56 protein-coding genes, 1 pseudogene and 3 other annotated features (2 of these 60 running past the window's edge) are annotated in these 57,283 nt (G+C 56.7%); of the genes and pseudogenes, 13 read left to right on the plus strand and 44 right to left on the minus strand.

Annotated features, from left to right (window positions below):
- The 9 genes from rplD to acpP all read right to left on the minus strand — a co-directional run.
- On the minus strand, nt 1-563 hold the 5' portion of the coding sequence (gene rplD, locus HCR03_RS10445; protein ID WP_066650223.1) for a 50S ribosomal protein L4. Its footprint begins 61 nt before the window's first position; 563 of the gene's 624 nt are visible here — the first part of the coding sequence; the start codon lies at nt 561-563; the stop codon falls past the left edge of the window.
- Nucleotides 564-580: 17 nt separating this feature from the next.
- A complete protein-coding gene (gene rplC / locus HCR03_RS10450) occupies nt 581-1,222 on the minus strand; it encodes a 50S ribosomal protein L3 (protein ID WP_066650221.1) in 642 nt (213 codons plus the stop codon).
- Nucleotides 1,223-1,296: 74 nt separating this feature from the next.
- Complete coding sequence (rpsJ, locus tag HCR03_RS10455; RefSeq protein WP_066650219.1) at nt 1,297-1,608, minus strand: 30S ribosomal protein S10; 312 nt, start codon at nt 1,606-1,608, stop codon at nt 1,297-1,299.
- A 407-nt stretch (nt 1,609-2,015) separates the two neighbouring features.
- On the minus strand, nt 2,016-2,876 hold the full coding sequence (locus HCR03_RS10460; RefSeq protein ID WP_139104165.1) for a hypothetical protein: 861 nt from the start codon (nt 2,874-2,876) through the stop codon (nt 2,016-2,018).
- Between the two features lie 262 nt (nt 2,877-3,138).
- A complete protein-coding gene (locus HCR03_RS10465; protein ID WP_187034187.1) occupies nt 3,139-3,342 on the minus strand; it encodes a helix-turn-helix transcriptional regulator in 204 nt (67 codons plus the stop codon).
- 154 nt (nt 3,343-3,496) lie between these two features.
- On the minus strand, nt 3,497-4,933 hold the full coding sequence (gene proS / locus HCR03_RS10470) for a proline--tRNA ligase (RefSeq protein ID WP_187034188.1): 1,437 nt from the start codon (nt 4,931-4,933) through the stop codon (nt 3,497-3,499).
- A gap of 58 nt (nt 4,934-4,991) precedes the next feature.
- Nucleotides 4,992-5,168 (minus strand): OadG-related small transporter subunit, encoded by a 177-nt coding sequence (locus HCR03_RS10475; RefSeq protein ID WP_156991275.1) that lies wholly within the window; start codon nt 5,166-5,168, stop codon nt 4,992-4,994.
- A gap of 13 nt (nt 5,169-5,181) precedes the next feature.
- Nucleotides 5,182-6,261 (minus strand): sodium ion-translocating decarboxylase subunit beta, encoded by a 1,080-nt coding sequence (locus tag HCR03_RS10480; RefSeq protein WP_156991329.1) that lies wholly within the window; start codon nt 6,259-6,261, stop codon nt 5,182-5,184.
- Nucleotides 6,262-6,500: 239 nt separating this feature from the next.
- Nucleotides 6,501-6,728, minus strand: a complete 228-nt coding sequence (gene acpP / locus HCR03_RS10485) for an acyl carrier protein (RefSeq protein ID WP_066650204.1) — start codon at nt 6,726-6,728, stop codon at nt 6,501-6,503.
- 203 nt (nt 6,729-6,931) lie between these two features.
- Between acpP and aroE the strand changes: the two genes are divergently transcribed.
- Nucleotides 6,932-8,275, plus strand: a complete 1,344-nt coding sequence (gene aroE / locus HCR03_RS10490) for a shikimate dehydrogenase (RefSeq protein WP_166525172.1) — start codon at nt 6,932-6,934, stop codon at nt 8,273-8,275.
- A gap of 1 nt (nt 8,276) precedes the next feature.
- Here aroE and HCR03_RS10495 read toward each other — a convergent pair whose 3' ends face one another.
- Nucleotides 8,277-9,959: a sensor domain-containing protein gene (locus tag HCR03_RS10495; protein WP_187034189.1), complete on the minus strand. Its 1,683-nt coding sequence runs from the start codon at nt 9,957-9,959 to the stop codon at nt 8,277-8,279.
- A gap of 500 nt (nt 9,960-10,459) precedes the next feature.
- Here HCR03_RS10495 and aroF point away from each other — a divergent pair, with 500 nt between their 5' ends.
- The 7 genes from aroF (at nt 10,460) to HCR03_RS10530 (ending at nt 18,910) form a co-directional block, all read left to right on the plus strand.
- Nucleotides 10,460-11,485: a 3-deoxy-7-phosphoheptulonate synthase gene (gene aroF / locus HCR03_RS10500; protein ID WP_066650394.1), complete on the plus strand. Its 1,026-nt coding sequence runs from the start codon at nt 10,460-10,462 to the stop codon at nt 11,483-11,485.
- Nucleotides 11,486-11,545: 60 nt separating this feature from the next.
- Complete coding sequence (locus tag HCR03_RS10505; protein ID WP_066650198.1) at nt 11,546-12,385, plus strand: prephenate dehydrogenase; 840 nt, start codon at nt 11,546-11,548, stop codon at nt 12,383-12,385.
- Nucleotides 12,382-13,437 carry a 3-dehydroquinate synthase gene (gene aroB, locus HCR03_RS10510; RefSeq protein ID WP_156991278.1) on the plus strand — a complete coding sequence of 352 codons (1,056 nt, stop codon included), beginning with the start codon at nt 12,382-12,384 and terminating at the stop codon, nt 13,435-13,437. The genes HCR03_RS10505 and aroB overlap by 4 nt, the downstream gene beginning before the upstream one ends.
- Complete coding sequence (aroA, locus tag HCR03_RS10515) at nt 13,434-14,657, plus strand: 3-phosphoshikimate 1-carboxyvinyltransferase (RefSeq protein ID WP_187034190.1); 1,224 nt, start codon at nt 13,434-13,436, stop codon at nt 14,655-14,657. Before aroB ends, aroA begins: the two co-directional genes overlap by 4 nt.
- Entirely contained in the window at nt 14,644-15,711 is a 1,068-nt protein-coding gene (gene aroC / locus HCR03_RS10520; protein WP_066650193.1) for a chorismate synthase, read from the plus strand. Before aroA ends, aroC begins: the two co-directional genes overlap by 14 nt.
- Before the next feature lie 44 nt (nt 15,712-15,755).
- Nucleotides 15,756-16,871, plus strand: coding sequence for a prephenate dehydratase (pheA, locus tag HCR03_RS10525; RefSeq protein ID WP_066650393.1), 1,116 nt, complete (start codon nt 15,756-15,758; stop codon nt 16,869-16,871).
- Between the two features lie 284 nt (nt 16,872-17,155).
- Complete coding sequence (locus HCR03_RS10530) at nt 17,156-18,910, plus strand: methyl-accepting chemotaxis protein (protein ID WP_187034191.1); 1,755 nt, start codon at nt 17,156-17,158, stop codon at nt 18,908-18,910.
- A 95-nt stretch (nt 18,911-19,005) separates the two neighbouring features.
- On the opposite strand, the gene prmA is transcribed toward HCR03_RS10530, so the two are convergent.
- Entirely contained in the window at nt 19,006-19,932 is a 927-nt protein-coding gene (gene prmA / locus HCR03_RS10535; protein ID WP_187034192.1) for a 50S ribosomal protein L11 methyltransferase, read from the minus strand.
- A 121-nt stretch (nt 19,933-20,053) separates the two neighbouring features.
- Between prmA and HCR03_RS10540 the strand changes: the two genes are divergently transcribed.
- On the plus strand, nt 20,054-21,439 hold the full coding sequence (locus tag HCR03_RS10540) for an MATE family efflux transporter (RefSeq protein WP_187034193.1): 1,386 nt from the start codon (nt 20,054-20,056) through the stop codon (nt 21,437-21,439).
- 56 nt (nt 21,440-21,495) lie between these two features.
- Nucleotides 21,496-22,302 (plus strand): putative ABC transporter permease, encoded by an 807-nt coding sequence (locus tag HCR03_RS10545; protein ID WP_187034194.1) that lies wholly within the window; start codon nt 21,496-21,498, stop codon nt 22,300-22,302.
- A gap of 7 nt (nt 22,303-22,309) precedes the next feature.
- On the opposite strand, the gene HCR03_RS10550 is transcribed toward HCR03_RS10545, so the two are convergent.
- From HCR03_RS10550 to ilvB, 5 genes are read right to left on the minus strand one after another with little or no spacing between them, the layout of a single operon-like run.
- On the minus strand, nt 22,310-22,783 hold the full coding sequence (locus HCR03_RS10550; protein WP_187034195.1) for a GNAT family N-acetyltransferase: 474 nt from the start codon (nt 22,781-22,783) through the stop codon (nt 22,310-22,312).
- Nucleotides 22,770-23,219 carry a VOC family protein gene (locus HCR03_RS10555; protein WP_187034196.1) on the minus strand — a complete coding sequence of 150 codons (450 nt, stop codon included), beginning with the start codon at nt 23,217-23,219 and terminating at the stop codon, nt 22,770-22,772. The genes HCR03_RS10550 and HCR03_RS10555 overlap by 14 nt, the downstream gene beginning before the upstream one ends.
- A 13-nt stretch (nt 23,220-23,232) precedes the next feature.
- Entirely contained in the window at nt 23,233-23,613 is a 381-nt protein-coding gene (locus tag HCR03_RS10560) for a RidA family protein (RefSeq protein WP_187034197.1), read from the minus strand.
- 14 nt (nt 23,614-23,627) lie between these two features.
- Complete coding sequence (ilvA, locus tag HCR03_RS10565; protein WP_228724942.1) at nt 23,628-24,857, minus strand: threonine ammonia-lyase; 1,230 nt, start codon at nt 24,855-24,857, stop codon at nt 23,628-23,630.
- A 2-nt stretch (nt 24,858-24,859) separates the two neighbouring features.
- Nucleotides 24,860-26,536: a biosynthetic-type acetolactate synthase large subunit gene (ilvB, locus tag HCR03_RS10570; RefSeq protein WP_187034198.1), complete on the minus strand. Its 1,677-nt coding sequence runs from the start codon at nt 26,534-26,536 to the stop codon at nt 24,860-24,862.
- 52 nt (nt 26,537-26,588) lie between these two features.
- Nucleotides 26,589-26,829: a binding site (T-box leader), on the minus strand.
- A gap of 201 nt (nt 26,830-27,030) precedes the next feature.
- Nucleotides 27,031-27,284: a binding site (T-box leader), on the plus strand.
- Nucleotides 27,285-27,374: 90 nt separating this feature from the next.
- On the opposite strand from ilvB, the gene HCR03_RS10575 reads away from it, so the two are divergent.
- Nucleotides 27,375-29,069, plus strand: coding sequence for a carbon starvation CstA family protein (locus tag HCR03_RS10575; RefSeq protein WP_187034199.1), 1,695 nt, complete (start codon nt 27,375-27,377; stop codon nt 29,067-29,069).
- An 81-nt stretch (nt 29,070-29,150) separates the two neighbouring features.
- Here HCR03_RS10575 and ybaK read toward each other — a convergent pair whose 3' ends face one another.
- The 19 genes and pseudogenes from ybaK to HCR03_RS10665 form a co-directional block, all read right to left on the minus strand.
- Nucleotides 29,151-29,636, minus strand: coding sequence for a Cys-tRNA(Pro) deacylase (ybaK, locus tag HCR03_RS10580; protein ID WP_187034200.1), 486 nt, complete (start codon nt 29,634-29,636; stop codon nt 29,151-29,153).
- A gap of 31 nt (nt 29,637-29,667) precedes the next feature.
- On the minus strand, nt 29,668-30,888 hold the full coding sequence (locus HCR03_RS10585) for an NRAMP family divalent metal transporter (protein ID WP_187034201.1): 1,221 nt from the start codon (nt 30,886-30,888) through the stop codon (nt 29,668-29,670).
- Between the two features lie 55 nt (nt 30,889-30,943).
- Nucleotides 30,944-32,350 (minus strand): cysteine--tRNA ligase, encoded by a 1,407-nt coding sequence (cysS, locus tag HCR03_RS10590; protein ID WP_156991289.1) that lies wholly within the window; start codon nt 32,348-32,350, stop codon nt 30,944-30,946.
- Nucleotides 32,351-32,364: 14 nt separating this feature from the next.
- A complete protein-coding gene (gene cysE, locus HCR03_RS10595) occupies nt 32,365-33,039 on the minus strand; it encodes a serine O-acetyltransferase (protein WP_187034202.1) in 675 nt (224 codons plus the stop codon).
- 44 nt (nt 33,040-33,083) lie between these two features.
- Nucleotides 33,084-33,290: a binding site (T-box leader), on the minus strand.
- Between the two features lie 79 nt (nt 33,291-33,369).
- Nucleotides 33,370-33,972: a CDP-diacylglycerol--glycerol-3-phosphate 3-phosphatidyltransferase gene (gene pgsA, locus HCR03_RS10600; protein WP_066650169.1), complete on the minus strand. Its 603-nt coding sequence runs from the start codon at nt 33,970-33,972 to the stop codon at nt 33,370-33,372.
- A 12-nt stretch (nt 33,973-33,984) separates the two neighbouring features.
- Entirely contained in the window at nt 33,985-35,313 is a 1,329-nt protein-coding gene (gene rimO / locus HCR03_RS10605) for a 30S ribosomal protein S12 methylthiotransferase RimO (RefSeq protein WP_187034203.1), read from the minus strand.
- Nucleotides 35,314-35,331: 18 nt separating this feature from the next.
- A complete protein-coding gene (locus tag HCR03_RS10610) occupies nt 35,332-35,757 on the minus strand; it encodes a pyridoxamine 5'-phosphate oxidase family protein (RefSeq protein WP_207708897.1) in 426 nt (141 codons plus the stop codon).
- Nucleotides 35,711-36,361: a regulatory protein RecX gene (locus tag HCR03_RS10615; protein WP_187034204.1), complete on the minus strand. Its 651-nt coding sequence runs from the start codon at nt 36,359-36,361 to the stop codon at nt 35,711-35,713. Before HCR03_RS10615 ends, HCR03_RS10610 begins: the two co-directional genes overlap by 47 nt.
- Complete coding sequence (gene recA / locus HCR03_RS10620; RefSeq protein ID WP_083210284.1) at nt 36,358-37,506, minus strand: recombinase RecA; 1,149 nt, start codon at nt 37,504-37,506, stop codon at nt 36,358-36,360. The genes HCR03_RS10615 and recA overlap by 4 nt, the downstream gene beginning before the upstream one ends.
- A 129-nt stretch (nt 37,507-37,635) precedes the next feature.
- Nucleotides 37,636-38,451, minus strand: coding sequence for a peptide chain release factor N(5)-glutamine methyltransferase (gene prmC / locus HCR03_RS10625; RefSeq protein WP_228724943.1), 816 nt, complete (start codon nt 38,449-38,451; stop codon nt 37,636-37,638).
- A complete protein-coding gene (locus tag HCR03_RS20125) occupies nt 38,448-38,891 on the minus strand; it encodes a DUF1385 domain-containing protein (RefSeq protein WP_407926801.1) in 444 nt (147 codons plus the stop codon). The genes prmC and HCR03_RS20125 overlap by 4 nt, the downstream gene beginning before the upstream one ends.
- A complete protein-coding gene (locus HCR03_RS20130) occupies nt 38,845-39,417 on the minus strand; it encodes a DUF1385 domain-containing protein (protein WP_267459176.1) in 573 nt (190 codons plus the stop codon). Before HCR03_RS20130 ends, HCR03_RS20125 begins: the two co-directional genes overlap by 47 nt.
- A gap of 27 nt (nt 39,418-39,444) precedes the next feature.
- Nucleotides 39,445-40,878: a sensor histidine kinase gene (locus HCR03_RS10635; RefSeq protein WP_228724944.1), complete on the minus strand. Its 1,434-nt coding sequence runs from the start codon at nt 40,876-40,878 to the stop codon at nt 39,445-39,447.
- A 47-nt stretch (nt 40,879-40,925) separates the two neighbouring features.
- The gene (locus HCR03_RS10640; protein ID WP_066650149.1) at nt 40,926-41,636 is read right to left on the minus strand and encodes a response regulator transcription factor; all 711 of its coding nucleotides are present in this window, start codon (nt 41,634-41,636) and stop codon (nt 40,926-40,928) included.
- 21 nt (nt 41,637-41,657) lie between these two features.
- On the minus strand, nt 41,658-43,007 hold the full coding sequence (locus HCR03_RS10645) for an FG-GAP repeat domain-containing protein (RefSeq protein WP_166525173.1): 1,350 nt from the start codon (nt 43,005-43,007) through the stop codon (nt 41,658-41,660).
- 269 nt (nt 43,008-43,276) lie between these two features.
- Complete coding sequence (locus tag HCR03_RS10650; RefSeq protein ID WP_187034205.1) at nt 43,277-43,762, minus strand: hypothetical protein; 486 nt, start codon at nt 43,760-43,762, stop codon at nt 43,277-43,279.
- A 16-nt stretch (nt 43,763-43,778) separates the two neighbouring features.
- The gene (locus tag HCR03_RS10655; protein WP_187034206.1) at nt 43,779-44,201 is read right to left on the minus strand and encodes a hypothetical protein; all 423 of its coding nucleotides are present in this window, start codon (nt 44,199-44,201) and stop codon (nt 43,779-43,781) included.
- Entirely contained in the window at nt 44,198-44,602 is a 405-nt protein-coding gene (locus tag HCR03_RS10660) for a PadR family transcriptional regulator (protein WP_066650136.1), read from the minus strand. The genes HCR03_RS10655 and HCR03_RS10660 overlap by 4 nt, the downstream gene beginning before the upstream one ends.
- Before the next feature lie 321 nt (nt 44,603-44,923).
- Nucleotides 44,924-45,124: pseudogene (locus HCR03_RS10665) on the minus strand (IS110 family transposase); the annotation flags it as partial.
- Between the two features lie 285 nt (nt 45,125-45,409).
- Between HCR03_RS10665 and HCR03_RS10670 the strand changes: the two are divergent.
- Entirely contained in the window at nt 45,410-45,865 is a 456-nt protein-coding gene (locus HCR03_RS10670) for a hypothetical protein (protein WP_156991296.1), read from the plus strand.
- 16 nt (nt 45,866-45,881) lie between these two features.
- Nucleotides 45,882-46,298 (plus strand): hypothetical protein, encoded by a 417-nt coding sequence (locus tag HCR03_RS10675; protein WP_083210023.1) that lies wholly within the window; start codon nt 45,882-45,884, stop codon nt 46,296-46,298.
- A 44-nt stretch (nt 46,299-46,342) separates the two neighbouring features.
- Here HCR03_RS10675 and HCR03_RS10680 read toward each other — a convergent pair whose 3' ends face one another.
- From HCR03_RS10680 to HCR03_RS10715, 9 genes are all read right to left on the minus strand, one after another.
- The gene (locus HCR03_RS10680) at nt 46,343-47,614 is read right to left on the minus strand and encodes a M14 family metallopeptidase (protein ID WP_187034207.1); all 1,272 of its coding nucleotides are present in this window, start codon (nt 47,612-47,614) and stop codon (nt 46,343-46,345) included.
- Nucleotides 47,615-47,671: 57 nt separating this feature from the next.
- A complete protein-coding gene (gene pfkB, locus HCR03_RS10685; protein ID WP_187034208.1) occupies nt 47,672-48,604 on the minus strand; it encodes a 1-phosphofructokinase in 933 nt (310 codons plus the stop codon).
- A gap of 248 nt (nt 48,605-48,852) precedes the next feature.
- Nucleotides 48,853-50,364 carry a 4-alpha-glucanotransferase gene (malQ, locus tag HCR03_RS10690; protein WP_156991297.1) on the minus strand — a complete coding sequence of 504 codons (1,512 nt, stop codon included), beginning with the start codon at nt 50,362-50,364 and terminating at the stop codon, nt 48,853-48,855.
- Between the two features lie 26 nt (nt 50,365-50,390).
- Nucleotides 50,391-51,227, minus strand: coding sequence for a carbohydrate ABC transporter permease (locus HCR03_RS10695; protein ID WP_187034209.1), 837 nt, complete (start codon nt 51,225-51,227; stop codon nt 50,391-50,393).
- Nucleotides 51,227-52,072: a carbohydrate ABC transporter permease gene (locus HCR03_RS10700; RefSeq protein WP_066644617.1), complete on the minus strand. Its 846-nt coding sequence runs from the start codon at nt 52,070-52,072 to the stop codon at nt 51,227-51,229. Before HCR03_RS10700 ends, HCR03_RS10695 begins: the two co-directional genes overlap by 1 nt.
- Before the next feature lie 82 nt (nt 52,073-52,154).
- Nucleotides 52,155-53,141, minus strand: coding sequence for an extracellular solute-binding protein (locus tag HCR03_RS10705; RefSeq protein ID WP_407926802.1), 987 nt, complete (start codon nt 53,139-53,141; stop codon nt 52,155-52,157).
- Nucleotides 53,077-53,562 carry an extracellular solute-binding protein gene (locus HCR03_RS20575; protein WP_407926803.1) on the minus strand — a complete coding sequence of 162 codons (486 nt, stop codon included), beginning with the start codon at nt 53,560-53,562 and terminating at the stop codon, nt 53,077-53,079. The genes HCR03_RS10705 and HCR03_RS20575 overlap by 65 nt, the downstream gene beginning before the upstream one ends.
- Nucleotides 53,563-53,862: 300 nt before the next feature.
- The gene (locus HCR03_RS10710) at nt 53,863-56,229 is read right to left on the minus strand and encodes a glycogen/starch/alpha-glucan phosphorylase (RefSeq protein WP_228724945.1); all 2,367 of its coding nucleotides are present in this window, start codon (nt 56,227-56,229) and stop codon (nt 53,863-53,865) included.
- Nucleotides 56,230-56,423: 194 nt separating this feature from the next.
- Nucleotides 56,424-57,283, minus strand: partial view of a LacI family DNA-binding transcriptional regulator gene (locus HCR03_RS10715; RefSeq protein ID WP_187034210.1) — the 3' portion only. 136 nt of this gene lie beyond the right edge of the window; 860 of the gene's 996 nt are visible here — the last part of the coding sequence; its start codon lies off the right edge, out of view; its stop codon occupies nt 56,424-56,426.

Below are 57,283 nucleotides of genomic sequence, written 5' to 3' on the forward strand. Positions count from 1 at the left end.
TCCAGAATATCGTAGACGTTCAGCGTGTTGACCACAGCGGTCTTTACGCCGGGGATGTTCCGGGAGGAAGCAATCACTTTTTCGTCCACGTTCGGCAGAACAATCAGGGCCTTTTTGTCGGATCCGATTGCGCTGAGCATCGCCGCGACGGATTTGGTCTTGTATGCGTCCAGGGAAATGCTGTCGAGCACGATCATAGCGCTGTCGAGCACCTTGCTGGAAAGAGCGGATTTCATCGCGAGACGGCGCACCTTCTTATTCAGCGTATAGCTGTAGTCGCGCGGCTTCGGTGCGAAAACGATACCGCCGTGTCTCCACTGCGGAGAACGCGTGGAGCCCTGTCTTGCGTGGCCCGTACCCTTCTGCCTCCACGGTTTTCTGCCGCCGCCGGAAACTTCCGCGCGGGTTTTTGCCGACTGTGTGCCCTGGCGCAGATTTGCAAGATGGTTTACCACCATGTCGTGCATCACCGTTTTGTTCGGTTCAATTCCGAACACCGCCTCGGCCAGGTCCATCTTTTCGACTTCCTTGCCGGCCATATCAAGTACTGCTACTGTAGGCATTCCGATTCCTCCTTCCCTTACGCCCTGGCAGCTTTCACGCTGTCGCGGATCACTACAATGCCGCCGTTGGGGCCGGGAACAGCGCCCCGGATGGCGATCAGGTTGTTTTCAACGTCCACCTTCGCAACGGTCAGGTTCTGCACCGTTACCTGCTCCGCGCCCAGATGGCCGGCCATCTTCATGCCGGGCAGCACCCTGGACGGAGTCGAACACGCGCCGTTGGAGCCGCCGTGGCGGGCAACAGGGCCGGAACCGTGGGTTTCCTTCAGGCGCTGGAAGTTCCAGCGCTTGATGACGCCGGCGTATCCTTTTCCTTTACTGGTACCGGTTACGTCGATCTTGTCGCCGGCTTCAAAGACATCCGCTTTGATCAGGTCGCCGACGTTGTAAGACGACGTATCCTCAAAGCGGAACTCACGAAGCGTTTTCTTCGGGGCGACGTCCGCTTTGGCAAAATGCCCCTTCATCGGTTTGGTCACCTTTGCCGCTTTCAGATCGCCGTAGCCCATCTGAACGCTCTCGTAGCCGTCGTTTTCCGCGGTCTTCTTCTGCGAAATCACGCAGGGGCCGGCTTCCACGACCGTTACGGGGATGACTTTGCCGTTTTCGTCAAAGATCTGCGTCATGCCGATCTTCTTGCCGATAATCCCTTTTTTCATTCCTTATTACCTCCTGTGCAGGTTATTGGTTGGCTTAATAAGCCAACTTGACCCCGGCCGCCGGTTGGTTAAAGTCAGAGCTTAATCTCAACTTCAACGCCTGCGGGGAGCTCCAGACCCATTAGGGCCTCAACCGTCTTGTTTGACGGGCGCAGAATGTCGATCAGTCTCTTGTGGGTTCTCATCTCAAACTGCTCGCGGCTGTCCTTGTATTTATGAACGGCGCGAAGAATGGTGATGATCTGCTTTTCAGTCGGGAGCGGAACGGGTCCGGAAACCCTTGCGCCCGTACGCTTTGCGGTTGCAACAATCTTTTCGGCGGACTGGTCCACCAGCTGATGGTCGTACCCTTTGATTCTGATCCTGATTTTCTCCTTGACTGCCACTGGAAAATCGCCTCCTTATTGTAGTTGGCGGGCGACGTTTAAAACCTGAACACCGTGCCGGGTGTTTCTTCATTTCCAAATGAAAAACCGGATTTCTTTTTTCAGACGAAATCCGGGTAGGTTCAAAACGTCTGAGCGCAAAAGGCCGCAAAGCGGAACCCTCCGCACGCTCAAAATATTTGTCGCCCGGTTTAAAATCGGACATACTCCACGGAAAAACCGGCGCATTTGCGCCGCAACCTCCCGCTTCAACGCATATCTGTCGCAGTCGTGCTTTATTATAATACCACACTCGCCCCCGGTTTGCAACCATTATTTTTCGCGCGAACGAGGAAATTTATTCCTCATACAATAACATTAATAGAAAAGGATTTTCCGCGGTATGGACCGTGGAAAATCCAAGTCATTTAAATGAAATTCTTCCACACAGCGTTATTCGTCACAAAAGGTTTTATCTCATCGTAACCAATCGTAACCCGAAGCAGCTTGCTCTGAGACATCACCGCAAAACCTACTCCGCTTTCCGTAAAATACATCGAGGTTTTGTCGAGATCCTTCTTAAGCGCGGAAGCGGTTGCTGCCGAAGCATATTCCGAGCTGAACTGTGCTTTCGCATCCTTTGCAAGAGCCGCGTAAAAGGAATCGCTTTCTTTTATTAAATCCGAAAAAGACAGAGCGGTTCCGGTAGTCAGGTTAAGGTTGACGGTTCGAAGAGCGTGCGTCGTCTTTCCTTTTGGGGAAAGAGTAACATATTCGTTAAAGCCGATGCTGATAAAGGTTTTTCCCTGATAAGTTGCGTCTCCGGCTGTCTTTACCCTCGTCTTGACTTTTTTGGCGCCGGTTCCAAGGGAATTAACAGTTTTCAGCGCGCAGTTTTTAATCGCGGCATTCACTTTGTCCTGCTGCGAGGCAAGACCGGTCAGTTGAGGATAGGATACCGAGTAGTCGTTGTTATCCTTTTTTAATGAGAAGTCGACCGATTTGATTTTGTAATTACCGTCATTTTTTGAAGCCTCCGCTTTGGCAGTCGGCGCTCTGGAAGCGTCCTGAAAAGCGGGAGTTACCGAAGAAGTATCGGACGTAACCCCCGAATAGAGGCTTGCGGAGGAGGATGTCCCGCCTGCCGACGAAGATGAGCCCGCAGACGTGCTTCCACCCGACGAAGCGGGCACGGACGAACCGGAAGAAGCTCCGTTCTGGCCTTGGCATGCGGCAGAGGACGCCAGAATCGCGGCCGATAAAAGGATCATGAGTATTTTTTTCATCAAATTAATTCGCACTCCCATTATTATGTTGAAGTCGTTGATATTCGTACCGCCGGAAAACAGAAAAAAGGCAGGAAGTCTTTTCTTTATTCTTGCGCTATTATTTTACTCGTAATCATTGGGGGATTCAAGTAACAAATTTTTGCAGAATTGTCACAAAACTATGAACAGTCTGAAAGGATCTGTTATTCTTACATCTTCTCGGAATAATAGTTGGAAAAGTATACAAAAAGAATCAGTTCAGCGGCGATTAAACCGGCGGCTGTCATTTTGTCTCCTCCTCATAGAGAAAAATTTCTTCGATCGCAAGATGAAAATACCGCGCAATTTTGAACGCCAATAAAATGGATGGGTTATATCGTCCGTTTTCCAAAGAGCCGATCGTCTGTCTTGAGACTTCCAGCGCGTCGGCAAGCTGTTCCTGGCTGATTCCATGCTGCTTCCGGATTTGCTCCAGCCTGTTTTTCATCTCATGTCGCCTCTTTCTATTGAAATGTAAAGTTAACTTTCCATTAAAAGAATACGCCGAGTCGTGGAAAATGTCAAGTCAGCTTTCCATTTTTAAGGGAAGCTAAAGCCGCGGGAAAAGCCGCGGCTCTATACAATATTAGTAAGATGCCCGATTAATACGCCTTACCCCAGTAAACCAGTTTTTCCGCCGGTTTTCCGCAGCAGACGCAGGCGCCGTGCTCATGCTCGTGCCCGAACGGGATGCAGCGGGAAGAAACGCCCGCGACCTCCTTGAGCTTTTCCTCGCACGCCGGGTCGCCGCACCACATGGCCCGAATAAAGCCGGGCTTCGAATCGGCGATTTCTTTCACCTCGTCAAGCGAATTGGCCTCATAGGTTTTGCCCTCGCGGTTTTTCAGCGCTTTTTCATACATATCGTTCCTCACGCGCTCCAGCTGCTCCTCGACGGCGTCTTCCAGATTGTCGAGCGGAACGAACACCTTTTCCCGGTCGGTGCGGCGGACCAGCACGCACTGATTTTTTTCGATGTCTTTCGGCCCGATTTCCAGACGGAGCGGCACGCCCTTCATCTCGTACTGGGCAAATTTCCACCCGGGCGACTGGTCGGAATCGTCCGTCTTCACGCGAAAGCGCTGTTTCAGGCGGGCTTCGAGCTCCTTCGCCTTGTCGAGCACGCCGGGTTTATGCTGCGCGACCGGCACGATCATCACCTGAATCGGGGCGACCGCCGGCGGCAGAACCAGGCCGCTGTCGTCGCCGTGAGTCATGATAATCCCCCCGATGATCCGGGTGCTCATGCCCCAGGAGGTCTGGAACGGATGGCACAGGGAATTGTCCCTGCCCTGGAATGTCACGTTGAACGCCCTGGCGAAGCCGTCGCCGAAATAGTGGCTGGTTCCGGATTGGAGCGCTTTACCGTCGTGCATCATGGCTTCAATCGTATAGGTCGCAACCGCGCCCGCGAATTTCTCGCTTTCGGTCTTCTGCCCGCGCAGAACCGGAATGGCAAGCTGTTTTTCGCAGAAGTCCGCGTACACTTCCAGCATCCGTAAAGTTTCCGCACGCGCGTCCTCTTCGGTTTCGTGCATGGTGTGGCCCTCCTGCCAGTGGAATTCCACCGACCGCAGGAACGGGCGGGTCGTTTTTTCCCAGCGGACAACGGAGCACCACTGGTTGTACAGCTTCGGCAGATCCCTCCAGGAGTGAATCACGCGCGCGTAATGCTCGCAGAACAGCGTCTCCGAAGTCGGGCGCACGCAAAGGCGCTCCGGCAGCTTCTCGCTGCCGCCCGTCGTCACCCACGCGACCTCCGGCGCAAAGCCCTGCACATGCTCCTTTTCCTTGTTTAAAAGGCTTTCCGGAATAAACAGGGGCATTGAGACGTTCTCATGCCCAAGCTCTTTAAAACGCGCGTCCAGATAGTCCCGGATATTTTCCCAGATGGCCCAGCCGTACGGCTCGATGACCATACACCCGCGCACGCTGGAATAATCCATCAGCTCCGCCTTTTTCACAATATCCGTGTACCATTGGGCGAAGTCCTCCTCCATGGGAGTGATGGCCTCCACCATTTTTTTCTGTTCCGCCATTGCTGTTTCCCCTTTATCCTCAAGTCCGCGGTCCGCTTTTGCGGAACCGTCGGTATCGTCAGTCCTTGTTTTTCGTCCAGCGGTTTAAAGCTACGATCACCAGAAAGATCAGCAGCATGACGACAAAAATTCCCGCCATGCCCTTGCCCATCAGCTCCAGCGAGCGGCCGACGTCGGCGCCGTTCACCGGGCCGACCGGCCCCTGATAGTCGGAAAGTAAAAATCCGTAATTCACCCCGGCGCCTCCTTTACGCTAAAAAGTTACTTGCAAGCGACAAAATGATGCCGCCCGCAACGACCGAACCGATCTGCCCCGCCACATTCGCGCCGATGGCGTGCATCAGCAGGTGGTTCTGGTTGTCCTCTTTCAATCCCATCTTTTGAATCACGCGCGCCGACATCGGGAAAGCGGAAATCCCCGCCGCGCCGACCATCGGGTTGAATTTTCTGCCCTCGGGCAAAAACAGATTCAGCAGCTTTGCAAACAAAACCCCGCCGACCGAATCGAACACAAAGGCGACGAGCCCGAGCGCCATCACCGCCAGCGTGTTCCAGCGCACAAACACGTCCGCGCGCATCTGGAACGCGATCGTGATGCCGAGGAAAATGGTGATCAAATTCGCAAGCGGGCCCTGCGCGGCCTTGGAAAGGCTTTCGAGCCGCCCGCATTCCCGAATCAGGTTGCCGAACATCAGCAGTCCGACCAGCGCGACGGAATCCGGGGCGATCAGCCCGGCGATCATGGTAACGATGATCGGAAACAGAATTTTCGTCGTCTTGGAAACGGAATCCGGCTGATACGGCATGCGGATGCTCCGTTCCTTTTTGGTTGTGACCAGCCGGATGGCAAACGGCTGAATCAGCGGCACCAGCGCCATATAGGAATAGGCCGCGACGGCGACGGCCCCTTTGTAGGCGCTGTCCAGAACCTGGGAAACCAGGATGGAAGTCGGCCCGTCCGCAGCGCCGATCACGCCGATCGACATCGCGTCCCGCAGCGGGAAGCCGAGCAGGACCGCGGCGCTGATCGTGAAGAAAATTCCGAACTGCGCGGCGGCTCCGAACAAAATCATCCTCGGGTTCGACAGCAGCGGCCCGAAATCGATCATGGCGCCGATGCCGACGAAAAGCAGCAGCGGCATGGCCTCCGAAGAGGCGATCCCCTTGTTGAACAGCCATTCGATGATGCCGTTGTCCCCCAGAACGCCCGTGTAGGGCAGGTTGACCAGGATGGCCCCGAAGCCCATCGGCAGAAGCAGGGAGGGCTCAAAATCCTTTTTGACGGCCAGCCAGATCAAAAGTCCTCCGACCGCCCACATGACGGCCATCTGCGGGGTAACGCCGGAAACCCCGTGCAGCAAAAAGTCAAATTGACTCAACAGCTTTGACACTCCTTTATTTTTGGCAGCCCCGGCAGAAGGAACCAAAGCTTTCCGTTCTTTTCGTCATTCAGGAATCATTATAGCGGAAACTCCGCGTCATTTCAAGAAAAAACCGGCCCGGTTTTAAACGGAACGTAAAAAAATCCGCCATGCTGCCGCACGGCGGATGACAGGATTCGTCTTGCTCAGACGTGGTCCTCAATGTATTTGACCAGCTCCCCGACCGTCTTGATATTTTCGACTTCCTCGTCGGGAATTTCGATTTCAAATTCATCCTCGATTGACATCAGAAGGTCGACCACGTCGAGAGAGTCCGCCCCCAGATCATCGGCAATATTCGTATCGGCAGTAATCGTATCCTCCTCAACGTCAAACTGCTCGCTTAAAATCGCCTTAACCTTTTCGAAAACCATGATATATCCTCCTTAGATCTTAAAAAAATCACTCATGTGCAAAACAAAAATCCCAGTGTGGACAAAGGAATCCCGGCTGTGCTAAAATTGCACAGGGTGATTTACCCTGGAGTCCCGGGTTCTGAATGCCTATCCACATATTATTAGCAATGCTTCGCTTTGTCAATCATTTTTTTGATTTTATTTCTTGGGGGTCGTTTGATTTGGAAACCTTGCATTTTGCCGTCCTCGGCCATCCGATCGGCCACACTATGTCCCCGCTGATTCATTCCCGCCTTTTCTCCCTTTCCGGCACCGCCGCGCGGTACGCCGCCCTCGACGTCGCGCCGGAATCGCTCGGCGATTTTCTTTCCGGGCGCGGCGAGTGGAACGGATTCAACATCACTATCCCCCACAAGCGTGCCATTATACCTTTTTTGGATTCGCTCGACCAAAAAGCTCTGCTGACCGGCTCGGTCAACACCGTAAGAAACGAAGCCGGAAAACTCACCGGGTACACAACGGACGGCGACGGCTTCCGTCTTGCGCTGGAACACGCCGGAGTCTTTCTTCGGGACTGCCGCACGGTCATCCTCGGAGCGGGCGGAGCCGCGCGCGCCATGGCCTTCGAAACCGCGCTCGCCGGAGGGCGGGTCACGGTGGCGGCAAGGGAGCATTCCCTTGGCGCCGCCAAAGAGCTCTGCGCGGATCTGACCCGCAAAATTCCCGGAGCGGCGGCGGACGCCTGCCCGATCGGCGAAATTTCCGGCGGGATGGACCTTCTGGTCAATGCGACGCCCGCCGGCATGTACCCGAACGTCAACTCCTGCGCGGCCGAGGAAGACCTGATCCGGCGCGCGGGCTGCGTGTTCGACGCGGTTTACAATCCGGACGAAACCATGCTGATCCGTCTCGCGGAGAAAAACGGCATTCCGGCGGTCCGAGGCATGGCCATGCTGGTGTGGCAGGCCGCCGCCGCACAGACGATCTGGACGGGCGCCCGGTTTCGCGCGGAAGAAATCGGCCGTCTTTGCGGGGACGCCGTGCTGGAAATGAAGAAGAAATTCGGGAATCTCGTTCTGTGCGGATTCATGGGCAGCGGAAAGACAACCGTCGGCAGGCTCCTGGCCGAACAAACCGGCCGCCGCTTTCTCGACATGGACCAGTGGATTGAAGAAAAGGAGGGCTGTTCCGTCGCGCAGATTTTCACGAAACGGGGCGAAAGCGGATTCCGCGCCCTGGAGCGGGAAGCGGCTTGCGAGCTTTCACGGAAAACGGGGCTGGTCATCGCCGCCGGAGGCGGGGCTCTGCTGGACCCGGAAAACGCGCGGGCGCTCCGCTCCGGCGGTACCGTCATCCTGCTCGACGCGTCCCTGAACGCCGTGCGGTCAAGACTGGAAGGCGACCGGACGCGCCCTCTTCTGCGGGACGGCGGCGGGGAACTGGAGCGGCTCTACGGCGCGCGCCTGCCCGTTTACCGGGAACGCGCGGATGTAGCCGTGCCCGCGGACGGCTCGCCGGAAGAAACGGCCCGCCTGGTGCTGAAAGCGCTGGAACCCGTCCGCTGACTCAGCTCCGCGCAATCTCGTCGATTTCGCTCGTGTAAACGCGGAACGAATCCTTCCCGCTCTTTTTCGCCGCGTACATCGCGGCGTCGGCCTTCCGGAACAGCTCCTCATAGGAGTTTCCGTCATACGGATAAAAGGAGATCCCGACGCTTCCCGAAACGCAGACCGGTCCGGAGATGCTGTTCTCCCGGAACGCGTTCCCGATGCATTCCGCCTTTTTCACCACCAGATTGACGGAGGTAATGCCGCGGAGGAACACGACGAATTCATCCCCGCCGATGCGTCCGACGATATCCTCCTCCCGGAACAGCCGCTTGATCCGCGCCGCCGTTTCCACGATCAACTCGTCGCCTTTGAGATGCCCCAGGCGGTCGTTCACATTCTTAAAGTTGTCGATATCGATGACAAAAAGGGCATGGCGCTCTTCCCTTTCGCTGCGGGCTATCACCTTTTCGATCTTGCCGACCGCCGTAACCCGGTTGTAAAGGCCGGTCAGCAGGTCGTGCTCCGCCCGCTGCCGCAGGGCGATCGACTCCTTTTTGCGCCGGTCGATGTCGGAGATGACGACGATCAGGCGCGCGGCTTTCCCCTGCTCGTCCAAAAAGGCCGCCGGGTGCACGTTGCACCAGATATAAACGCCGTCCGCCCCGAGAAAGCGAAATTCGTCGTCCTCCAGAACCTCTCCGTGCAGCAGCCGGTCCGCTTTTTCCGTCAGCCTTCTCCGGTCCGGCTCATAAATCAGCGAAAGCTCCGGCAAATCCGCCATCAGATTGCCGTATTGCGGGAATCCGGTCCCGAATCTCGCCGTGAAAGCAGGCGAATAATAGATACGGCTGGTTTTCAGGTCGAAATCAACGACCGGATCGGCTGCGTGCTCCAGAATCATACGGTAGCGCTCTTCGGTGGCGGCCAGCTCTTCCTGCGCCTTCTGGGTCTCCGTGATATCCATCAACACGCTGTACAGCCAGACGTTCCCGTTGCAGTCCTCCTGCACTCTGGATTTGTCGAGAACCCAGATCAGGCGGCCGCTTTTCCCCATAATCCGGTAAGTCAGCTCCGCGGCCCCGTCGCGCCTCATGCGGCCGCCCGCCTGCCGCAGCAGAAGGTCGCGGTCTTTTTCATAGATCATCTGAATAAAGCGGCTGCCGAACTCCGCGGCGATCTCATCCCTGCGGTAGCCCGTCATGCGGCAGAATCCCTCGCTGACAAAATTCAGCGTCAGGAATTCGTCGCTCCTGCAGCGCAGCACGCCGCAGGGGACGTTGGCCGTCAGGGCCTCCAGCTCCTGCGCCTGTTCCAGCCGCTGTCTGCGGGAACGCCTGCGCAGGGTAATGTCCTCCAACACGCCGCTGAAAAACTCTGCGCCGTCCTGATCCTTCTGCAGTCTGACCCGGTAGGAAGCCCAGATGTGATGCCCGTCCTTTTTAATCAGACGGAGCTCCGGATTTGCAAACCCCTTTGCCCTGATTTCTTCCCTAATACGCTCCCAGTCGACCGGCGGATTGTTTCGAAGGACCGGTTCCGGGCCTTCTTCCAGCAATGCGGAGATCTCGTCCTTCGCATACCCAAGGGTCCTGAAAAAGGCTTTGCTCGCATACAGGATCGACAGCCGGCTGTCCGGCTTGCAGCACAGCAGGCTGCATCCGAGGTCGTCGATCAGCTGTTCCAGATTCAAACTCCCCATTCCAGCTGCTTCCTTCCGGTCAACTTCCATATCATGGTAAATACTTGCTTATATTCTATCAACACACCGGAAAGAATTCAAGTATCACATAAAATATTTTCGCTGGGAAATTATTTTATTGAAACTTACCGGACGGAACCTCTTCCCGCAAGCGGAGCAGCGAAAAAAGCTTGACACAGCCCGAATGCTGTATTATGATACAAAAAAGACACGGAGAAAGGAAATTCCTTCATGAAGTTTTCATTCAGCGCGCGATTTACGTTTTACGGATACCCCCGCTATTCTTTTGCGGATGGGTTTTATCGCGTATGCCTGAAAACTGACTGTGAGCTTTCCCGTGCCGCGGGGCGCAGGCCGTAACGATTTCGGCCGTTGCCCTGACAGAGTCCATATCGGCGGAGCTGGCAGCAGCCCCGCCGTTTTTTTATACCCATCGGGGGCTTTTTGCTCCCGGAGGCGCCGGGTTGCCGCCCGTCCGTCAGAATCAGGAGGAACAGAAAATGATTATTGTACTGAAACCGGACTGCACACAGCAGCAGATCAGTGATTTCTGCGCGTCCCTTCGCGAAGAATACGGCGTTAAGGTGAACACCTGGGTGGGGACGCAGAGCACCGTGCTCGGCCTGATCGGCGACACCTCCGCGATCGACATCGACTCCGTCGCGGCGCAGGAGCTTGTGGAAAGCGTCAAGCGCGTACAGGAGCCTTACAAAAAGGCAAACCGGAAGTTCCACCCGGACGATACGGTCGTAACCCTGCCCGGCGGGCAGAAAATCGGCGGCGGAGGCCTTTCCCTGATCGCGGGCCCGTGCTCGGTGGAAAGCAGAGAGCAGATCTGCGGCATCGCGCGGCGGGTCAAAACGGCGGGCGCCTCCTTCCTGCGCGGCGGCGCGTTCAAGCCCCGCACCTCTCCGTATTCGTTTCAGGGACTGAAAGCCGGGGGGCTTGAGCTTCTGAGCGAAGCGAAGAAGGAAACCGGACTTCCCATCGTCACCGAGCTGATGAGCGAAAAGCACATCGATCTGTTTCTCGAAAGCGGGGTCGACGTGATTCAGGTCGGCGCGCGCAACATGCAGAATTTCGAGCTGCTTAAGGAGCTCGGCAAAATCCGCAAGCCGATTCTGCTCAAACGCGGCCTGTCGAACACGATCGAAGAGCTTCTGATGAGCGCGGAGTATATCATGGCGGGCGGCAACAATCAGGTCATCCTCTGCGAGCGCGGAATCCGCACGTTCGAGCCCTACACGCGCAACACGCTCGACATCTCCGCCATTCCGATCTTAAAGCGCTGTTCCCATCTTCCCGTCGTTGTGGACCCCAGCCACGCCTCCGGGCACTCCTGGCTGGTGGAACCGCTGGCGCTCGCCGCGGTGGCCGCCGGCGCGGACGGCCTGATCATCGAGGTCCACAACAATCCCGCTAAGGCCCTTTCGGACGGCGCGCAGTCCCTGACGCCCGACCAGTTTGAACAGACCGCCGCCCGGCTGAAAGCGGAGGCGCTGGCCTTCGGAAGAGCATTGGACTAACCGCCGCTTTTCTGCTATAATGTGTGAAATCAAAAAGAAAGCAGAAGGGGGTATCTTCCCATGAATCAAAAGATCGTCGTCGCGGGGCTCGGGCTGATCGGAGGTTCGCTTGCGAAAGCATTCCGAAAATACAGCGACTGCAGGGTCACCGGCATCGACAGCGACCCCGGCGTGATCGACGCCGCGCTCCAATGCGGAGCCATCCGGCGGCAGGCAACTCCGGAGGACCTGAACGCTGCGGATCTTGTGTTCCTCTGCCTTTACCCCCAGGCGGACATCGACTTTTTAAAGGAGCACGCCTCCGCCCTTCGCCCGGGCTGCATCGTAACCGACGTGTGCGGGGTCAAATCGTTTTTAAGCCCGCGCCTTTCGGAAATCGCGGAAAAGCACGGGCTGATTTACATCGGTGGCCACCCGATGGCGGGAAAGGAAAAGGGCGGCTTCGCGAACAGCGACGCCGACCTGTTTTCCGGCGCAAGCTACCTGCTGGTTCCCTGCGGCGCGCCGCGCGGCGCGGTCGACCTGATGACGGCGGTCGCGGTCGAGCTCGGCTTCGGCGGAACCGTCGTCACCACGCCGGAAGAGCACGACCGCGAAATCGCCTTTACCAGCCAGCTTCCCCACGCGCTGGCCTGCGCCTATGTCAAAAGCCCGCGGTGCCCGGGGCACGCCGGTTTTTCGGCGGGAAGCTACCGCGACGTCTCGCGGGTCGCGAGCGTCAACGAATCCATGTGGGCCGAGCTGTTTCTGGACAACCGCGAGGCGTTGACCGAAGAGCTGGACACGCTGATGGGAAACCTGCGGGAAATTCGCGACGCGGTCGGCTCAAACGACGCCGAGGCCCTGCGTTTCCTCCTGCGGGAGGGCCGTCTGATTAAGGAAAGGCTGGGAGAAGCATGAACCTGAAGATCAACACCGCAAAGCCCTATCAAATTCTGATTGAACGCGGCTGCCTCCGCCGCGCCGGCGAAGAGGCCGCCCGCGTGTTTCCCGGCGGCGCGAAAACCGTGATCGTCACGGATTCCAACGTGGGGCCGATCTACGCGCACGCCGTGGCCTCATCCCTGGAAGCCGCCGGATTTCAGTCCTCGGTCTTCCCCTTTCCCGCGGGGGAAGAGCACAAGCGGACGACCAACATTCTTGGAATGTACGCCGCTTTTTCAGACCGGGGGCTGACGCGGAGCGATTTCGTCGTCGCGCTCGGCGGAGGGGTGACGGGCGACATGGCCGGATTCGCCGCCGCAACCTATTTAAGGGGAATCCGCTTTCTGCAGATTCCAACCTCCCTGCTCGCGCAGATCGACTCTTCCGTCGGCGGAAAAACCGGGGTCGATCTTCCACAGGGAAAGAATCTGGTCGGCGCGTTTCACCAGCCGTCTTTGGTTCTCATCGATCCGGATACGCTTTCGACCCTGCCGGACGCGTTTTTCGCGGACGGACTGGGCGAGGCGATCAAATACGGCTGTATCCGCGACGGCGAGCTGTTCGGGAGGATCGCGGCGGGCGGGGTCAAAGACGAGATCGAGCCGATCATATATAGGTGCGTGGACATCAAACGGGAATTCGTCGAACGGGACGAGCTGGACAACGGCGACCGGATGCTGCTGAATTTCGGCCACACGTTCGGCCACGCGCTGGAAAAGCTGCACGCCTACAAGGACCTGACGCACGGCGAAGCGGTCGGGATCGGCATGGTGATGATGAGCCGGTGCGGCGAGGCGGCGGGTCTGACGGAACCCGGAACAGCGGAAAAAATCGCCCGCGTCCTTTCGGAATACGGCATGCCGGTATCCGACCCGGCGGACCCGGATCTCATCCGGGAAGCCACTCAGGTTGACAAGAAGAGCCGCGGGGACAACATCAATCTGGTTCTTCTCAGGCACATCGGCGAAAGTTTTCTGCATCCGATTCCTCGTGCGGAGCTCGGACGGTTCATGGAGGCCCTGTCATGAGTCTGGTCCGGTTTGCTCCCGCCGTGCTCGGCGGCCGGGTTCGGGTTCCCGTTTCCAAAAGCGCGGCGCACCGCGCGATGATCTGCTCGTTTCTCGCGGGCGTGCCGGACCCCCTTCCCACCGGCGAAGCGGTCAGCGAAGACCTTGCCGCGACCCGTTCGGCGCTCGCCGCGCTGAATGCGGCGCAACGCGGGGAAGCGGCCCGCGCCGACTGCGGGGAATCCGGTTCGACTCTGCGGTTTTTGATTCCGGTCGCCGCGGCGCTCGGAATCCCGGCCGTCTTTACCGGGCGGGGGCGGCTTCCCGAAAGACCGCTGGGGGTTTACCTGAAATGCCTGCCCCCGCACGGAGTAACCTGCGAAAGCGGCGGCGGACTGCCGCTGAAAATTTCCGGCGGGCTGAAGCCCGGCGTCTTTTCCCTGCCCGGGAACGTCAGCTCCCAGTTCATCACGGGGCTGATGCTCGCCCTCCCCCTTCTGGGCGGCGACAGTGAAATTGTTCTGACCTCCCCGCTGGAATCCGCCGGATACGCGGAGATGACGGTACAAATTCTGAAAGAGCACGGCGTCGGAATTTTTTCATCCGAAACCGGCTGGAAAGTGCCGGGAAACCAGAAATACCTCCCCTGCCGCTGCGAAATCGAGCGCGACTGGTCCCAGGCCGCGTTCTTTCTGGCGGCGGGGGCTCTCGGCGGGCATGTGGAGCTGGATGGCCTGCGGCCCGATTCCGCGCAGGGCGACCGCGCGGCGGAGGAGCTGTTCCGCCGCTTCGGCGCGCGCCTTGGCTGGAACGGCGGCATTCTGACCGCCGAACCGGGCGAGCTGCGGGGAATCGAAATCGACGCTTCCCAGATTCCCGATCTGGTGCCGGTTCTCGCCGCAGCCGCCGCGCTCGCGAAAGGGCGCACGGTGATTCGCAACGCGGGGCGGCTGCGCCTGAAGGAAAGCGACCGGCTCGCCGCGATGGCCGACGGGCTTTCCGCCGTCGGCGCGGCGGTAAAACAAACGGCGGACGGACTTATCATAGACGGGTCCCCGCAGCTGCGCGGCGGAACGGCTAACGGACGGAACGATCATCGCGTCGTGATGGCGATGGCAATCGCCGCGCTTCGGGCGGACGGGAACGTCACCGTGACGGACGCCGAAAGCATCCGGAAAAGCTACCCGGATTTTTTCCGGGATTACAACGCGTTGGGAGGAAAAGCGAATGATCTGGGGTAATCGGATCCGGCTGACGGTTTTCGGCGAAAGCCACGGCCCGGCGATCGGCGCCGTGCTGGAGGGGCTGCCCGCGGGCGAGGCGGTCGATTTGGAGAAAGCCTCCCTCCAGATGGCGCGCCGCGCCCCGGGGCGGGACGCGTCCTCCACGCCGCGGAAAGAGGCGGACGCGCCGAAAATCCTGAGCGGACTGCTGGACGGGCGCACAACCGGCGCGCCGCTATGCGCCGTAATTGAGAATACCAACACGCGCTCCGGCGACTATGCAAACCTGCGGGACGTTCCGCGCCCCGGGCACGCGGATTACACGGCGCGTGTGCGCTACGGCGGCTTTAACGATGTGCGCGGCGGCGGGCATTTTTCGGGCCGTCTGACCGCGCCGCTGGTATTCGCCGGGGCGGTCTGCCGCCAGATTCTGCGGAGGCGCGGCATCGCGGTCGGGGCGCATGTCCTGTCGGTTCACGGCGTATCCGACACGCCGTTCGACCCGGCGGAAATTCCCGTTTCTATTCTCGACGACCTGGCTTCCCGCTACTTTCCCACCGTCGACCCGCAGGCCGAAGCCGCCATGCGCGGGGAAATCGAGCGCGCGCGGCAAAAGCTGGACAGCGTCGGCGGCGTGGTCGAATGCGCCGTCTGCGGCCTTCCCTGCGGAGCGGGCGGCCCGCTGACGGACGGGGCGGAATCTTTGTTTTCCTCGATTCTGTTCGGCATTCCCGCGTGCAAGGGCGTGGAATTCGGCGCGGGCTTCTCCGCGGCCGATCTTTTCGGAAGCGAAAACAACGACCCGTTTCTGTTTGACAAAGACGGAGCGGTCCGAACAGAGACAAATCACGCGGGCGGCATTCTCGGGGGCATCACCACCGGGATGCCGCTGGTCTTCCGCGCCGCGTTTAAGCCGACGCCGTCCATCGGCACGCTTCAGCGCAGTGTCAATCTGAACAGCGGCGCCGCCGAAGAACTGGCGGTCAAAGGCCGGCACGACCCCTGCATCGTTCCGCGCGCGGTTCCCGCGGTGGAAGCCGCCGCCGCGCTGGCCGCCATGAATCTGCTGTAATCATGAATGGAAACCGGCGCGCCGCCGGGAATGGAGCTGTTGACATGACACTGGAAGAACTGAGAAAACAGATCGACGAAATCGACGACGGCATGCTGGAACTGTTCCTGAAACGGATGGCATGCGCAAAGCAGGTCGCGGAAGTCAAGCGGCAAAAGGAACTTCCGATTTTCAATGAAACACGGGAACTGGAAATTCTGGACGGCGTCTGCCGAAAGGCCGGGGAGTACGGCGGACAGGCCCGCATCCTTTATTCCAACCTGATGGCAATGAGCCGGGAAGCCCAGCACAGCGCCCTCGGCAGCGGAACAGAGCTGAGGCAAGCGGTGCTGAAGGCCTCCCGTTTTCCGAACAAGCCGCGCTCGGTCGCCTGTCTCGGCGAAAAGGGCTCCTATTCGCACGAAGCGCTTTCCCGCCTCTACCCGGAAGCGGAACCCGTTTTTTTTCCGGACTTTCCCTCAATTTTCGCCGCAGTTGAAAATGGCCGGGCGGATCTCGGCGTCCTGCCGGTCGAAAACTCCTCCGCCGGATCCGTCAACGAGGTCTATGACCTGATTTTAAAGTACCGGTTTTCCATTGTTTCCGCAATCAGCCTTTCGGTGCGGCACTGTCTCGCATCCCGTGAAACGGAACTTCATGAGATTCAAACGGTTTATTCCCACCCGCAGGCACTGCGGCAATGCGCCGGATACCTGAAGAAACGGGGGGTTTCCTCCGCGGAATGCTCCAGCACGGCGGGGGCGGCCGAGCTTGCGGCAGGGAAGCGCAAAACGGCGGCCCTTTGCTCGGAGCACGCGGCGGCGCAATACGGCCTGAACATTCTGGACCGGAACGTTCAGGATTCCGACGGCAACCGCACCCGCTTCATCGCGATCGGACAAAATCTGCTGATTCCGCCGCAGGCGAACAAAATCAGCCTTTGTTTCGCCGTGCCGCACCGCACCGGCACGCTTTACACCGTTCTGGCCCGTTTCGCGGCCTCCGGACTGAATCTTACAAAGATCGAATCCCGCCCGATTCCCGGACGGAATTTTGAATATGATTTCTATCTGGATTTTTCCGGTTCCGTCGCGGACCCGAAAACCCTGGACCTGCTCTGCGCGCTTTCGGAGGAGCTTACCCGCTTCTCCTTCCTCGGCAATTACTCTGAATTAGAATAAAGTACAAAATTATCATGCAATTTGGCAGAAAAGGTCCCTGTATTTTTTACAGGGGTCTTTTTTTATTATTTTCTTCTACAAAATTCCTATCCGTAATTTGTTATTTTTCCGAATTGAATTATTATTAATATTTTACTAAAATAGAATAACAAAATAAAGCGCATTTGTAAGTAACCACTAATTTATGCGGTAATCAAGGAAGCATTTCGTCGTAATTCGGTCTTTATTGCAACGATCCCATCAACAAACATCGCTGAATTTAATTGCAAGGAGTCTGACGCCTTATGAAAAGCAGATTCAAAAAGCTGCGTCTGAAATCAAAGCTGGTATTGTCCTTCAGCATTCTGATTTCGTGTATTATCCTGATTCAGTCTTTCCTGTCTTATCAAAGTCTGAACGCGGCGTACAAAACGATTTCCGACTCGACCATGCAGGGGCTCGACACTTTGATCAAAACCGAGGTTCAGAGCATGATCGGGGTGCTGACCGCAAATTACAACCGCTACAAATCGGGAAAGATCTCTGAGCAGGAAGCTCTGGAAACCGCCAAAACGCTCGTGCGCAACACGCGCTACAACAACGGCGGCGGATATTTCTGGGCCGATATGTCCGACGGCAAATGCGTGGTGCATATGAATGCCGATTATGAGGGACAAATGCGCCTGGGCAATCAGGATGAAAAGGGAAACTACTATATTAAGAACCTGATCTCCGCCGGCGACAAGGGCGGCGGCTTTACCGATTTCTGGTTTACCAAACCGGGCAAATCCGGCAATTTTCAAAAACGGGCCTACACGCAGAAATTCGAGCCGTACGGCTGGTACATCAGCACCGGGAATTACCAGGAGGACATGACCCCGCTGGTTCAGGCGGAGCTGAACGACTGCAACCGGAAAAAGACCAACGCAATGCTGCTGCTCCTCATTTCGAGCATCGCGGCGGCGATTCTGAGCATTCTGCTCATCCTCTCCGTCGCCGGCTCCATTACCAAACCTCTGAAGCTCATCACCGAGCGTCTCCGCCTGCTGTCGCAGGGCGACCTCCACACGCCCGTTCCCGCGATCGATACGGAAGACGAAACAGGCATTCTCGCCAAAACCGCGCAGGCGACCATCGACCGGCTCCACGGCTCCATCACCGATATTACAGAGCATCTTTCAAACATGTCCCAGGGCGATTTCAGCATGGATCAGTCCTATGAATACGTCGAGGATTTCAGGCCGATCGGCGAGGCACTTTCGCGCATCACCGACTCGCTGAGCCAGACGCTTTCGTCCATTCACGATTCCGCTGAGCAGGTCTCCGGAAATTCGAATCAGGTTTCCGCCGGAGCAAAAGAGCTGGCGCAGGGCGCGACCAACCAGGCCGCCTCCATTCAGGAGCTTTCCGCCACCATTGCCGAAATCAGCCGCCAGGTGACGCAAAACGCAAAGAACGCCGAGACCGCGAGCAGAATTTCAAACAAAGCCGGCGAGTCGCTCAAGGCCGGCAACGAAAAGACGGAGCAGATGCTGGCCGCCATGAAGGAAATCAGCGAGACCTCCGAAAAAATCGGCCAGGTCGTAAAGACGATCAGCGATATCGCGTTCCAGACCAACATCCTCGCATTAAACGCCGCTGTGGAAGCCGCCCGCGCGGGAGAAGCCGGAAAAGGCTTTTCCGTTGTAGCCGACGAGGTTCGGAGTTTGGCGGCGAAAAGCTCGCAGGCCGTGAAAAACACCACCGACCTGATCGGCAGCACCGTGGCGGCCGTCGGGCGGGGCGTGGAGATTGCCGAAGACACCGCAAAAACCATCAACTCCGTGATCGGCGATTCTTCGGAATCCATCCGGCTGATCAACAGCATCGCGAAGGCCTCCGAGCTTCAGGCGCAGGCCGTCACCCAGGTGACGCAGGGCATCGACCGCATTTCCGGCGTCGTGCAGAACAACTCCGCCGCCGTGGAGGAAAGCGCGGCGACCAGTGAGAAGCTGAACGAGCAGGCCCGGGAGATGGAGAATCTGCTGACCCGTTTTCGCCTGAAAGCACAGTACGTCTGAGCTTCTTCCATACAAAGCGCCCGCCGGGAAATCCGGCGGGCGTTTCCAGTTTATTTTGCGCTCCGGCATACCCATCATCCGCCGCGAAAGCTATTTTAAATCTCTTCCTTTTGCTTCACGGCAAGCGCCACCCAGCCGCGCTCCTCTTTGCGGCCAATCACCGTAAAGGAATCCTTAAGTCCATCCAGAACATCCTGCTCCCGCTCGTCGATGATGCCGCTTAAAATCAGCACCGCGCCGGGGGCCATAAAGTTCCCGATGTTTTTGAGCAGTTCCAGAATCACGTCGGCGACGATATTCGCCGCGACAAGCTGATACGTGCCTTCCACCTGGTCGGTCAAACTGCCGCAAATGCCGGTGAACCGGTCTTCCACATGGTTGCGTTCCGCATTCTGACCCGCTGTCTTGACCGCGAGCGGGTCGATATCCACCCCGACGGCGCGTTCCGCGCCGAGCAGCAGACCCGCAACGGAGAGGATTCCGCTGCCGCAGCCGACGTCCAGCATCGCGCATCCGGGCGTGACAAATTCCTCCAGAAGCTCCATGCACAGGCGCGTGGTCTCATGCGTGCCGGTTCCGAACGCGATGCCCGGCTCCAGGTCCAGCACCACGCGGCCCTCCGGATTATCGGTCTGCTCCCAGTCCGGCCGGATCAGCAGCTTCTTCCCGACCGGAATCGGGTGAAAATACTGCTTCCAGTTATTCATCCAATCCTCCTGCGCACAGGAGGCCGTTTCAATTTGATGCCGGATTCCCTCGGACGCGTACCGCTCGCTTAAAAACGCGATCGCCTCGGCGGGGCTGTCTTCCGGCGCGATATAAACATGCACGACCGCTTTCGAGCGGTCTTTTTTTAACAGCTCCTCGTCGATCAGGTCGATGTGCGCGATCTGCCCGACCTCCTCCTGCAAATGGGAATAGTCCTCCATATAAATTCCGTACGGCACCGTCATCTGCGCGATGTCGCCCGCCGCGTCCGCATCGGCCGCGTCCACCGTGATTTTTACTTCCGTCCAGTCCATTCGTTTCCTCCGCGTTTCTGATGATCTCTCTACCATTATAGCGGAGCCCCCAAAAAAAATACAGACTTATTTTGCCCAATACGCGAATACATTTGAGTAAAAGATAAAAAGGTGGACTCAGATGAATCAAAAACGCGTATTCCTCAAAAATGCGGTCTTTATGACTTTGGGTTCCGTCGTTCTGCGGTTTTCAGGCCTGTGGTTCCGTTCCTGCATCTGCTCCTGGATCGGCGCGAGCGGAGTCGGGGTTTACCAGCTGATTTTCTCCATTTTCTCGCTCGGCATCACGGCCTGCACCTCCGGAATCGGTCTGGCGGTCACGCGCATGGTCGCGGAGGGAAAAGGCTCGCGGCGGTACCTGCGGGGCTGCCTGTGCTTCGCGCTGGCCATGAGCTTTGCCGCGGGCGCGGTTCTGCTCGCCGTTTCTGACTTTGCGGCCTGCCGCCTGATCGGTGCCCCGGAGGCCGCCGCGCCGCTGCGCCTTCTCGCGCCCGGACTTCCGTTCATCGCGGTCTGCGCGTGCCTGAAAGGGTATTTCTTTGCCAACCGCAATATCATTGTTCCCATGGTCGGCGAGCTGTGGGAACAGGTCGCGACAATCGGGATTTCCTATCTTCTTCTGACCCGCACCTCCCTGCCGGAGCTGGAGTCGCTCATGATCGGCAACACCCTGGGTGAGGTGGCCGCGTGCGCCTATGTTGCCGCCGCGTTTCTTCTCTATGTCCGCCGGCACGGCTTTGCACAGGAGGACGGAACAAAAACGCGTGTGCTGCACAACATTTTACATATTGCGGGCCCGATGCTGGTCGGCTCTTTTCTGCGCAGCTCCCTGTTCAGCGCGGAAAATCTGCTGATTCCGGCCGGCCTGCGCAAATACGGCGCCGGCGGAACCGCGGCGCTGGCGCAGTACGGTGTGATGCAGGGCATGGTGATGCCGGTGATTTATTTTCCGATGTCCTTTGTCAGCTCGGTCGCCATGCTGCTGATTCCCGAAATCGCCGAAGCGGCGGCGCGGGGAAAGCGCGGCACGGTGCGTTATTCCGCGGAGCACGCGTTCCGGACCACGCTGATGTTCGGCTTTCTGATCAGCACGGGAATGATCGTGTTCGCCGACGAAATCGGCAGGATCTTTTTCGGAAACGAACAGGCGGGAAACATCCTGCGCATCATGGCCCCGATCGTCCCTCTGATGTACCTCGACAACGTGGTGGACAACATGCTCAAGGGGCTTGACCAGCAGATGTATTCCCTCAAATACAACTTCAGCGATTCCATGATGCGCGTCGCCCTGATCAGCGCCCTGATCCCCGTCTACGGGATCCGCGCCTACCTTGCCATCCTGTTTTTCAGCGAAATATACAACGCCTCGCTCAGCATCAGCCGCCTTCTGAAGGTGACGGAGCTGAAGGTGGATATCCTCGGCTGGATCGTCTTTCCGGCGGTGTCGGGCGCGCTGCTCTATTATGTGCTGATTCTTCTGAAAAAGGCAGTATCTTTTTTTATTTGACAAACTCCTCCCGAATCGGTACACTGTACTTTGAATTCAAGGTAGGAGAAAAACAAATGAACGATATCCGGATTCTGTTTCTTCTGTTCCTGCTGTACAGCTTTCTGGGCTGGGCGGCCGAAAGCATTTACTGTTCCGTTCCCGCGGGCAAACCGATTAACCGCGGGTTTCTGACCGGACCGTTCTGCCCGATTTACGGCTCCGGGGCCATTCTTACCGTTCTGATCCTCTCGCCGCTGAAGGACCGGGTGTTCCTTTTGTTTCTTTCCGGCGCTCTTCTGGCCAGCCTGGTCGAATACGGGACGGGCTTTCTGCTGGAGGCGCTGTTCCACGCCAAATACTGGGATTATTCCGACCAGCGGTTTCAGCTGCAGGGGCGGGTCTGCCTGAAAAACAGCCTGATGTTCGGAATCATGAGCGTCGCCGCCGTTTATTATTTCCAGCCTTTGCTGCTCGGTTGGCTGGGGCTGATTCCCGCAAAGGTTCTTCCGTTCCTTTCGGGCGGGCTGGCGCTTTATCTGCTGGCGGATACCGTGCTGTCCGTCATGGAAATCACCACCCTGAACGGAAAGCTGGCCGAGCTGCAGCAGGTTCTGGACGAAATCAAGGAAAAGGCGCACACGGCGAGCGTGGAAAAGCTGGAAGTCCTTCAGGACTCGATCACCGCGCGTCTGGATGAAAATACAAAAGCGCGCCTGAGCGCGCTTTACGAGCGGAAAGAAAAGCTGGAATCCGATTTTCACCTGTTTCAGCGCCGCATCATCCGCGCGTTCCCAACCATGCGAACCGTAAAAAACAACGAATCGCTTCAGCGCATCCGCGACCGTCTGCAAAGTTACGGCAGGTTCATCCGCCGGGGCTGATCCGTTTTTAGAAGAACAGCTCAAACCTGATTTCATGCCGGATCGGGATTCCGTCCTCCCCGGTCGGCGGGATCTCAGGTTTGATTTTTCGCGCCCGATCGACCGCGCCCCGGCAGAACCCCGTCATATCGAAACCGCGTTTCTGGTAAAAACGCATCGCCCGGGTATTGTCGTTTGTGGTATAGAGGTATACCGCGCGGCAGCCTTTCTCCTTCGCCGCTTGGACGGCGGCGGAGAGCAGCGCCGTTCCGGTTCCCCGGTTTTCGTTCACGCTGTCAAGCGAAACGACTTCACACGCTCCGTTTTCCGCAAGGTAGGTAACGGCCCCCGTGATTTTTCCGTTTTCCACAGTGACATAGCCGTCCAGCGCCGAGAGGCGGATGGCGCGGCCGCCCGACACCATGACGTCCGACCCCCACTGACGCGTGAGAAACGCGACTGCTTCTTTCCGGTTCAGTTCCGTAATCTCATAAAGTTTCATTTTTCTCTTCCGTTCCGTAATGGACGATTTCGAGCTCAATGCCTTCGGAATCCTTGAAGAAAAACGCGTAATAGTCGGCACAGTATTCCGGATAGAATTTCGGGGAGTGCACAATTTCCGCTCCGAGAGCCTCTACCTTCTCATAAAGCTGGTCCACCTCCGCGCGGCTGGGCGCGTGGAAAGCCAGGTGATGGAGTGCGCCGGGCTTTCTGCGGTTTACCGGCTCTCCGGAACAAGCCGGTCTTGCGTTGACAATTCCGAAGGAAAAGCCGTTTCTGTGGTGATATTCAACGATTCGGTACTCGTTTTCCACCACAGCGTCATATTCCTTTTCATCCGGTTCAAACCCCAGCAGGGGAAGAAACCGGTCGTAAAATTGTTCGGCGCGGTCAAGATCCCTTACGGTAAGATGAATATGGTCCACCACGGGTTCCATTACGCTTCCCCCTTTATTCGCCAAGCACCGCGACGGCTTCCACCTCGACAAGCGCGCCCTTAGGCAGTTCACGGACGGCAACACAGGAGCGGGCCGGTTTGCCTGTAAAGTATTTGGCGTATACGGCGTTAAACGCCGCGAAATCATTCATGTCCTTTAAAAAGCATGTTGTTTTGACCACGTCGCCGAATCCCGCGCCCGCGGCCTTGAGGATTTCGCCCACATTTTGAATGGACTGTTCGGCCTGCGCGGAAATATCACCCTGCGCAATCGTTCCGGTTTCCGGAACAATGGGAATCTGCCCGCTCGTAAACACCAGGTTCCCTGCGACGGCCGCCTGGGAATACGGGCCGATCGCTTCCGGCGCCTTGCCGGTATATACGGTTTTTTTCATGATAAGTTCTCCTTTCAGCTGTCCAGAATGTGGTACCCCGCGCGCACGACGGCGTCGCGGATTCGGTTCAGATGGTCGCGGTCCCGTGTTTCCACGCCGATGGAAAGCGTGCAGGCGGTGATATCCGCCTCGTCGCCGGAATGGTCGTGGCGGACGGAAATAACATTCCCGCCCAGCTCCGCAATGACGGCGGAAACCTCCCGCAGCTCGCCGGGCTTGTCGACCAGTTCGACTACCAGCCTGCCCTGCCGGCCCGCGCGGGTCAGTCCGCGGCTGATCACGCGCGACAGAATGGTCACGTCGATATTCCCGCCGGAAACCAGACAGACGGTTTTTTTGCCCCGCACGTCCACCCGATTGAACATTACGGCCGCGACCGCGACCGCGCCCGCGCCCTCCGCAATCAGCCGGTGCTGTTCCATCAGTGCCAGAATTGCCGCCGCCGTTTCATCGTCCGTCACGGTGACGATTTCGTCTACATATTTTTCGCACATCCCGTAAGTCAGCTGCCCCGGGCATTTGACGGCGATTCCGTCCGCAAAGGTTGAAACGCGCGGGAGCGGCTCTATTTTTTTGTTCCGGAGCGCCCGCGCCATGGAGGGTGCGCCGGTTACCTGCACACCGTATACCCTGCACTGGGGCCGCAGAGATTTGACCGCGCAGGCGACGCCGGAAATCAGCCCGCCCCCGCCGACCGGAACGATCACCGCGTCGGCGTCCGGCAGCTGTTCCATGATTTCAAGGCCCACGGTTCCCTGCCCGGCGATCACATCCGGGTCGTCGAACGGGTGGATGAACACCGCGCCGCTTTCCTTCTGGAGCCGGCAGGCCTCACGGTAGGCGTCGTCGTACACGCCTTTGACCAATCGGACCTGAGCCCCGTAGGACTTTGTGGCCTCCACCTTGGAAATCGGAGCGCCCTCCGGGATGCAGATCAGCGCCGGGATTCCGCTTTTTGCGGCGGCAAGCGCCACGCCCTGCGCGTGGTTTCCGGCGGAGCACGCGATCACGCCTTTTTTTTTTTCCTCTTCGGACAGGCGGCTGATTTTATGGTACGCCCCCCTGACCTTAAAGGACCCGGTAACCTGCAGGTTTTCGGGCTTGAGATATACCTGTCCCTCCGGATGAATACGGGGGGCCTCTACCAGGTCCGTCCTGCGGACCACGCCCTCCAGGGCGCGGGCAGCTTCCTTGATTTGCTCGAGCGTCATCTCATCCACATCCTGTCGTGTATATTTTACCATCTTCATTCGTCCATTGCCAGGATCGGCTCTTCCACCGAACCGGTCGAAGGAACCATCGGCAAAACATTCAGGTCTTTGCCGACCGGGCAGTTCACCAGCACGGGTTCGCCGCAGTTCAGAGCTTCGCTGAGCACCTGCTCAATTTCCGATTTGCAATGAATCGTCATCGCGCGCACGCCGAACGCCTGAGCCAATTTTTCGCAGTCGATCGCGTCTTCTACGTCTGATGCGGAAAACCGTCCGCCGTAGAACAGCTTCTGCCACTGGCGCACCATGCCGAGGGTGGAGTTGGAAAAAATCAGCTCTAAAACCGGAATCCGTTCCCTTGAAAGCGTGGAAAGCTCCGCGCAGTTCATCCGGAAGCTGCCGTCCCCCGCAATGTTGACGACCGTGCGTTCCGGCATCGCCGTTTTCGCGCCGATCGCCGCGCCGAGGCCGAAGCCCATGGTGCCCAGCCCGCCGGAAGTCAGAAAGGTTCTGGGATTCCGGAAAGAAGCGAACTGCGCCGCCCACATCTGGTGCTGGCCAACTTCCGTGGTCAGAATCGCCTCCGGCCCGGCAAGGCGGCAAAGCGCTTCCATCACGTCCTGCGGCAGAACATCCTCCGCCCCCTGCCCTTGCTGCCGCATCGGGTAATCCCGTTTCCACTGTTCGGCGCATTGCATCCAGGTTTCATGCCGCCGCTGCGTCAAAAGGGGCAGCAGCTCCCCCAGAACAGCTTTCACGTCTCCCTGAAGCCGCAGGTCCACCCCCACGTTCTTGCCGAATTCCTTCGGGTCGATATCGATTTGAAGAATGCGGCAGTTTCTGGCGAACCGCCCCGCGTCGCACAGCACGCGGTCTGAAAAGCGGGTTCCGACCGCAATCAGCAAATCGCAGTTTTTCATCGCCTCGGCCGAGGCCTTCGTCCCATGCATCCCCAGCATGCCGAGGTAGCGGGCATCCTTCTGGTCGAAGCCTCCCTGGCACATCAGGGAACAGGAAACCGGAGCGTCAAGCGTCTCTGCCAGACGAGCGAATTCCCGTTCCGCATCCGCGGCAATCACTCCGCCGCCTCCGTAAAGGAGCGGCCTTTCGCTTTCCGTCAGCATCGCGGCGGCGCGCCGAAGAGATTCCCGGGAGGGCGGCGGAGACTGCTCCGGGCTGCGGCGCGGCGCGGGAACATATTCCGCCGTCTGTGCGGAAACATCCTTCGGGATGTCGATCAGCACGGGGCCTTTCCGTCCGGAATTTGCAAGGAAAAAGGCCTCGCGCACTACGTTCGCCAGCTCCGAAACATCCTGCACCGGAATGCTTTTTTTCGTCACCGGACGGGTGATGGCGGTAATCTCCACCTCCTGAAAGCTGTTTTTGCCCAGGAGGGGCCTTGCGACATTTCCGGTAATCGCGACCATCGGAACGGAATCCGCATAGGCCGTCGCGATGCCGGTGACAAGGTTCGTCGCGCCGGGGCCGGAGGTTGCGATACAGACCCCCGTTTTTCCGCTCGCACGGGCATATCCGTCCGCCGCGTGGGCGGCCGCCTGTTCGTGCGCCGTGCGGACGTGCCGGATTTTGGCGCGGTATTCAAACAGGGCGTCGTAAAGGTTCAGCACTGCTCCGCCGGGGTAGCCGAAAACGGTATCCACCCCCTGCTCCAGCAGGCATTCCATCAGGATTCGGGCTCCGGTCAGCATCATCAAAACTCCTCCTTCTCTCTCGCCGCGCGGCAATAAAAAAAGCTTTCGCCTCCAAAGAGGCGAAAGCTGAAAGCTCCGCGGTACCACTCTTATCCGCCGCCAAAACGGCGGCATCTCGTCACGCATCCAACAATGCGCCCTCCTGTAACGGGGAGTTCCGGGACGGCTTACTCGGCAAACCTTTCAGCCTCCTGCTCAAGGGCGATTTCGTGCAGACTCCGCGCCGCCTCGCACCACCCGGCAGCTCTCTGAATGCGGAGGGACCCGCAGTCCTTCCCTATCAACGCAATTTAAAATATATTTTTATAATCATATTTGACTTTCGGCGATTTGTCAACAGAATTTTCTTTTATTTTTTAACGAAGAAGTAATTTCGTCGAACTTCACAAATTTCATTGAATGTAATGTGCTTTTCTGCGAATAATTTCTAAAATGCAAAAAAATAATTGACAATGGAAAATCCCCGTGCTAAGATGATGCACAACAGAATATCAAAAAATGCAGTGAGCGGGCAAAAGTACGGTTCCAACTCCTTTTCAGAGAGCCGCTGGGGGTGTGAAGCGGCAGGAAGTTCCGATATGACATCACCCGTTAGCAGCCGGTTTGAAAGGCACCCGCCGATTAGATCCGGACGGTTCCGACCCGTTAGAATCGGACGTATTTGGTGGGCCCGCCTGATACGGTTGAGGTGGCCGCGACGACGCGGCAAGCAGAGTGGTAACGCGGAGAACAATCCTTCGTCTCTGATTTAAAAAATCAGAGACGGGGGATTTTTTAGTTTCCCGCGCAAACGGTATTCTGACGAACCTGTGACGATTGAGGAAGGAAGCAAAGCATTATGAGCGGATTGGCTATCATCATCGTTTCCATTGCCGTTTTGGGCGGCGGCTATCTTTTTTACGGCAGATGGCTTGTAAAAAAATGGGGGATCGACCCGGACGCAAAAACCCCCGCCTATGTTCATGAGGACGGGCAGGATTATGTTCCGGCCCCAAGGGGAATTGTATTTTCCCACCAGTTTTCCACCATTGCGGGCGCGGGCCCTGTCACGGGACCGATCATCGCGGCGATGTTCGGCTGGCTGCCGGCGCTTTTATGGATTCTGGTCGGCGGCGTGTTTTTCGGCGCGGTTCAGGACTTCGGCGCATTGTACGCCTCCGTGAAAAACGAGGGCAAATCGATCGGCCTGATTATTGAGCAGTATATCGGCAAAACCGGCAAGCGACTGTTCCTCACCTTTTGCTGGATTTTCTCGCTGCTGGTCATCGCCGCCTTCGGCGACATGGTCGCCTCCACGTTTAACGCTTTTTCCGTGGCCGGCCAGGTCAGCAGACCAAGCGCCGCCGCTGGCTCCATTTCCCTGTTTTATATTCTCGGCGCGGTTCTGTTCGGCCTTTTCATGAAATATGTTAAGCCCAACCAGGGCGTTTTGTTCCTCGTCGGGCTTGTTCTGTTCTTCGCCATGATGGCCGCCGGAATGGCACTGCCCGTCTATCTTGACAAAGCGCAGTGGCGTCTGGTTGTGTTCGCCTATATTTTCTTCGCCGCGGTGGTTCCGATGTGGATTCTGATGCAGCCGCGCGACTACCTGAGCTCTTTCCTGCTCATCAGCATGATCCTCGGCGCGGTCGTCGGGATTTTTATGACGAATCCCAGCATGAACCTGCCGGCTTTCACCTCCTTTAACGTCAAGGGGACAATGCTGTTCCCCATGCTGTTTGTCACCATCGCCTGCGGCGCGATTTCCGGGTTTCACAGCCTTGTTTCATCGGGGACCTCCTCCAAGCAGGTGAAAAATGAAAAAGATATGCTCGGCATCGGCTACGGCGCGATGATCGTCGAATCGCTGCTTGCGGTCGCCGCCATTGTGGTTGCGGGCGCCGCCGCCACAAACGGGAAGCTGCCCGGCGGCACGCCGTTCCAGATTTTCTCCGCGGGCGTCGCCGGATTCTTCATGAAGTTCGGCATGTCGGAATATGTCGCGACCTGCAGCATGACGATGTGTGTTTCCGCGCTCTGCCTGACGACTCTCGACTCCGTCGCCCGCATCGGCCGCATGTCGATGCAGGAATTGCTTTACGACGAGGACGGCAAGGCGCACACCCCGGTTACAAAATTTCTGACCGACAAGTATGTCTCCACCATTATCACGCTGATTTTCGGCTTTGCCCTTTCGCTCGGCGGATACAATAACATCTGGGCTTTGTTCGGTTCGGCCAACCAGCTGCTCGGCGCGCTCGTGCTGATTGCGCTGGCGGTGTTCCTGAAAACAACGGGCCGTCAGGGCTGGATGCTCTACATCCCGATGTCCATGATGCTGGTCGTCACCATGACCGCGCTGGTTATGGCGGTCGTCAATATTTTCCGTAAAATCGGCGCGGGGCAATTCGTGTTCCTGACCGACGGGCTCCAGCTGATCGTCGCGGTGCTGCTGATGTCGCTGGCGGTTATGGTTGCGTTCCACTGCCTGCAGAAGCTGTTCGGAAAAGAACCCAGCAAGACTACACCATCCGTCGCTGAAAAAGCGACCTGATTGGAATATTTTCCTCCAATATTGAGAGAACCGGCGAAGCGGGTACACCCCCGCCGCCGGTTTTCCATTCGGTTCGCCGATTCACGGACGGATCGCGACGGGCGCGGTCTTCGCGCCGGCAACGCGCATCAGGTCCTTCGGCGAAAGCTCCACCTGCGTGCCGATTTTTCCGCCGCTGACGATCATGCTCTCCAGCGCTTCGCAGCTTGCGTCCAGAACGGTGACATACTGTTTTTTCATCCCGACCGGGGAACAGCCGCCGCGGATATATCCGGTAACCTTGTTGATCTCCGTCACATGAATCATTTCAACGGATTTTTCCCCGACGCTTTTCGCCGCCGCTTTCAGGTTCAGCTCTTCCGCAACCGGTACCACAAAAACAAAAAAACCGCCGGAAGCGCCGCGGGTCACCAGGGTCTTATACACGTGGTCGACATCCTGCCCCAGCTTTGCCGCGACGGAAACGCCGTCGATTTTGCCGTCGTGATTCTCATAATAGTACGGATGGTAAGCGACCTTTTCCGCTTCCAGAATCCGCATGACGTTCGTCTTGTTTTCCTTCGCCATTTAAAAATCCCCTTTTGCTGTTTCCCCTCTATTATACCGCCGCCCTGAGAAAAGTAAAGACGCAGACCGCCGTCAGAACGGCAACGCAGAACCACGCGCGAATTTTCTGCGCCCCCGTGTTTGCGCACTCGCCCATCACCTGCCGGCTGGAGGTCAGAAGAGTCAGAAAAACTAACACCGGCGTCATCAGAACGCCGCCCGCGACCTGAACAAAAACGGCGGCCCAGTTCAGCGGCAGGCCCGGAATCAAAACCGCGCCGGCCGCCGCCAGCACGCTGATTCCGTAAACGGCATAGAACCCGGGCGCGTCGCGGACGCTGTCGTTCAGGCTGTTCGACCAGCCGAACGCTTCCGCTACGCTGAACGACGACGACAGGGATACGGTGATTGCGGCAAGAAGCCCGGAGTTAAACAAACCCAGCGCAAACAGAATCCCCGCGAGCGGGCCAACCCGCGCGGAGAGCGCCGAAACCAGCTCAGCCGGCCCGGCAGCCTCCAGATTCGGCACGATCCCGAAAACGGAGGAACCGACGAAAATCAGCGCCGCCGCAACGGCAACCTGACAGACGCATCCCGCGAAGACGTCTTTTCTGCCGTCCCGGATGCGGCGCGACCGGGCGCCGTGGTCCGCGTAGGCGGAGTTTTGATAAAAAATCATCCACGGCGCAACCGCGTTTCCGATCAGCGCCGCCGCGTACCAGCGGAAATCCCCGCCCGAGGAAAGGCGAAGGCTTTCCATCGTGCCAACGCCGGACTTCACGGCGAATGCCAGAAAAAGGAACACCAGATTATACATTCCGATCAAAAGGCCCATGCGTTCTTTTTTCCGGTACCCGCTGAGCAAAGTAATCGAAAAAACCAGGACGGTGCTGATCAGCACCGCCGGGACACGGGGCAGACCGATCAGATGAAGGCCCGCGGACATCCCGACAAATTCCGTCAGCAGTGTCAGGAGGTTTTCCATCATCAGCGCGACGATCTGGCAGACCATCCATCCACGCCCGTACCGCTCCCGCAGCAGCCGGGTAAAACCCGCGTTTGAAACGACTCCCAGCCTCATCGCCATTTCCTGAACGGTGTATGTAACCGGCATCAGGCAAAACGTCAGCGGAACAAATACGGCGGGGCCGAACTTTGCGCCCGTCAGGGCATAGGATAAAATTCCGCCCGCGTCGTTGTCGGCCATCGCGGCCAGCATGCCCGGCCCAAGAAACAGGAACAGGAAAAAGGGACCGCGTTTCCTGTTAAACATGAAAACACCCCCATGGGCAGTTTATGCCCGCGGGGGTGTTTGTGCTCCTGTGTAATTATCCTTCGATTTTCCACTTCACGCCCTGCGGCGTGTCTTCCAGCACCACACGGCGGGCTTTCAGCTCGTCGCGGATACGGTCCGCCGTCGCCCAGTCCTTTTCGGCGCGCGCTTTTGTCCGTTCGGCGATCAGCCGCTCGATCTCCTCATCGGCGCCGGTCTCTTTTTTCGCGTACAGCAGGCCCAGCACCTCCGCGAGATCGTTGAATAAATCGAGGGCGGTGCGGCACAGGTCTTTGGACGGATTCTTTTCCGCCGTCAGGTTTGTGTTGATGTCCTTCGCAAGGTCGAACAGCGCGGAAATCGCGTCCGCCGTGTTCAGGTCGTCCTCCATCGCCTCAATGAAACGGTCCTGGCGGGACTCGAACAGGCGGCGCAGTTCCCGTTCGCCCTCCCGTTCCCCGGCCGGAGCGTGTCCGAGCAGGAATTCAAGATTTTCACGGCAGTGATAAAGCCGGTCCAGAGCGGATTTGCACTGCTCGATGATCTCGATGCTGTAATTGATCGGCGTGCGGTAATGCGAGGAAATCATCAGGTAGCGGATCGGCTCATACCCGTATTTTTCGGCTACGTCCCGCACGGTAAAGAAATTGCCGAGCGATTTCGACATCTTTTTGTTGTCCACATTGATGTAGCCGTTGTGCATCCAGTAGTGTGCGAACGGCACGCCGTTGCAGCACTCGCTCTGCGCGATTTCGTTTTCGTGGTGCGGGAAGATCAGGTCCTGCCCGCCGCAGTGGATATCGATCGTTTTGCCGAGGTACCGGCGCGCCATGGCGGAGCACTCGATGTGCCAGCCGGGCCTTCCGTGCCCCCAGGGGGAGATCCAGCTTGGCTCCCCGGGCTTTGAACCCTTCCACAGGGCGAAATCGAGCGGGTCCTCCTTGTGTTCGCCGACCGCGATGCGCGCACCGGATTTCAGGTCGTCCAGCGGCTGGTGCGACAGCTTGCCGTAACCGGAATCCTTCAGCGTGCGGAAATAAACGTCCCCGTTTTCCGCCGGATAGGCATAGCCTTTTTCGACCAGGTCAGAAATAATGGAGATGATTTCATCGATATTCTCCGTCGCGAGCGGATGAACCGTCGCGGGGCGCACGTTCAGTCCCGCCGCGTCCGTCCGGTATTCCTCGATGTACTGCTGCGACACCGTGAGATAATCGGTTTTTTCCTCGTTCGCCTTCCGGATAATCTTGTCGTCGATGTCGGTGAAATTCTGCACAAAGGTTACTTTCATCCCCCGGTACTCCAGGTACCGGCGGAGCACGTCGAACACGCAGATCGGTCTCGCGTTCCCGATGTGGATATAATTATACACGGTCGGGCCGCAGGCGTAGATTTTTGCCTCTCCGGGCTCAATTGGAACAAATTCCTCTTTCCGCCTTGTCAGCGTGTTGTAAATTTTCATTTGATTGTCCTCCTTTATGAGCTTTTCGCCGCTCTTTTTCCGTCCTGATGCGAGACGGTTTTTTCCATCATGTCAAGCTGTGAATGGATCTTTCGAAGTTCCACCCCCATGTAGCAGAGCTGCTGGGAGACCGGGTCGCCGATGTGGATCTGATCCAGATTGGCCGGGCGCACTCCGTCCAGGCGAACGATGCGCGCCGGCACGCCGACCGCCGTGGCGTTCGCCGGGACTTCTTCCAGAACGACCGCCCCCGCCGCCACGCGCGCGTTGTCGCCCACATGGAAGGGACCGAGGATCTTCGCTCCGGCGCCGACCAGCACGTTGCTGCCCAGCGTCGGGTGGCGCTTGCCGTGGTCTTTGCCGGTTCCGCCAAGCGTAACGCCCTGATACAGGGTGCAGTAGTCGCCGATTTCAGAAGTTTCTCCGATCACCACGCCCATGCCGTGATCGATAAAAAGCCCTTTGCCGATTTTTGCGCCCGGGTGAATTTCAATCCCCGTTTTATGCCGCGACCTCTGGGAAAGATACCGGGCGATGAATTTGTGATTGCGCTCATAAAACCAGTGGGCGATTCGATAGGAACGGACCGCCTTGAACCCGGAATAGAGGAAAAACACCTCCAGCCGGGAACGCGCGGCGGGGTCGCGGTCGATGATGGAATCAAGGTCTGCCTTGAGACTGGAAAACATAAAAACCTCCTGTGGAAAAAAGCCGCCTCCGTCCCCAAACAGGGGACGGAGGCGGCGTCTGCCGCGGTTCCACTCCGCTTTATTTCTCATGAATGCCGGTAACGGGGCTGCCCGTGCGGGGATACTGAAAGTTCCCCCCGCATGCTCGCGGACGCATTTCGTTCCTCCGCATGGCAAAAAGCGCTTTCAGCCGATGACGCTTTCTCTCTTTTGCAGCCTGAGGAATTACTTCTTCCGGTCGTCGCATGTTCCGTTTGTTTCATAATAGCCGGAATCGATCCCGGCGTTACACAGTATAGTACAAAAAAAGCATTCTGTAAACACCCTGCTTTATTTTGTGGTGTCAATCAGCTGAATATTCTGCATCAAATAGATCATTCCGGAAACCACCGCGAAAACGGCGGAAATCAATACCAAAAAACTGCCGAGCCACGTCAGGATGAAGGCGCCGTCCGAACCGAAAACGGTGAACTCCGGCAGAATTCCGTCGCGGACCAGCTCCAGAAGAAACTGGAACAACAGCACCGCCGTGATCGCCACGACCTGGCTGACCGTTTTCGCCTTTCCCCACTTGTTCGCCGCAAGGACGCGTCCGTTTTCGGCGGCGATCAGACGGATCCCCGTTACCATGAATTCCCGCGCAAGGATAATAACGACTACCCAGGAATCCGCCAGGCCGAACTGCACAAAGCAAACCAGTGCGGACAAAACCAGAATTTTATCCGCGAGCGGGTCCATAAACTTGCCAAAATCGGTGATCTGATTCGTTTTCCTTGCGATTTTGCCGTCCAGCCGGTCGGTGTAGGAAGCCGCGGCAAACAAAATCAACGCCCAGAAATAATGCAGGCCGATGTAATCCTGGGCCAGAAGCGCGACGAGGAAAAACGGAACGATGCAAATTCTCGCGATGGTCAGCTTATTGGGCAGATTCAAGACAACTCCCCCTTACTCCACGGCGCGCCCGGCCGGGTCGCCGTCGATGCAGTCGGTGATTTTTACGTCGGCAAACCGGCCCGGCTCCGGCTTACGGCGCGCCGAAAACCAGACTCTTCCGTCGATGTCCGGCGCGTCCGCCGTGCCGCGCCCGTAACAAAGGCCCGCTTCCCGGTCAAAGCCCTCCGTCAGCACCCGAAGGGTTTTCCCGACCAGAGCTTCCGCCTGCTCCTGCATAATATTCATCTGGAGCTCCATGACAAGCTCCGCGCGGCGGCGCTTGACTTCCTCTTCCAGCTGGCCCGGCAGCTCCGCCGCCGCGGTGCCTTCCTCCTGCGAGTAGGCAAAGCACCCGAGCCGTTCAAACCGGATTTCGCGGACAAACCCGCAAAGCTCCTCAAAATCCTCTTCCGTTTCGCCGGGGAACCCGGCGATCAGGGTCGACCGCAGAATGATTCCGGGAACCGCGCCCCGGATTTTGCGCATCAGCGCGGTCAGGGAGGCGCGGTCGCCGACCCGGCGCATTGCTTTCAGAATTCTGCCGCTGCAGTGCTGGAGCGGTAAATCAAGGTATTTTACGATTTTTTCTTCCGATGCCATCGTCTGAAGCAACTCGTCGGTGATGGAATCCGGGTAAGCGTACAGAACACGGATCCATTCCGGCCCGTCGATCCGGCAAAGGCGGCGCAGAAGCTCCGGCAGCATCAGCTTGTGATACAGGTCGTACCCGTAACGGGACGTGTCCTGCGCAATCAGGATCAGCTCTTTTGCCCCGCCGGCGGCGAGCGATCGAGCTTCCTGCTCAATTTCCTCCATTGCGCGGGAACGGTACGGGCCGCGGATCGCCGGAATCGCGCAGTAGGAGCAGCGATTGTCGCACCCCTCCGCGATTTTCAGGTAAGCCGAGTATCGCGGGGTCAGCAGACTGCGCTCTCCGCACAGAGGCAGCTTTGTCTTTTCCGGGAACAGCTCTGTTTTGTCCCCTTCAAGCGCCTTTTGAACGACCTGGGCAATATTGCTGTTCGCCCCGATGCCCGCGACCCCGTCAACCTCCGGCAGCTCGCGGAGAATCTGCTCCCGGTAGCGTTCCGCCAGGCAGCCGGTCACAACGATCGCCCTGACTTGCCCTTCGGCCTTTTTCTTCGCAAGCTCCAAAATTTCACCGATGGATTCCTGCTTCGCCGCGTCGATAAATCCGCAGGTATTTACGATCGCGACATCCGCTTCCGCCGCGTCCTTTTTCAGTTCATAGCCCGCTTTCAGCAAAATCGCGAGCATCAGCTCCGCGTCCACCTGATTTTTGGGGCATCCAAGGTTCACAAGTCCTACCGAATATGCCATATCTTCTCCTGATTTTGTTCAGACGATAAAATCCTCCGAATGAAAATTACTATAATATCTGCCAGCCATCGCCGTGAATTTCAGCACGCAGTAGTCGGGGTCCGCGACGCCCTCCGGATAGTATCTGTCATCGCCTTCCTGCCAGATCATCGCCTTGGACTCCGCATCCTCCAAAACCTGCATGGTGCCTTTGAGCATCACGCCGCGAAAAAAACGCTTGTCGCAGAAATAAATGCAGGCCTTGGGATTTTCACGGTATTGCGCCGCACGAAGCGACGATGTGTTGGTCGTAAAATAAAACGCCCGGATTCCCTCGCGTTTTCTGGGGGAGAACATCGCCTTCACGTTCGGAAAGCCGTCCGCGTCGGCGGAACCGACGTACGCCGTTTTCTGTTTGTCAATCAGATTGCCGATCGTCTTCTCCGCATCCCGCAAAGCTGTCATCCTCTTCCTCAAATTTTCTGAGCCCGCTTTTGATGTCATCCCACCGGTAACCTAACCTTTGCAGCGCCGCCACAACGCGGCGCCGCCCCTTTTCGTCGCCCAGAAGGCGGGCGTATTTCTTTTGGAGAAGCCTTTGGACGGCTTCGACCGGGTCCGGCTCGCTTTCTTCCACAATGCGCTCCGCCAGATCGCGTTCGATCCCCCGTTTCGCCAGCTCCCATTTTACACGGGAAGCGGAGCAGCCCTTGCGTCCGAACAGTTCCGCTGCAAGGTTCCGGGCATACTCCTCATCATTGACCATCCCGAGTTCAACCAGACGCGAGGCGGCCCGCTCGGCCGCCTCGCGCGAAACGGTTCGGGCAATTTTGTCTGCAAGCTCCTTTTGGGAGTGGGCGCGGTGTTCCAGAAGATAAAGGGCCTTTTCCTGCGCGCGCCGCGCGTCGCTTTTCTGAATCAGCTCGTGCAGCCGCTCATCCGACAGTTCCGCGCCCGGTTTCAGCCCGGAGAGGACAAAGGTCTCCGTATCCACGCTGACGGCGTATTCCCCGTCGACAAAGAGGGCCGTCAGGCCCTTTCTGCGGGGTTCCGCCGCAGAGAGCATCATTCGTCGTCCGCCTCAATGTCAATATCGGAATTGGCGCCCGCTTTCCCGTTTCCGGCGTCCTCTTCCTTGACGGCGGTTTCCACGGGATGAATTTTCGATCCGGGCGTCGGCTTATTAAACAGCTCCGTCATATGCTGCCGAATCTGTTTCTCCAGTTCTTCCGCCGTATCCGGATGTTCCGCAAAAAAGTTTTTCGCGTTTTCGCGCCCCTGCCCGATTCTGATGTCCTGATAGGAAAACCACGCGCCGCTTTTCTGCACAAGGTCAAGCTGAACGCCGAGGTCCAGCAGCTCTCCGTCGTGCGAAATCCCCTGTCCGTACATCACGTCGAACTCCGCGGAGCGGAACGGCGGCGCAATCTTGTTCTTGACCACCTTCGCCCTCGTATGCGAACCGATCATTTCCGTTCCGTTTTTCAAGGTTTCGACCTTGCGGATATCGATTCTGACGGAAGCGTAGAATTTCAGCGCTCTGCCGCCCGGGGTCACCTCGGGGTTGCCGTACATCACGCCGACTTTCTCGCGCAGCTGATTGATAAAGATCGCCACGCAGTTTGATTTGGAAATCGCGCCCGCCAGCTTGCGAAGGGCCTGGGACATCAGGCGGGCCTGCAGGCCGACGTGGCTGTCGCCCATTTCGCCCTCGATTTCCACCCGCGGTACCAGCGCCGCCACCGAATCCACCACGATAACGTCGATCGCGCCGGAGCGCACCAAAGCCTCCGTGATTTCCAGCGCCTGCTCGCCGGTGTCCGGCTGAGAGACCAGCAGGGAATCCACATCCACGCCGAGCGCGCGCGCGTAAACCGGGTCCAGTGCGTGTTCCACGTCGATGAACGCGGCGTTTCCGCCGTTTTTCTGCCCCTGCGCGATGCAGTGCAGCGCCAGCGTGGTTTTGCCGGAGCTTTCCGGCCCATAGATTTCTATGATCCTGCCGCGCGGCAGGCCGCCGATTCCAAGCGCCAGGTCAAGCCCGAGCGAGCCGGTCGGAATCGCCTCGACATGCATGGCCTCGTTCTGTCCCAGGCGCATGACCGCCCCTTTGCCGTACTGCTTTTCGATCTGCGCCAGCGCCGTTTCCAGCGCCTTCTTTTTATCGGTTCCCTTGCCGACCAGCTTTTCCGGCATCTTTTTTCCCGCCGCCATACTGAATTCCTCCCGTCAGGCTCTTTCATTTCTTCCAATTCATTATAATCGATCGTCCGGGGAAAAGCAAGGACTTTACGAACAAATGTTTATCTCGCTTTTCTTGCGGAAACGACCCGGTCAATGTTGTTAAAATCCTTGTAAAAGCGGATTTCGGAGAGACCGGCCTCCGCAAAGAGGGCGGCAACCCCGCCGTGCCTGATCCTCTCCGCACTCCACGCACAGAACGCCGCCCAGCCTTAGCCGGGGCGCCCAGATTTTCGCGATCGCGCGGTAGAAGTCAAGGCCGTCCTCACCGCCGTCCAGCGCTTCGCGCGGTTCCCGCCGGACCTCCGGCTGAAGGCCGGGCAGCTCCTCCGCACGGACATAGGGCGGGTTGGAAACGATGCAGTCCAGGTCCCGGAACCGCTCCGCGGAAGCGGGATTCAAAACATCGAGGCGAACGGCCCGAATATTCGAAAGCCCTTGCCGCTCCAGATTGAGGTTCAAATAATGAAACGCGGGCTCCAGCCATTCCGCCGCGCCGACCTTCGCGCCGGGGAATCGCGCCGCGAGCGTGAGCGCCACCGCCCCCGTGCCGGAGCACAGATCAAGAATTTCCGGTTCGGAGGAGTCCTCAAGCAGTTCCGCGGCGGTGCCGACCAAAAGTTCCGTCTCCTCACGGGGAATCAGCACGCCCTCCCCAACCAGCAGGTTCCTCCCGCAGAACGGCCACTCCCCCAAAATATACTGAAGCGGCCGCCCGTTGATGCGTTCGCGCAGAAATCCCCGGAGCTGTTCCGTTTTGACGGGGTCGGCCGCCTGAGCCGAGCGGAGAATCCGTTCCTGCCGGTCCAGCCCGAACGCTTTTTGAAACAGGCATCCGGCTTCAAAATCCGGGCCGTCGATCCCCGCGTCGAACAGAGCGCGCCGCCCCTCCCGGTAAACCTCGCCGACCGTGCTCATGAATCGCTTTTCAGCGCGATTTTGTCCTCTCCGTTTTCGGGGATAACTTCCTTCATCGCGGCAATCGCGGCTTCCATCATTGAGTCGTCCGGCTCCTTGGTCGTGATGCGCTGTACCCAGAGCCCGGGCGCCGCGATGATCCTCGTCAGCATGTTTTCGTTTCTGCCGCAGTAACGGATCAGTTCATACCCGATGCCCATGACCAGCGGAATGCACAGGATTTTGACCGCTGTGCGGAGCAGCGGATTGGAAAACGGGATGAACAGGCCGATGAAAATGCCGACCAGCAGCATCAGCACCAGAAAGCTTGTGCCGCAGCGCGGGTGGAACCGGCGGTGCCGCCGCACATTTTCCACGGTGAGCTCCTCGCCGCTTTCATAGCAGAAAATCGTTTTATGCTCCGCTCCGTGGTACTGGAACAGGCGGCGGATGTCCTTCATCTGCGAAATCGCCGTCATGTACGCGAGAAGGATCACCATTCTCATCAACCCCTTCCACAGGCGAGCGCCAAACGGCAAAGTCCGGCCCTGCTGCCCCCGGAATCAGGTTGAAAAGCCAGGTGGGCAGAATGTAAAACAGCGCGATAGCCAGCAGGATGCCGAAAACGGTCCCGATGGTCATCACGATATTTGTGATCTGGTCGCCGAACTTGTCGTTCAGCCATTTGTCGAACTTGGATTCCTCCCCCTCTTCCACCTCCTCCATGCCGGAAATTTCGGCGGAGCGGGACAGGGCGCGGTATCCGACCGCAATGGAATCCACAAAGGCGGCCACGCCGCGAAGAAAGGGCAGTTTTAAAAGCGGATGACGGGTGCGCGGATCTTTCGCCGGCAGCTCTTCCAGCGTGATTTCACCGTCCGGCTGACGCACGGCAAGGACCGTTTTTTTCGGGCCTCGCATCATGATTCCCTCGATCAGGGCCTGTCCCCCGATGGATGTAATACACTTGATCTTCTCTCTGGGCATAAACTCCTGGTTTCCTTTCTAAGTAAGTTATGTCTCCTGCAGTTCGTTTTCCAGTTTATCATAGGTGGGAATTCTGATGGTTACCGCCGTGCCGATGTTTTCATGGCTTTCAACTTCAAGGCTGCCGGAATGCAGATTCATAATTTCATCCGCGAGCGCGAGGCCGATGCCCGACCCGCGCACGGTCTGGTTTGCCTTGTAGAATTTCTTTTTCACGTTCGGAAGATGCTCCGCAGGGATTCCGCAGCCGTTGTCGCTGATGACGACGCGGATGAAGCCGTCCTCCTCGTCGGCGGTCACGCTGATGGTGCCGCCCTCGCTGGTATATTTCAGCGCGTTGTCCAGAACATTGACGAACACCTGGCGCAGCCGGTTGATGTCGCCCAGCACGGGGGAAAGCATTTCCGGCTCTTCATACAAAAGGAATTTATGCTCCGACGAAGCTCGCTCACTGAACATATAGACGGCTTCGCCCAGCTCCGCCAGAAGATCGATTTTGTCCATGGTCAGCGTCATACGGCCGCTCTGCATACGGGAAAAATCCAGCAGCTCCTCCACGATTCCGGAAAGGCGCTCCGACTCGCGCACAATGATGCTCATGCCCCGGCTGAACGTCTGCCGGTCGGTGTCCCCTGCCTGAATCGTCTCCGCCCAGCCCTTGATGGCGGTCAGCGGCGTTCGCAGCTCATGGGAAACCGAGGAGATAAAGTCGTTTTTCATCTTTTCGCTCTGGCCCAGTTCGTCCGCCATGTCGTTGATGGTGTCGCAGAGCCTGCCGATCTCATCGTCGTTCGTTTTCCGGATGCGGGCCTTGAAATCGCCCTGCGCGATCAGCCTCGCGGTCGCGCCGATCCGCTTGATCGGAACGATAATCGACCGCATGAAATAATAGCTGGACAGAATGACAAACAGCAGGATCAGCAGGCCCGCGATCATCAGCGCGCCCACCACGATGAAGATCTGCCGGTCCGCATCCTCAAGGGAAACGACATACCGGATGGCCCCGACCGTATTGCCCAGATTACTGCGCATCACGCGGGTAACCGCCATGACCTTTTCCCCGCTGGAAAGGCGGCCCGTCCAGGTACCGTAACCGCCCGAGCTTTTCAGCGCGGCCTCATAATCCGGAATTTCCTGGTCCTCATCCGGCGCGAAGCCGATGGAAGTGCTCAGGATTTTTCCGGAGGAGCTGATGACCATCAGCTCCATGCTTTCCTTGTTCGGAAAATTTTCCACATAGCTGCGCGCCGCGGTGGAAAATTCCGTGGGGGATTCCCTGCCGTAGCTGGAAAACATATTCGTCAGCTCATCGCTCCGGCCGTTCAAGGCGGAGCGGATTCCGTTGTAGACATAACCCTGAATCACCGCGGAAAGGGTTGCGATCAGCGTCACCACGATCAGCAGAATCACCCCAAGGCTGTTTAACAGCCAGCGCTTTGTGATGCTGCTTTTCTGGATCATGCCGGTCCCTCCTTTCTCCGCGGATCAATTCCCGATTGATGGCGGGCTCAGCCCGTCCCTTCCCATTTATACCCAAGCCCCCAAACCGTAATGATATGCCTGGGGTTGGACGGTTCGTCCTCCACCTTCATTCTCAGCCTGCGGATGTTCACGTCCACGATTTTTTCCTCCCCGTAGTACGCGTCGCCCCAGACATGCTTCAAAATGTCCGTGCGGTCCAGCGCGGTGCCTGGATTGCTGAAGAAATACTCCATGATCTGAAACTCCACCTGCGTCAGCTCCACGGGCGTTCCCCGCCGCAGAAGCGTGCGGTTGCGCAGGCTGAGCACAAATTCGCCGGAGCGGATTTCATCGCGCAGGCCGCCGCTGCTCCTTGACTGCTCCAGCGCGACGCGCCGGTAAACCGCGTCCACCCGCGCGACCAGCTCGCTGGGGGAAAAGGGCTTTGTCACATAATCGTCCGCCCCCATCATCAGCCCGCTGACCTTATCCATTTCCTGCGTTTTGGCCGTCAGCATGATAATGCCGATCGAACCGCTCCTGCGGCGGAGCTCCTTGCAGACCGCAAGTCCGTCAAACTGCCCCGGCATCATAATGTCCAGAACCGCAATGTCGATTTCATTCCCTTCCCGATCGTAGATCTGAAGGGCCTCCTCGCCGTTGGCCGCCTCGCGTGTCTCATAACCGGCGCGCTTTAGGTTAATCACGACAAATTCGCGGATCGCCTGCTCGTCTTCCGCCACCAGTATCGTTTTCATTGGGTCTTCCTCCCGACCTAATTAATCTTTTGAAATCACCTGAAACGCTTCCAGGACTTCACTTTTGGTCATGGAAAGCGGGTTGTCCGGCGAAGGCAGGCTTGCCGCGAAAACCGAATTGTCGCTTTCCAACAGTTCAAAATAATTTTTGGTGCCCTCCCCCTGCTCCCACTCCTTGCGCGTGAAGGTCTGAATGGTCAGCAGCGGCGAGCCGGTAAACCCAGCCTTGTTTTTCTGAGTCGTCAGCCATTCGTAAACCGTCACCGTACGGGAGCTCGGGTCCAGCTTTGCGGTCGTCTTTCCCCGCCACATATCGGGAATCGAAAACCAGTATCCGTCCGAATAGTTGATGAACATGCTCATCACGCGGAACAGGGTGCTGGTATCCGTGTCATAGCGGAACCAGCTGGTCAGATAGGCCGAATCGTCGGAGGTTTTTCCGCTGTAGCCCGGCATCAGGGTTACCATTGGAACTTCGATGATCCGGTCGCCGTTGATATCCTTGCTGACGACGGAAGTATTCCGTTCGGTGCTTTTGGCGGTCTTTGTTTTCGGGTCGTAAAACGGCGAGCGGAGCGTCCCCGTTTTTTTATCCCAGTAAAGAAGCTCCGTCACCATGGTGTCCGCCGATTTGATTCCGTCGAGGACAATGCCGACCTGCTTCGCATTAATCAGCCCCGTCAGGACGGACACATACTTGGTGGCCCCGGAGTCCAGCGGAGCCGAACCCATCTGTTCAATCGACCCGTCCTTGACGCGCAGCAGCTGCGCGGAGGCCGGCTGATCGCCGACCGATACGCTCGCGGTAAAGACTTCATCGCGCCCGTCCCCGTCAAAGTCCATCACCGCCATTTCGGTATAGCTCTGGCTGAGCTTCAGCTCCTGCATCTGGTCGTTTTTGTTGTAGTAAACACAGATGTCCCCCGTGTTGTTCAGGCTGCTGCCCCAGCCGACGACCACCTCGTCCTTTCCGTCGCCGTCCAGGTCGCCGAAGCAGACCCGGTCCACCTTGGAAGCCGGGTTGTTAAAGGTACCCATGCTTTCCCATGTTCCGTTGGTTCTGCGCATGAACATAATGTTGATTCCGGCCGTGTCGTCTCCCTTTTGATAAAAGGCGATCGCCTCGTCATTCCGATTCCCGTAAATATCGTGCTTGATAATCGCGGAGCGGTAGTCCCCCGCGGAGGGATATTTCAGCGTCATTTTTCCGCCGGCCGTGCTTTCCAGCAGATTCTGAATGTCCGCCTCGTTTTCACCGGTCGGCTTCGGCGCGTGCATCAGCGACTGGGCGTCCAGCCCGACGAAGGAACAGCCGGACAAAGAGGCGAGCATCAAAAACAGAGCCGTTAAAACGGCGGCTTTCCACTTCATGCGGCAATTTCCTCCCTTCCGGCATGAATTGAATTTATTATAACATAATTCATAGTAAAAAACAGTATCAAAACTGTAAACAGACACACCCCGCCCAAGGCGCGCCAAATACGGACGGCATTTAAAATATACGCCGCCAAGCAGCTGTGCGTCACCTGCCGAACCGCTATAAGAAAAGTAATCTTTTAGGAGCTGAAAAGCTGAAAACACCCCCTGCAATCCGGTCATCCGGAGATGCAAGAGGTGTTTGTTTCTATATGTGTTTTCCCTTAAGAAATTGTGCCGGAGGGCGAGCAGGTTAAAGAAATGTCAACATCTACCGTTTGAATCGGAATCACGCCGGACCACTGTGTCAATGTCGAAGAAAGACTTGCAGTGTCCTTATACGCTTTAAGAGATTCGCTGCCATACGACCAGCCGCTTACCGTGGAATGGCTTGCGCTTTTGCTTATGACCCATGCGGAAGAACCGTCGTAACCAAAGCTTGCCTGTAAAGTGACGGTAGCTACGGTCGATCCGTTTGCCTTGTAGGTCTTTGTCCGGGTAGCGCTTCGCGTGGAAAAGGTAACCAGTGCTGCGGTCGCCGAATTGAATATCGTAGTTTTCGTCTCTACGGTAAAACCGTTCCCCAAATTCTCCGTCGTCACAGAAGTGGATTGGGCCTTCTGAGAAATGATGGTTTCCTGAGCGTAACTTGGAACAGAAACGCAAAGTGCCAATGCGACGACCAGGGCCCAAGAAAATAGCTTTTTCATACTCAAGACCTCCGTTTTAATTTTTTGAGGACGCAGCCATAGATGACGGTGCGTCAGTTTCCTGTCTGATGATCGTAACGGTTCCTTCTGAAATCACAGTCGCGCGTCTGACCCAGCTTATGTAAACAATAACGCCAACAAGAACGATAATGGCCAGCGTGAGCAATGCAACAGCCAAACGTCTTTGTCTTCGCCGAACTTTACGAAATCTTTCAACTTCTGTTTTATCCGGAAGCGTATTCAGAAATGTTTCCGCCAATTCTTCGGGCTTGCCTACATTTATGACGATATCATCAAAAGTTGCATCCGGCTGATTTTCCAAAAAATCGGCAACAAGGCGGCGTGCCTCCGCCATGAAATCAGTCTGCGACTTTCTGGAACAGAACAGATGCTTCCGAATTCCCTTATAGTAGTGTTTCAAATCGTCTTCCAGACTCATACCTTATCTTCCTCCCCACGGAAAAGAGTCCCGTCCTGCGACAATATTTTGTCGACGACTTTCGTGACCGTCCGGTATTCCTCGATGATTTTCTCCAGATAGCTTTGTCCTTCTTCTGTAATAGAAAAATAGATTCGCATTCGGTTATCTTCCGAAAGGACCTTGTTAGATTCTGCGATATAGCCGAATTTCTCAAGCCGGTAAATCGCAATATAAAGCGTATTGAAAGTGAGAACTCCTTCGCTGAATCGTTCCATTTCGCGCATCATTTCATAGGTATACATGGGCTTTTGGCGTAAAAGGAACAATACCAGCATTTCAGTGGTCGCTTTTTTCAGCGACTCTTTGATTCCGGCAGGCGTGCCGCTTATTGAGGAAGAATCCCGTTTTTCTTTTGTCAACCGACCAACCTCCAAGGTCTAACTTGCTATGACATTATCATATCATAAAATTATTCAAAAAACAAATATATTTATCATTGACAATCATTAGAACAGATGATATGATGTTAATGAAGAAAATTACAATCTATATCAATCGGGTGCAGAGAGGGTGAGTCCATTGGACCCTGTGACGGGGTGAAAAATTCCTCTTTTATGTTCCATCCATTCAGCGGCGAAATTATAACCGGGCTTTGAAAGTGGTCCTAAGCCTGCAAATAAAAAGTCAAGCCCTAGTTGAGAAAAAAACTGCAGTTAAATGCAGGAAAGGCAAAAAGGCGGTGCCACAGGCTCATAATGCCGTCCAGTATGCTCCAAGATCACGCGCGTTTCCCCCTCCAGACTTTGCAGTAAATTTGCCAACTTGCTGAGTTCGCTGGAGGTGTGGCGTACTTCATAGGGTTTTACCACCAACTCTCCAAAAGGACGGATCACTGACACCATGCTTTTCCCTTTGGAAACATCAATTCCGACTGCTTTCATAACCCACGCTCCTATTACAGATTTACAATTGGCGAGCCATCCTTTCTCACTGCCGATTCTATCTGTTTGATGACACGAACGCGCCGGACGGCGGCTCTACCTGCACAAATCGAACGCTGCGAACAAGAGGATGGCTGACTGACTTACGTACGGACGCAAAGTCCTTGGAGGTATCCGTCAGACCCATTGCTCTCTTATTCTAACAGCTTAGGCAACGAGATGGAAAAAGACATGGCTGGATTACCATGTCTTCCACCAAATATATAGTAACAGGAGGTTTTTATAATGGTTGTTTTAAAGAAAAAATTTAAGCCGGTCGTCTTTATATTCCTCATAGGGGTTTTATTATCATTTTTTACGGTATCTGCTTTCGCCGATAGTCTAGTGTCCAGTGACGAAACTTATTTTTCAACCTATGGCCATGATTATGAAGGGAGGTCCTTTCTGTCAATGCACACCTCAGACCATACTGCATCTGCAGGAGCAGAAACAGGCAACCAATTAAATGAGCGAGTTCCAACCGGTTATCTCGCCGTTGTGGCCAGACTATTTAACAATGATGATGATCTTATATATTCAACGGGCTTTCAATATAGCGATGGCCCGGCTATAGCGCTTCAAGTTAGCACTAATTCTTCTACAACCAGAACAACTTATTACAGTCAAGCAATTTCCGGCGCTTTTAACGGCGATGGTTATGACTATTATTTGGTTAATCGCACCCCTTCCCTTACAAACTAACAAAGGAGATTTTATCGTGAGAAAAAAAATATCCGCAAGAAAACCCATTCATTTGATCGCCTCTCTGGGAGCGGGACTTCTTCTCGGTGCATTTTTAGCGGTTTTTTCATTGATTCATGTTGACGCAAGAACATCCGCAGCCTCCGTCTACCAGAAAAATGCGGCAGGGCAAACCTACGGGTCCGAAAAGCTGGCAACTTCTTTTGAAACGGAACCGGATTTGATCGCCGCAGTCGGAACCAACGGGGCAAAAGGCTATGTGAAAGCAACGGATTTATACGGGGAACTCCCCAAAACACCGGAAGAGGCCGTATCAAAACAAAAGCTGCGTAAAAGCAAGGCGGCCCGGCGGATTCCGCTCTATGAGAAAGACGGTACAACTGTTATCGGTGAATTTGAACTTTCTTCCGGAAACGCGACTCTCATTCAATAAAACAGCCTCCGGCGCGGTTTCACGCCGGAGGCTCTCTCTGTTCTTCAGACGGTCGATGTGTAAAGCAGCATCGGCAGATTCGTCGCATAGATGGTGTCGAACTGGGAAATCGGGAGCGGGTTGGTCCCCGTGCCGACTTCCACCGTGTAGCCGGGTCTGCGGTACTCCTGGGTAAACCAGTCCTTGTAGCCGGAGTAGGAAGTGACTCCGGAGGCCTCCTCAAGCCCGTAGCCCGTGATTTCCGCCATCTGTTCGCCGATGACTTTCGCTTCCTGCGGAGCCATGTTCATAAAGTTCCAGTAAATGACGCGCCCCTGCGAATGGTAGGCGATGACCAGCCGGAAGTTATGGTTCTGCGTAAACCGGACGACCGCGCGGGACTCCGGCTCCGAAAGGGGATACGGCCCGGGGTAACGGGTCGGTCCGGGGCCGGTGATTCCAAGAGCCTCGGCCGCTTCTTTTCCAAGCTGCCAGGCGGCGTCATAGTTATGGTTCAGGTCGACCCCGTGAATATTTGCTTCCCAGTCCTTTGAAAAATCCGTGCTGCCGCTGTTCCAGCGGACCAGGTCGCCGGAATAGGGGTTTCCCCGCTGAAGCCCGTCGATCACCAGATTCACACCGTCCGGGTTGACCATCGGCATCAGATAAATGCTGCTGCGCTGCCACATCGAATTGATATCGTAGCCCTCAAGCTCCCCGCCGTAGGCATACGCCCGCAGAACGTCCTCCGCGAATTTCATTAAAACAGGCGTGGTGATCCATTCCAGCGCGTGGTGCGCCGCATTATAGAATACCTGGTTCGACCCTCTGCCGAGGCGCAGCGTGTAAAGGGTTTTGCCGAGCACGCTGTTCCCGGAATTGGTCACTTCCAGAAACGGATAGCGCGCTTTCAGCCCCTGTATGCTGTGCGTCAGGACCTCGTAGGTAAAAGCCGTGTCGGTCGGCACCACGTCGAAATCATAAGGCACCACGATCCGGCGGCCCACCGGAAGGCTTTCCGGATTCAGTTCCGGATTCGCCGTGGACAGAGCCTGCACGGTGGTGCCGTATTTCTGCGCAATCCCATAGAAGGTATCGCCGCGCCGCACCGTATACAGGTCGTAACCCAGCAGAAAGCGTTCGAGGACGCGCCAGGTCGCGGGCCCGACCACCCCGTCCGGCACAAGTCCGAATTGCCGCTGAAAGCGTTCCACTGCTTCCCGTGTTGCCGGACCGAAAGACCCGTCAACCTCCCCTGAAAAATAGCCGGACCGTTTCAGCACCGACTGTATTTCCATCACGTCGCTGCCGGACATTCCTTCCTGAAGGGTCCTCAATCTCATCACCCCAAAAATGATTCTTTTTCTATCATTTGTATTGGGGGAGAAAGGCGATTATTCTATTTTTTCCACCGAAATCAGCGGCAGCATCTGCAAGAATCCTTTCCGCGTACACATCCGGGTTCCCTCCAGAACCAGAGAAGCGTGCGCGGCGGCGGCCCCGTACCGCAGGACTTCCGGAATCGGCATTCCGCGAACGAGCGCGTAGCTCATGCCGGCGACCATGGAGTCTCCCGCTCCCTGAAGTCCCCGCACGGGGACGTCCGCGCCGGCTGAAAACCAGGCGTCGTCCTCCGTAACCAGCAGGGCGCCCTCTTTCCCCAGCGATACACAGACCATTCCGACTCCGAGCTTAACGACGCGCCGCGCAACCCGGAGCGCGTCGGCACGCGATGCAATCCGCTCGCCGAACGCTTCCTCCAATTCGTCGCGGTTCGGTTTAATCAGGTACGGACTCCCCTTGATTCCCTCCAGCAAAAGCTCCCCGCCGGCGTCGATCACCGTGCGCACCCCATGCCGCTCGGCCCGCTCCGCCAGCAGACGGTAATAATTTTCGGGAACTCCGGGCGGAGTGCTGCCGTCCAGAACCAGCAGCGAAGCCTTCGGCAGATTCCGTTCCAGCGTCCGTTCGAATCGCTCCAGAGCGTCCGGCCCGACTTCCGCGCCGGCTTCGTTCAGCTCGGTCATGACCCCCGCCCCGGCGTCAAATATTTTAATGTTGGTGCGCAGAGTGCCGCCGACTTCCGTCAGCTCGCCCGAAAGTCCCTTTTCACAAAGCGCCCGCGGCAAAAACTCCCCGCTTCCGCGGAAATTGAACCCCAGGCACCGCGTGTCTTCCCCAAGATTTTTGAGCGCGGCGCTGACGTTGATCCCCTTTCCGGCCGCGTCGCAGCGCGAAGCGGAAACGCGGTTTGTTTTGCCCGGAACAAAACCTTCCACCTGAACGGTGCGATCGATGCACGGATTCAATGTTACAGTTATGACCATTTTAACCCCCCGATTTTTGAGGCTGCGTTTCTGCCGTTCCCTGAAACAGCCGGATTCCTCTATACTATTCTCAAAACCAGCCCGGTTAATCAAAGGTTTCCCGGAAAAGGACCCAAAAAGCGGCACCTCCGCAACGGAGGCGCCGCTCATATCGCAAATCTTTCGAAATCATTTTGACAGGCGCGGAGTTTTCCCCGAAGGGCCCGGCCCCCGCGCCCGCCGCATATGGGAAAGACATATGCCGAAAATCAGGTGGACGCCGGTTCTTTCGCGCGCCCGAACAAAACGGACAGCGAACGGATTTGTTCCGCGAGCTGCGGCGTCAGGGCCTCTTTCTGAACCCGCCAGCGCCAGTTTCCGCCGACCGTGCCCGGAATATTCATGCGGGCTCCGGCGCCCAGGCACAGATAATCCTGCATTGGAATGACGCAGGTGTCCGCCACGCTTCCGAGCGCCGCGCGGATCATGCCGTAGGTAAATTCCGTTTCGCCTTTGCCGCGAACGTTCAGGTACCGCCGCGCGTACTCCACGTCCCGGGGCGGCGCGCTGTGCTGCCAGTCCGCGGTTGTCGTGTTGTCGTGCGTGCCGGTGTAAACCACGCAGTTTCGCCCGTATTGATAAGGCAGATAGTCGCTTTTTTCACGCGAGTCAAACGCAAACTGGAGAACCTTCATGCCCGGAAAACCGCTTTCCCGCAGAAGAAGCCGCACGTCGTCGGTTAAAAATCCCAGGTCTTCCGCAATAATCCGGATGCCCGGAATTTTTTCCTTCATCACGTTGACAAACCGGATTCCCGGTCCCTTGCGCCAGCGGCCGCCGGTTGCGTCGCGGTCGCCCGCGGGCACGGCGTAATAGCTTTCAAAGCCACGGAAATGGTCGATCCGGACCACGTCGTAAACACGCGCCGCAAAGCTGAGCCGCCGCACCCACCAGGCGTATCCGTCCCGCTCCAGACGGTCCCAGTCGTAAAGAGGGTTCCCCCACAGCTGCCCCGTTGGGGCGAACGCGTCCGGCGGGCACCCGGAGACCTCCGTGGGATTCAGCGCTTCATCCACCTGGAACAGCTCCGGGTGGGTCCACAAATCGGAGGAATCCGGAGAAACGTAAATCGGAATATCGCCGATCAGTTCAATCCCGTTTTGATGCGCGTAGTTTGTGAGCGCGCCCCACTGGGTGAAAAACAGGTATTGAATCGCCTTCCATAAATGGATTTGACCGCCGAGGTGCGATTCAGCCTCTTCAATCTCGTCCCGCACCCTCAGGCGGAGCGGTTCGGGCCAGTCGTGGAACGACACCATGCCGTTTTCGGCCTTCAGCGCCATAAACAGCGCATAGTCGTCAAGCCAGTCGGCATTCCTCTTACAAAACGCCAGGAACCGCGCGTCCGTGGGATTCAGTCTGCCCGCGGCATGGCCCAGCAGCGGCACGCGGTTTTCGTAAAGCGCGCCGTAATCCACAAACTCAGGATCGTCGCCGAACCGGGCGGCTGAAATTTCCTGTTCGGTCAAAAGACCGTCCTCCGCAAGCAGGTCCAGATCGATCAGATAAGGATTCGCCGCAAACGCGGAAAAGCTCTGATAGGGGCTGTCGCCGCAGCCGGTCGGCCCGACGGGGAGAATCTGCCAGTAATGCTGGCCCGCGTCTTTCAGAAAATCGATAAATTGATAAGCTTCCTTTCCCAGACTTCCGATCCCGTGGCGGGAGGGCAGACTGCTCACAGGCAGCAAAATTCCACTGGTACGAATAAAAGAACCCTCCAATATTGTTCAATTAGCGGATGTGGGGTTCAGCCTTTGACGGCGCCCGCAACGACACCCCGTATAATATATTTCTGGCAGGAAAGGTAAAACACAATCACCGGTATCATGGAAAGAACCAGCACCGCCATCATCGCCCCCATATCCTTGGAGCCGTAGCCTCCGCGGAGATACTGGACCGCGATCGGAATGGTGCGGTACTTCTGCCCGATCACCAGATAAGGAAGAAGATAATCGTTCCAGGTCCACATGGCGATCAGAATCGCGACCGTTATGACCACGGGCTGCAGAATGGGGAACACCACGCGGAAAAACACCTGAATCGGATTGCAGCCGTCGATCATGGCCGCCTCCTCAATATCGATGGGCACGGACTTGATAAAGCCGCTGAACATAAACACGGAAAGCCCCGCGCCGAATCCGACGTACAGCACGACCACGCCGGTCGGCGTGTCAAGATGAAGCATATCCGCCATTTTCGACATGGTGAACATGACCATCTGAAACGGTACGATCATGGAAAAGATCAGCAGGTAATAAAGCGCGCTGGAATAGGTCGACTTAATGCGGGTGATATACCACGCGGCCATGGAATTGAAAAGGCAGATCAACAGAACGGCGAACACCGTAATATACAGGGAATAGCCGAACGCGTTGAAAAAAGCGGTTTTGTCGACGCCGTTGAAATAATTGTCCAGCCCGACAAACATGCTGCCGGTCGGCGGAAGAAACGCGGTTTCCGAAATGTAGAACCTTCCCTTGAAGGAATTCATCAGAACGACCAGCACCGGGGCCAGAAACAGAGCCGCCAGGATGAGAAGCGCCAGAAAAACGACGCGGTTTGAAGCAGTATTTCTGCGTTCCATCAGTTTTCCACCTCCCTGCTTCTGGTCAGTCTGAGCTGAATGAAGGCGATGACCGTGACCAGCAGGAAGAAGATAACCGCCTTGGCCTGACCGATTCCCTCGGAATGAATCGAACCGTAAAACGTATTGTAAATGTTGAGCGCCAGCATTTCGGACTGTTTGCCCGGCGCGCCCGCAGTCAGGGCAAGGTTCTGGTCAAAGAGCTTGAACGAGTTGGTCAGCGTCAGGAACAGGCAGATCGTAATGGACGGCATCACCATCGGAACGGTGACATGGAACAGCTCCTGAATCGGGGTCGCTCCGTCCACGGCCGCCGCGTCCCGCAGCTCCGTCGGGACATTCTGAATCCCGGCGATGTAGATGATCATCATGTACCCGATCATCTGCCAGTTCATCAGCACGACCAGTCCCCAGAAGCCGTATTTCGGGTCGGTGGTCAGCGTTACGCCGGACTGGTATAAAATCCCGTTGATGATCAGCTGCCAGATGTACCCGAGCACGATGCCGCCGATGAGATTCGGCATGAAAAACACCGTGCGGAACCCGTTGGTCCACCGGACGCCGCGCGTAAGCAGCAGCGCCAGAAGAAACGCGAGAAGATTAATGGAGATCACCGAGATGACGGTGAATTTTGTGGTAAACCAGAGGGAATTCAGAAAATCCCCGCCGGAAGTAAATGCCTTTATGTAGTTTTCGATTCCAACCCATTTGGAGTCCGTCACCGCAGTAAATTCGGTGAACGACAGGTAAACGCCCATCAGAAACGGCGCGAGAAACGCAATGATAAACGCGAGCAAGGTCGGGAACGTGAAAAAAGCCACATATTTTTTCAGAACTTTTTGCATCTGTCTTTCCCCCGTTAAAAAATAGTGAGTGAGCTCTCCGGGGTGCTGCACTCACTATTTACAAGCATGCCTTAAGAATTGGTTATGATTTTGCCTTTTCCGTCTTCCAGTCGCTCACGACCACGGATTTTACGTCGTCCCATTTTTTGCTGCCCTGCGCGTATTCCAGAAGCGCGGCGCCGACGTTGTTCTTGTAATCCTGGCTCGGGAAGCACTCAAAGGTCCAAGGAACTGTTTTAATATCCTTTTTGGCCATCCAGGTGGTTACTTCCTTTGCAAGCGGATCATCCGGGCGCTCGCTGTCGGAGAAGGAATCAAACGCAGCAATGAAGCCGAGTTTGTTCGTGACGTAATCCTTGCCTTTGTCGCTGGTGTAAAGCCAGTTGAGGAAATCCTCGGAAGCCTTCTGCTTGTCTGCCGAAACCTTGCTGTTGATGCAGAAATAATTTTCGGTGCCGATGCACAGGCCCTGATTCTCCTCGCCCTTCACGCCGGTATAGATCGGCATGAATTTGATGTCGTCCGCCTTGACCACATTGCCGGAAACGCCGCTGATCTGCGCCCAGGCCCAGTTGCCGTTCTGTACCATCGCGGCTTTGCCGAGGGCGAACTCCGCCATGGAATCGTCAACCGATTTGCTGCCGAGCAGGCCGGGTTTTGTCGCGGAGTTGTTCAGGTACAGGTCGAATATGTTCTTGTAGTTGTCCGCGTATTTGAATGTGATCTCCTTCGCGGCCAGACCGGTTACCACGGTGTTCGCGTCCTGATCGCCGTCCTTAAACTCGTAGTACATCGGCAGGTTCAGCAGATGGGTCTGCCATCTCCAATCCTCGCCGGAAGCAAGGGAGGTCGATGCGAAGACGCCGTCAATGCCAAGGTCTTTCTTATGTTTTGTCATGTCCTCGACAACGGATTTCAGCGTTGCGAAGTTGTTGATCTGATCCGCCGAGGAAACGGACGCCGCTTTGTCGGAAAGGGCAAAGTATTTTTTCATGATTGCGTTGTTATAAATAATGCCGTAGCCCTCTACCACGTAGGGGATTCCGTAAACGCCGTCGCCGCTCGTCACCGCCAGGCTTTTTGTCCATCAGGTGGCTGTACAGCTCGGAGTCCTTCAGGTCCGCGCAGTAGTCCTTCCAGGTTTCGTAGCCGACCGGGCCGTTGATCTGAAAGATCGTCGGCGCGTCCGATTTCGCGATTTCGGATTTCAGGGTCTGTTCATAGGTGCCGCTCGCCGCGGTAACCACATTGACCTTGACTCCGGTTTCCTTTTCATAATCCGCCGCAATATCCTTATAAACGTCCGCGATTTCCGGTTTGAAATTCAGAAAATAGATTTCCTTTGCGCCGCCGCTTGCTGTGGAATTTGTCCCCTGAGACGAAGCCGCCTGAGAAGAGGAAGCGGTACCGTTGTTGCTGCATGCCGCCAGCGAAGCCGCCGCGGTCAGCGCCGCAACCGTCAGAGCCAGTATCCTTTTCAACTTTTTCATAGAAATCCTCCTTAAAAATTTATGATCGGCCGACCGGCAGTCCGACCGGCTTTCATAATTTTCTTCGCCTGAACGACCGGTGAACGCAACTCCGAGGCGAAGCAGAAAGCTCGAATATTTTTCGAAATATGTTTTCGCTTTCTAAATAGAGAATACCATTTTGCACTGTAATTGTCAATAACTTTTTTGCCTATTTTAGAAACCGTTCGTATATAATGCTGTTTTTGGGCGTTCGAAAGAACTGTTTTAATTTTTATTCGGGGCTGATTTGGCCTTTTTTCGGTCAGATTCCCGAAATATTTATGTTTTTTGTACCTGCCAGATTTCTTCGGCATATCCCGTCACGGTGCGGTCACTCGAAAATTTTCCCGAATGTACCAGGTTCATAAACTCTTTTCGCGCAAACGCCGCTTGATCGAGATAGTCGCTGTTCGCACGGAGCCTTGCCTCGCGATAGGAGTCGAAATCGTAGAGCAGGAAGTATTGGTCGGGCCTGTGCCAGGAGGCGCCCTCCAGAAGGGAGTCGGACAGCTCTTTGAAAATGCCGCATCCGCCGTCGTCCAGTGTGCCGTCCGTCAAAGCGTCCAGCGCGCGTTTGACGTTCGGATTGTTTTTCAACAGCGCCTTCGGATCGTAGCTTTCCCGGATCCGGTCCAGTTCTTCCACACGGGCGCCGAAAATATAGTTGTTCTCAAAGCCGGATTCCCGTACAATCTCGATATTCGCCCCGTCATAGGTACCCAGCGTCGGCGTGCCGTTGAGCATGAATTTCATGTTGCCGGTGCCAGAGGCCTCCGTGCCCGCCGTCGAAATCTGCTCCGAGAGGTCGGCGGCGCAGACCAGCTTTTCCGCGTAGGATACATTGTAGTTCTGTACGAACACCACGCGGATCAGGTCGCGGACGGCGGGGTCAGAATCGACCAAGCGGGCAATCTCGTTGATCAGCTTGATGATCCCCTTCGCGCGGGCGTATCCGGGCGCGGCCTTTGCGCCGAACAGGAACGCCGTGGGTGTAAAGGATTTCAGGCTGCCGTCCTTGATCCCAAAATAAAGATCCAGGATGGACAGTGCGTTTAAGAACTGGCGCTTGTACTCATGCAGCCGCTTGACCTGAATATCGAACAGAAAATCGTCCGGGATACTCACGCTTTCCTTTTTCAGGATATAGTCCGAAAGCTGCCGTTTCTTCTCCCGCTTCACCGCGGCGAATTGCTCCAGAACCGCCGGGTCGTCCGCAAAGCGCTCCAGCCGGCTCAGAAGATTCAGGTCTGTAACCCAGTCCTTTGTGCCCAGCAAACGGGTGACCAGCGCGGAAAGCTCCGGGTTGCAAAGGGCGAGCCAGCGCCGCTGCGTAATACCGTTCGTCTCGTTCCGGATCAGGCCCGGGGAGATTTCGTTCCATTCCTTCAAAACGCTGTTTTTCAGAATTTCGGTGTGCAGCTCGGCGACGCCGTTGACCGCGCAGGAGCCGTAGATCGCCAGGTTTGCCATATGCGCCGCTCCGTCGCGGATGACCCCGCAGGCCTTCAGATTTTTCGCGGCGGCGCCCCCCGCCGCGAGGAAACTCTTTTTCTGGTATTCGTCGATCCGCCGCAGCACCGCGCAGACACGCGGCACTGCCTTTTCGTACAACTCAAGGTCCCAGGTTTCCAGCGCTTCCGCCATGACGGTATGGTTGGTATACCGGAACGTTTTCCGCGCCGTTTGAAACGCGGGTTCAAAGTCCATTCCGTGTTCCTCGCACAGAATCCGGACCAGCTCGCAAACGGCGGAAGTCGGGTGCGTGTCGTTGAGCTGAATGGTGGTGAACTCCGGCAGCCGGGTAAAATCCTCGCCGTACCTTTCCACGAATCGTCTGAGAAGGTCTTGAACGGAAGCGCTGCAGAAGAAGTACTGCTGGCGGATGCGCAGCAGCTTTCCCTCGTCCGTGCTGTCGTTCGGGTACAGTACGCGGGAAAGGTCCTCCGCCCTGTTTTTCCCCTCCACGGCCCCGTCATAGTCCTGATCGTTGAATTTCGAAAAATCGAATCCTTCAACCGGTTCGCTCTGCCACAGCCGGAGCGTGTTGATCCGCCTGCCGCCGTAACCGATGACGGGCATGTCGTAAGGAACGGCCCGAACCGAAAAATCCCCGAAATCCACGTCTGCCGCGTCTCTGTCTTTTCGGATGGACCAAGGATCCCCGAAGCGGGTCCAGTCGTCCGCGGTTTCCGTCTGGAACCCGTCCTTCAGGCCCTGCCGGAACAGGCCGTAACGGTAGCGGATCCCGTACCCGTCCAGCGGATACCCGAGGGTCGCGGCGGAATCCAGAAAGCAGGCCGCAAGCCTGCCGAGGCCGCCGTTCCCGAGCGCGGCGTCCTCGATCTCTTCCAGAGAGTTCAGGTCGGAGCCGTTTTCCCGCAGAACCTGTCTGACTTCTTCCGTCATCCCCAGAGCAAGCAGATTATTGAAAATCAGCCTTCCGACCAAAAACTCCGCTGAAAAATAATAAGCGCGTTTTTGTTCCTGATAAATTTTTTTACTTTCCGCCCAAGCCGGCGCAATGCGGTTCATCAGGCATTTTGTAAGCGCGTTGTGCAGCTCGAACGGCTTTGCGCCCGCAATCGAGCAGCCGCACTGCGCAAGCAGCTCCCGGTTCAGATCCTCTGCCAGTGAACTTTTCTTCAATGCGAAACCCTCCCGTTTTTCTTAATGTCTGAAAGCGCTATCAGAATACCACATATTTTCGAAATTTTCAAGTGGTTTTATCGAAAATCACTTGTCCCTTCCGAGCATTCCGGTCTCCTCCGCCGCCGCGGCTCCGTGACGCAAAAAAACTGAAACGGAAAAATCCGTTCCAGTTCGTGATTTTTCTAAATGGATCAGGCTTTCGGCTTTCCGGTGGACTCCCTTACCACAAGTTCCGGCATTAAAAGCAGGCGGTTTACATGATTTCCATTCATGATCTGTTCCATCACCATGCAGACATTTTTCCCGATGGCGAGGCGGTTCTGCCGGATCGTCGTCAGGGACGGCGTTGTGTAAGACGCCAGCGGCAGATCGTCGAACCCGGCGACGCTGACGTCGTCCGGGACGCGAAGCCCCATGCGGTACAGCTCGCGAAGAACGCCGTGGGCGAGAAGGTCGCTCGCGCACACGATCGCGGTCGCGCCCTCACGGATAAAATAGCCGACAAACTTGTCGGCGCAATCCGCCATATAATCCCCGTGCGCCACCAGTTCCTCCCTTACGGTCAACCCGCACTTTTCCATTCCCAGACGGAAGCCGTCAAGGCGCTCCTGGGAAACACGGCTGATCGTCTCGCCGTTGAGCATCGCGATATTCCGATGGCCAAGCTCGGCCAGATGCTCCACAACGTGAAAAATCCCCTGCTGATTGTCCACGCCGACGCAGGCGACGTTTTTGTTGTAAACGACGTTGTCCAGCAGAACGGTCGGAATCTTTGTTTTTTGCATCTGCGCAATAAAATCATTGTGCAGGGTAAAGCCGAGCAGAAACCCCGCCGCGTAATGGTTTGCCGTCATGTAATCGTCGTAGTTGTATTCCGATTCCTGATTCATGGCGAGCGGAACGATGGAAACATCCCATTTTTTCGCCGCGGCCTCTAGCTTAAAGCCCACAATAATATCATAGCCGAATTGTTCAATTCGCTCGTAGCCCATATTTTCAATGAAAACACAAATTCTGGTCGGATCCGCTCCCGCGCGGTTCTGTTTGGGGA

Source organism: Caproicibacter fermentans, from assembly GCF_014303955.1.
Classification (GTDB): Bacteria; Bacillota; Clostridia; order Oscillospirales; family Acutalibacteraceae; genus Caproicibacter; species Caproicibacter fermentans.

Bases quoted from the DNA above. Each gene is read 5' to 3' on its own strand.
- HCR03_RS10560 (WP_187034197.1), bottom strand. From the start codon at position 23,613: ATGAAAAAAACCGTATATACCGGCAAGGCGCCGGAAGCGATCGGCCCG.
- acpP (WP_066650204.1), bottom strand. From the start codon at position 6,728: ATGGTTTTCGAAAAGGTTAAGGCGATTTTAAGCGAGCAGTTTGACGTT.
- ybaK (WP_187034200.1), bottom strand. From the start codon at position 29,636: ATGGCGAAGGAAAACAAGACGAACGTCATGCGGATTCTGGAAGCGGAA.
- HCR03_RS20125 (WP_407926801.1), bottom strand. From the start codon at position 38,891: ATGAAGGACATCCGCCGCCTGTTCCAGTACCACGGAGCGGAGCATAAA.
- pfkB (WP_187034208.1), bottom strand. From the start codon at position 48,604: ATGGTCATAACTGTAACATTGAATCCGTGCATCGATCGCACCGTTCAG.
- HCR03_RS10550 (WP_187034195.1), bottom strand. From the start codon at position 22,783: ATGAAACTTTATGAGATTACGGAACTGAACCGGAAAGAAGCAGTCGCG.
- rimO (WP_187034203.1), bottom strand. From the start codon at position 35,313: ATGGCATATTCGGTAGGACTTGTGAACCTTGGATGCCCCAAAAATCAG.
- HCR03_RS10700 (WP_066644617.1), bottom strand. From the start codon at position 52,072: ATGCAAAAAGTTCTGAAAAAATATGTGGCTTTTTTCACGTTCCCGACC.
- HCR03_RS10575 (WP_187034199.1), top strand. From the start codon at position 27,375: ATGAGCGGATTGGCTATCATCATCGTTTCCATTGCCGTTTTGGGCGGC.
- HCR03_RS10635 (WP_228724944.1), bottom strand. From the start codon at position 40,878: ATGATCCAGAAAAGCAGCATCACAAAGCGCTGGCTGTTAAACAGCCTT.
- HCR03_RS10465 (WP_187034187.1), bottom strand. From the start codon at position 3,342: ATGAAAAACAGGCTGGAGCAAATCCGGAAGCAGCATGGAATCAGCCAG.
- cysE (WP_187034202.1), bottom strand. From the start codon at position 33,039: ATGTTTTCCAGTCTCAAGGCAGACCTTGATTCCATCATCGACCGCGAC.
- HCR03_RS10555 (WP_187034196.1), bottom strand. From the start codon at position 23,219: ATGGAACCCGTGGTGGACCATATTCATCTTACCGTAAGGGATCTTGAC.
- prmC (WP_228724943.1), bottom strand. From the start codon at position 38,451: ATGAGCACGGTCGGCGAGGTTTACCGGGAGGGGCGGCGCGCTCTGTTC.
- HCR03_RS10530 (WP_187034191.1), top strand. From the start codon at position 17,156: ATGAAAAGCAGATTCAAAAAGCTGCGTCTGAAATCAAAGCTGGTATTG.
- prmA (WP_187034192.1), bottom strand. From the start codon at position 19,932: ATGGACTGGACGGAAGTAAAAATCACGGTGGACGCGGCCGATGCGGAC.
- ilvB (WP_187034198.1), bottom strand. From the start codon at position 26,536: ATGATGCTGACCGGAGCCCGAATCCTGATGGAATGCCTGCTGGAGCAG.
- rplC (WP_066650221.1), bottom strand. From the start codon at position 1,222: ATGAAAAAAGGGATTATCGGCAAGAAGATCGGCATGACGCAGATCTTT.
- HCR03_RS10505 (WP_066650198.1), top strand. From the start codon at position 11,546: ATGAATCAAAAGATCGTCGTCGCGGGGCTCGGGCTGATCGGAGGTTCG.
- aroA (WP_187034190.1), top strand. From the start codon at position 13,434: ATGAGTCTGGTCCGGTTTGCTCCCGCCGTGCTCGGCGGCCGGGTTCGG.
- HCR03_RS10480 (WP_156991329.1), bottom strand. From the start codon at position 6,261: ATGGCCGTCATGTGGGCGGTCGGAGGACTTTTGATCTGGCTGGCCGTC.
- aroF (WP_066650394.1), top strand. From the start codon at position 10,460: ATGATTATTGTACTGAAACCGGACTGCACACAGCAGCAGATCAGTGAT.
- HCR03_RS10655 (WP_187034206.1), bottom strand. From the start codon at position 44,201: ATGAGTCTGGAAGACGATTTGAAACACTACTATAAGGGAATTCGGAAG.
- HCR03_RS10650 (WP_187034205.1), bottom strand. From the start codon at position 43,762: ATGAAAAAGCTATTTTCTTGGGCCCTGGTCGTCGCATTGGCACTTTGC.
- cysS (WP_156991289.1), bottom strand. From the start codon at position 32,350: ATGAAAATTTACAACACGCTGACAAGGCGGAAAGAGGAATTTGTTCCA.
- HCR03_RS10695 (WP_187034209.1), bottom strand. From the start codon at position 51,227: ATGGAACGCAGAAATACTGCTTCAAACCGCGTCGTTTTTCTGGCGCTT.
- HCR03_RS10540 (WP_187034193.1), top strand. From the start codon at position 20,054: ATGAATCAAAAACGCGTATTCCTCAAAAATGCGGTCTTTATGACTTTG.
- HCR03_RS20130 (WP_267459176.1), bottom strand. From the start codon at position 39,417: ATGCCCAGAGAGAAGATCAAGTGTATTACATCCATCGGGGGACAGGCC.
- HCR03_RS10645 (WP_166525173.1), bottom strand. From the start codon at position 43,007: ATGAAGTGGAAAGCCGCCGTTTTAACGGCTCTGTTTTTGATGCTCGCC.
- HCR03_RS10585 (WP_187034201.1), bottom strand. From the start codon at position 30,888: ATGTTTAACAGGAAACGCGGTCCCTTTTTCCTGTTCCTGTTTCTTGGG.
- recA (WP_083210284.1), bottom strand. From the start codon at position 37,506: ATGGCGGCGGGAAAAAAGATGCCGGAAAAGCTGGTCGGCAAGGGAACC.
- proS (WP_187034188.1), bottom strand. From the start codon at position 4,933: ATGGCGGAACAGAAAAAAATGGTGGAGGCCATCACTCCCATGGAGGAG.
- HCR03_RS10640 (WP_066650149.1), bottom strand. From the start codon at position 41,636: ATGAAAACGATACTGGTGGCGGAAGACGAGCAGGCGATCCGCGAATTT.
- ilvA (WP_228724942.1), bottom strand. From the start codon at position 24,857: ATGGTAAAATATACACGACAGGATGTGGATGAGATGACGCTCGAGCAA.
- aroC (WP_066650193.1), top strand. From the start codon at position 14,644: ATGATCTGGGGTAATCGGATCCGGCTGACGGTTTTCGGCGAAAGCCAC.
- HCR03_RS10545 (WP_187034194.1), top strand. From the start codon at position 21,496: ATGAACGATATCCGGATTCTGTTTCTTCTGTTCCTGCTGTACAGCTTT.
- HCR03_RS20575 (WP_407926803.1), bottom strand. From the start codon at position 53,562: ATGAAAAAGTTGAAAAGGATACTGGCTCTGACGGTTGCGGCGCTGACC.
- pheA (WP_066650393.1), top strand. From the start codon at position 15,756: ATGACACTGGAAGAACTGAGAAAACAGATCGACGAAATCGACGACGGC.
- aroB (WP_156991278.1), top strand. From the start codon at position 12,382: ATGAACCTGAAGATCAACACCGCAAAGCCCTATCAAATTCTGATTGAA.
- HCR03_RS10670 (WP_156991296.1), top strand. From the start codon at position 45,410: ATGGTTGTTTTAAAGAAAAAATTTAAGCCGGTCGTCTTTATATTCCTC.
- HCR03_RS10615 (WP_187034204.1), bottom strand. From the start codon at position 36,361: ATGATGCTCTCTGCGGCGGAACCCCGCAGAAAGGGCCTGACGGCCCTC.
- HCR03_RS10495 (WP_187034189.1), bottom strand. From the start codon at position 9,959: ATGGGGAGTTTGAATCTGGAACAGCTGATCGACGACCTCGGATGCAGC.
- HCR03_RS10610 (WP_207708897.1), bottom strand. From the start codon at position 35,757: ATGACAGCTTTGCGGGATGCGGAGAAGACGATCGGCAATCTGATTGAC.